Source organism: Bacillus sp. UNC41MFS5, assembly GCF_000686805.1.
This window is the reverse complement of the sequence record NZ_KK366018.1, coordinates 152,923-210,593: the sequence shown is the minus strand read 5'-3', so window position 1 is coordinate 210,593 and position 57,671 is coordinate 152,923. Positions and strand designations below refer to the sequence as shown.

The window sequence follows — 57,671 nt, the reverse complement described above, 5'->3', positions numbered from 1 at the left end:
GTTTGGAAGCCCAAACCATTGCTAATGCCAACTTTAATTTTTCCCCGCCACTTAAATGTCCTAGACGCTCATCTTCCCAGTTATAAACCTTCGTGAGACCTAACATACTCGCATGCTCGAGCAAATGATTTTTGGTATTTCCTGATAAAGACTGCTGAAAATCACTAACCTGATAATCAATGGATTGGGAAAGATAGCCAATCGTTAAATCCTTTGATTTTTCTACGATACCTTTATCAGGTGCAATTTTCCCGAAAAGGATGTTTGCCAAAGTGGTTTTTCCGGTTCCATTATAGCCAACTAGCCCGATCCGTTCCCCGTTTTTTATATCAAATTGAATATTGTCCAATACCTTCCTTAAATGAAAACTTTTTTCTAAGTCGATTACTTTTATAACTGTCTGCTGATTTGTAAGCATAAAAAAACTCCCTTCGCTTGAACCTGAAGAGAGATTTATGTCGTATATATGTCGTTAATGACACAACAAATAACCCTATACAAGGTTTTGTTGTAATGGCATTTAAACGATTTAGGACATAAAAAAGGACATACTAATCCTATTCTTCAGGTTCAACATTTTTCGTTATTCGAATCATGTCTGAAAAATAAGATTATAATTTCATCGGCCCTTAATCATTCCTTTTCGTTTGTTAGTTTTATTGTATTAGTGAACCGTTACCTTTGTCAAACAATTCTTCGCTAAGCAAAGTAAAATCAATATTTGAATAAGGAATCCCGTTTTCAATCTTTGATTTTAAATCTGATAAAGTATACTTCTGCCAGTCTTCTAAATGGTCCAGATCCCATTTTTCCAAAAATAAATGATATAAGAATATCTCCCTTATTTTTAAGAAAATAGGTATTTGTAAAATCATCTCTTTTGTCAGTTCATTTTTCTGATTATATCCCTTTAAAAAATGTTCCCAGAAGACATTACTAAAATTAGTGAATTCGGGTGTAAAAGATGTAGTCTGCCAGTAAGCATGGTAAAAGGATACAGCTAAATCATTAGCAAACCAATGATAGGCACAATCATCAAAATCAAAGACCGTCATTTTGCCATTATCAACTAAGAAATTACCTTGATGGAGATCGTTATGTATAAGACCAAAATTTTCGGGTGTTGGAGAGAAGCTTTTTAATTTGTTCAGCAAATGTATGTATTGTTGTTTGATTTGCACAGAGTTCATTTGCGGTAGTAACCCTAATAAATCAGGGTCTTCACAATTCCACACAGGTCTGGTCAGCTTTTTATTGATTCCTTTTGATGCATCATGCATGGCCCCTATCACCATGCCCCACTGATAAAAAAATGCTTCGTTCCAAATGTGTTTGTCAGTTACGTCTACAGGTTTACCTGAAGCTTTTTCGAAAACAGTGACGAATACATGTTTATCTTGATCAGGAAAGAGTTCTACCAAACGGCCGTGTATTGAACGTATTGGCAGTGACACCCTTACTCCCTGTTCATCTAAAGCAAAGATAAACGCAAATTCATTTTCAATCTCTTCCAGCCTCCGACGGCACTTCGCGGTTATTCGTAATATATAATTTCTTCCCGCTCGTTGAAACGAATAGACAGTATTTTGAAAGCCCTCGTGAATCTGTACTAAGTCAGTAACCTCAAGATTATACCTCTCTACTATTTGATGTAAGAGCATTGTATATTTCCTTTCTTTAAAAAACACCATGCCAAGTGGCATGGTGTTCATCTGTCTTAAGCTTGTAATTTTTCACGTAGAACCATTGGAAGAATTCCACCGTGACGGTAGTAATCAATTTCAACTTCTGAGTCAAAACGAACAAGAACTTCAAATTCTTTCTTGTTACCAGCTTCGTCAGTTGCTGTTACTTTAAGAAGATCACGTGGTTTTACCTCTTCGCCTACTTGAACATCAATGGTTTCTTTACCAGTTAATCCAAGTGTTTCAGCGCTTTCGCCCTCTTTAAATTGAAGTGGAAGCACACCCATTAACACAAGGTTTGAACGGTGAATACGTTCGAAGCTTTCAGCAAGAACTGTTTTAATACCTAAAAGGTTAGTTCCTTTCGCAGCCCAGTCACGTGAAGAGCCCATTCCGTAATCTTTACCAGCAAGGACAATTAATCCAGTGCCGTTTTCTTTGTACTTCATGCAAGCATCATAGATGGATGTAACTTCGCCTGTTGGCCAGTAGGTAGTTACTCCACCTTCTGTACCTGGTGCGATTTGGTTACGAATACGAATGTTTGCGAATGTTCCACGCATCATTACTTCGTGGTTACCACGACGAGATCCATAAGAGTTGAAGTCACGAATCGCAACGCCTTTTTCAAGCAGATATTTCCCTGCTGGAGTATTTTTACCAATAGCTCCTGCTGGTGAAATATGGTCAGTTGTTACAGAATCACCAAACTTACCTACTACACGAAGTCCTGTTAATGGTTCAACAGTACCTGGTTCTGGTGATAAGCCTTCAAAGAACGGTGGGTTGGCAATATAAGTTGAATCTTCATCCCAAGTATATAATGGCTCATTGCTTGTTTTGATCTCGTTCCAACGCTCGTTGTCACCAAACACGTTCGCATATTCGCTGCGGAATAATTCAGGAGTAACCGTGCGTTTAACTACATCATTAACTTCAGCAGTTGATGGCCAGATATCCTTGAAGAATACATCGTTTCCATCTTTATCTTTACCAATTGCTTCAGAAGCGAAGTCGATGTTTACAGTTCCAGCAAGGGCGTAAGCAACAACTAATGGTGGTGAAGCAAGGTAGTTAGCTTTTACAAGCGGATGAATACGGCCTTCGAAGTTACGGTTACCGGAAAGTACTGATGTAACTAAAAGATCGTTTTCAGCGATTGTTTTTTCAATTTCTTCTTTTAATGGACCGGAGTTACCGATACATGTTGTACAGCCGTAACCAACTAGGTTGAAGCCGATTTGCTCTAGGTAAGGAAGTAAGCCAGAATCACGAAGATATCCAGTTACAACTTTAGATCCTGGTGCTAAAGAAGTTTTCACGAATTTTGGAACTTCCATTCCTAATTCAACAGCTTTTTTCGCAACAAGTCCTGCACCTACTAAAACGTAAGGGTTAGATGTGTTTGTACAGCTTGTGATTGATGCAATCGCAACTGCCCCAGTTTTAATAGTTGTTTCGTCGCCATTGTTAAATTTAACTGTAGCGGACTTATCAAGTTCATTTGCTTGTAAGCCAAAGCCTTGGTTTCCTTGAGGTGCAGAAACAGCTTTTACGAATTCTTCTTTCATTTTTGAAAGTGGGAGTAAATCTTGTGGGCGCTTAGGGCCAGAAAGATTTGCTTCAATTTCAGAAAGGTCGATTTCAACTACATTGGTGTAAACCGGCTCAAATGATGAATCAAAGAATAAGCCATTAGCTTTACAGTATTGTTCAACCACATTAATTTGATCTTCTTCACGGCCTGTTAAGCGCAAATATGCTAGTGATTCATCATCAATTGGGAAGAATCCGCATGTTGCACCGTATTCAGGAGCCATGTTTGCAATCGTTGCACGGTCAGCAAGTGGAAGTACAGATACACCCGGGCCGAAGAATTCAACGAATTTACCAACAACACCCTTACTGCGAAGTACTTGAGTTACTTTTAATGCTAAGTCAGTTGCTGTTGCTCCATTTGGAAGTTCGCCCGTTAACTTAACACCAACAACTTCAGGTACAGGGAAGTATGAAGGCTGTCCTAACATTCCAGCTTCAGCTTCAATACCGCCAACGCCCCAGCCTAGAACACCAATACCATTGATCATTGTTGTATGTGAGTCTGTACCAACTAATGTATCTGGGTAAGCTTCTAATTCACCATCAACTTCAGCCACGTGAACAACGTCAGCCAAGTATTCAAGGTTTACTTGGTGAACAATACCTGTTGCAGGCGGAACAGCGCGATAGTTATTGAATGATTTTTGAGCCCAGCTTAAGAACTGGTAACGCTCTGCATTACGTTCAAATTCTAAATCCATGTTCACTCGTAAAGAATCACTAGATCCATATGCATCAACCTGTACAGAGTGATCGATGACAAGGTCTACTGTTTTCTCAGGATTAATTTTGTCCGGATCCCCGCCTAGGTCAGCCATTGCTTTTCTTAGAGAAGCAAGGTCTACCACTGCTGGAACTCCTGTGAAGTCTTGAAGGATTACACGTGAAGGTTTGAATGGAACATCTACCTCTTTAAGTTCAGCTGTTCCCCATTTTGCTAAGTTTTCAACGTGCTCTTTTGCAATTACGCGGCCATCATATTGGCGAAGTACAGATTCAAGTAAAACTTTTACTGAGTAAGGCAATTTTGAAACGTTACCGATTCCTGCCTCTTCAAGTGCACTTAGACGGTAATAGTGATAACGTTTACCATTGGCTTCAAAAGAAGCTCGTGCGTTAAATACATCGTTTTTAACCATGTGTTAAAAACCCCCTCATTCGTCATAATTCACCAAATTAAATGAAAAGTCGAAAAGTTTGAATTTTCCCATCCGTCGTAACTTTTCTCACAATTCTTATCTTAATACAACCTAATTCATAAGTAAATAACAAGAAAGTTATTGTGATTGATAAGTTTAACTTATGTTTTTTTATGTATTTTGTTCTGAAAATTCAAAAAACACCATCTGTGCTAATATAGATGTGGGTAGGGAAAAAACGAAATTTTCACTATTATTATCTCAAAAAAACTTTTCTTTGTCATTATTTTTGCTATGGAGGAAATAGTAATGTTGTAGGAGGTGATCACAATGGTGAAACGAAAGTCTAATCATGTAATTCCAGGGATGAATGCAGCCAAAGGTCAAGGAAAAGGTGCTGGCTTTAATGAAGAAATGGCCAGTGAACCAGAATTAACTGCTAAAGAAAGAATGAATAACAAAAAACGGAAGAAAAACCAATAATAAAAAGCGCAAGCGCCTTGTTTTAGGGGATTATGACCCCCGAGCCCCTAGGCGCTGGAGCTAGATTCAGAATTAAAAGCAGGCGATTTTCCGCCTGCTTTTTTATTCCACTTGATTGACTTCTGACACCATGCTTGACAAATCCTGTTGGAAACGCTCTAACTGTGCCCGTTGATGTTCTGATGCCACTTCCATGGCATTCGAGATCTGCTGGTAGGCCTCATTTACTTCGTCTTTAAGATGCTTCAATTGATGGCCGTAACTTGCATTATCACTCACGATGGTCTCATATAGTCCTTGGGCATTCTCATACCCTTGTTGTGCTGCTTGAAATGCTTGTTGTTTATCTTTGTTGTAAGGAAACTTTTGCATTTTCTTCATTCACTCCTTCATTTTGTTTACCGTTAAATTGCACAGAACTACAAAAAATATACGGTATAAAAGGACTTAATGACTGCATCCTAATATATAGGAGGGATGAAAAATGAACAAAAACGATGGCAAAGACATGAGAAAAAATGCCCCAAAACAATCTGGTCAGCCTGAGCCGCTAAGTGGTTCTCACAAAGTAAAAAACCGCAACCATTCAAGAGCCAAACATAATACACATCATGATATGTAGATAAACAGATGCTCCATTCTAGCGGCGAAGTCACAGCCATCGATTTGGAGCAGAATTTTGGATAAAAAATGCCCTAGCACTTTAGTTGACGTGCTGGGGCTTCGATATTCCTATTTTAAACATTGATTAATGCTTGGAGTAAATGTGCTTCTTCTTCTAGCGTGACTGTTCTTAAATCAATGATAAATTCATCTTTTTGGATTCGTCCTATAATGGCCGGCTTCACTTCTGTACGAAGCTTCCTGCCCAGTTGTTCCGCAGTTAGTGTATCATGTTTTAAGGCTATGACAATGGTTGGAAGTTCCACATCCGGCATCGTCCCGCCACCTACTTGACTGCTTCCTTTTGTAATTTTTGTAACATATTTCCCGGTATTTCGTAATAAGTTTGTAACAAAAGACTGAGCTCGAACGTCTAATTCTTCGAGTGATACTAATAAATCCCGAAGCGTTGGAATATTTACCAGTCCATTTTCACCTCTGGCATAATCGATTAACGTACCTTCTAATGCCGCTAATGTCATTTTGTCGACACGCAGTACACGTGCTAATTGGTGTTTTTTCAAACGGTCGATAATTTCTTTTTTACCAGCGATAATCCCTGCTTGGGGTCCGCCTAGGAGCTTGTCTCCACTAAAAGATACAACATCTGCCCCTAATTCAATGACCTCTTTTACGACGGGTTCCTCACCAATTCCATGCTTCTTGAAATCATATAATGCACCGCTACCGAGATCTTCATAAAAAATGACTTCATCCAATCCTTTCGTGAGATTAACCAGTTCCTCAGTTTCTACCGATTTGGTAAATCCAATGACTTTAAAGTTACTTGTATGAACTTTCATGACAATCGCTGTGTCTGGGCTGACTGCCCTTTCATAATCGTAGAAGTGCGTTTTATTGGTGGTACCCACTTCAACTAACTTTGCTCCACTCTCTTCCATGATCGATGAAATTCGAAATGAGCCGCCAATTTCAACAAGCTGCCCCCTTGAAACAATGACTTCTTTTTGAGAAGCAAGAGCTCTTAAGACAAAGTAAACAGCAGAAGCATTATTATTAACCACCATGGCTGCTTCCGCCCCAGTGATTTCTTTAATTAAGGATTCAACATGACTATGTCGTGAGCCTCTTTCACCTTCAGATAGCTTATACTCAAGATTGGAATAGTTCCTTGCTGTCTCAATCACATGGCTGATCGCGTTTTCGCTTAATCTAGCCCTTCCTAAATTTGTATGTAAGATCGTTCCCGTCGCATTGATGACTTTTTCAATGGTATAGGCAAACTGTTTTTGTATTTTTGATTCGAGGATAGTAAATAGGTCATCATGAAAATCGATGGTGCCTGGTCTTGCACCTGGCCAATTGTCTTTAAGTATCGCGACCCTAATGGAATCAATGACATCTTTAAGTTGTTTGGTTAAATTCAATTGATCCAACTGACTTGATTTCAGCAGATTCAAAAACCTCTCATGATTTTGAAGTTCATGAACCGCTGGGATGGAACGTAGCCATTCTTTCAAAATAAAAACTCCTTTATCCATCGGTCTCTTTCTATAATATACCAAGCTTTAGAGCCCATACATGATCGTAATTAGTAAAAGAGGCGCTTCTGCATGTCCCAATTATATCATATCATTTTCACATTTTTATCCCTTATGAATAAAATGAAACGAGCAAGGGGGATTAAATATGTCAAAAAAGAAACAACTGAAAAATCAAAGCTTTGACTTTGACGAAGTGGAAAAATGGCTGGAAAGTTATTTTCTCGATCCACTTACATCTTATTATGATGCAACCCAATTTCAAATCGATCTTTATGAGACTGAAAAGGAATGGATTGTCGAGGCCATCCTAAGTGAATTTGAAACTTCTGAAATAAAGGTATATATAGAAGGAAGTCAATTAGTGATATCAGCATCTAAATACCCCCCTTCCATGAAACAACAAAAACGTGTACGATCCATCAACTTTCCGTTTCTAGTCGTAAATCAGACTGTTTATGCAACTTTTAGTAATGGAATATTAGAAGTTGTGATTTCAAAAATAGATAGTTGTGTAGGAAAAAATAGATACATTACCCTGCCTTAAATTCAATGGTGACATAATGTTTCTATAAGTAAAAAAGTAGCCCTCCAATCCTTTTGGACCAGAGGGCTGCTTTTTATTTTTTTGTAATGATTTCGATCATTTCTTCTGTATCGGGGAATAATCCTGTTTCAAGCTTTGAATAAATCTTCTCTCCATTCACGGTCACTTCAAATGCGCCACCTGAACTTGGAATTAGTTCTAACTTTTGAATATCTCTAAAAAAATGATTAAATAGCTCTTCCGCGAAACTCGCGGCTTTAGGTGCGTAATTTCATTGCATACAAAATTCTATAATTATATGGTAATTCTTCATAAAAATGCCTCCATCAAAAAAGTGAGTTTACTACATCAGGATAGTGTTAATATTTTACCCTATTCTCTCTCCTACTACAATTTTTTTGTCTATCCGTGCGGATTTTTTGGGAAAGAGTTATACTATAAAAATGGAGGTGGACACGTTGAGTGAACAAGATAAAGTACGCTTGACCTCTTTGTCAACAAAAGCTGGTTGAGGCTGCAAAATTGGTCCAGAGGACCTGGCGCAAGTTTTGCGTCATTTACCGAAACAAGAACCTGTTCCAGAATTATTAGTGGGGCTTGATACATCTGATGATGCCGGGGTTTATCAATTAACTGATTCCATTGCACTGATACAGACCGTGGATTACTTTACCCCTATCGTGGATGACCCTTATATGTTTGGTCAAATCACCGCTGCAAATGCATTAAGTGATGTGTATGCAATGGGCGGTGAACCCAAAACTGTCTTGAATATCGTAGGTTTCCCGATTAAAAAATTGGGTGCTGAAATGCTATCGGAAATACTGCGCGGGGCTGCGGATAAAGTTAAGGAAGCCGGAGCGATTACGGTAGGCGGGCATTCTATAGATGACCAAGAACCTAAATTTGGATTATCCGTAACAGGAATCGTCCATCCAGATAAAGTGTGGAAAAACGTCGGCGCAGAGCCAGGTGATGTTCTTGTGTTGACGAAGCCAATTGGAGTGGGAATCATCACAACAGGCATTAAAAGAAGCGTGGTAACGCCAGAACAGGAACAAATTGTCACTGACACCATGGCTGCGCTAAATAAGGTGGCAGCTGAAGTTTTAACAAATTATCAACCTCACGCTGTCACAGATATAACTGGATTTGGATTACTAGGTCATGGCAGTGAAATGGCACGTGGTAGTAATGTCAGTTTTGAATTTTCACTAGAACAAGTCCCTGTACTAGAAGGTGCCCTAGAATTAGCGGAAAATGGTGTGGTTCCCGGCGGTTCTAAGGCGAATCATAAATGGTTAGCGGATGATGTTGAATATGAGGAGATCCTTCCTGAGGAACAACTACTTCTTTGTGATGCGATTACTTCCGGCGGTTTGTTTGTCGCTCTAAGTGAACAGGAAGCTGCTGAGTATGTGGACAAACTTCGTGCTAGTGGATTACCTTATGCTTCGATTGTAGGAAGAGTTACGGAGAAAAAGGAAAAATATATTTATGTGAAAAGATAACAGCGAAGCCCTGTGGGTTCGCTGTTTCTTTTTTTCTTAAAAAAATATCCCGAACCATTGCGGCTCAGGATTATTAAAATCATACCTTCTGACGAAGCTTTTCCACCATGTCCTTCGTCATTTTATCTAAATCAAATACGTATTTAAAGCCCCATTCCTCTTTTGCTGCGGTAGCATCAATGGAATTCGGCCAACTTTCCGCTATTTTTTGACGATCAGGATCCACCTTATATGAAATTTCAAATCCAGGAACAAACTTAGCAATGGAAGCAGCAATTTCCTCTGGATCAAAGCTCATTGCCGTAACATTAAAAGCATTACGATGGATTAATTTAGTGGAATCGGCCTCCATTAAATCAACAATAGCATTCAAGGCATCTGGCATATACATCATATCCATATAGGTACCTTTATCAATGTAAGAAGTATATTTTCCATTTTTGACTGCTTCATAGTAAATTTCAACTGCATAATCAGTGGTTCCTCCACCAGGAAGAGCGACATAGGAAATTAATCCAGGGAAACGTAAGCCGCGAGTATCGACTCCGAATTTATGGAAATAGTAGTCAGACAATAATTCCCCAGCCACTTTATTGACCCCGTACATCGTTGTTGGTCGCATAATTGTATCTTGAGGGGTGTTGTCTTTAGGCGTTGAAGGCCCAAAAGCACCAATCGAACTAGGTGTGAAAAATTGTGCTTTTAGTTCTCTTGCCGTCTCAAGTCCATTCATCAGCCCGCCCATGTTTAAATTCCATGCAAATACAGGCTTCGCTTCCGCTGTTGCTGATAATAAGGCGGCTAAGTGCATAACCGAATCAACATTGTATTTTTTTGCTACTTCCACCATTCGGTTTACATTTGTGACATCAACCGTTTCAAATGGGCCGCTTTGAGCAGCTTCACTTTCGTTCTTTTTTATATCTGTCGCAATAACGTTATCCGCTCCATAAATGTCTCGTAGCTTTAAGGTTAATTCTGATCCAATCTGTCCTAGAGCACCAGTAATTAAAATACGCTTCATCGTCGTTTCCCCGTCCTCTTCACTTAGGCTAAAAATTGTAATGACTTTTTTAGATTACGCCCATTTCCTTACCGACTTTTTCATATATCGCAATCGCTCGATCAAGCATTTCTTTTGAATGTGCTGCTGTTGGCATGTTACGAACACGTCCGGTCCCTTTTGGTACAGTTGGGAAAACAATGGCCTTAGCATAAACCCCGTCTTCATTTAAACGTTTGCTGAATTGTTGAGTAAGTGATTCATCCCCTATGATACATGGTGTAATTGGTGTTTCACTGTTTCCAATATTAAAACCTAACTCTTGTAAGCCTTTTTTTAGATAATCGCCATTTTCCCACAGTTTCTTGTTAAGTTCCGTGCTTTCCATGAGGATTTCAATCGACTTCTTGCTTGCTGCCACATCTGCAGGAGTAAGTGAAGTTGAAAATAGGAATGGGCGGCTGCGAACTTTTAACCAATCAATCAGATTCTTTTTACCAGCAACATATCCGCCGACTACACCAATTGCTTTGGATAATGTGCCAATTTGAAAATCAATTTTATCAGAAAGACCAAAATGCTTGACGGTCCCTGCCCCATCACCAAGCACACCTGATCCATGGGCATCGTCAACATAGGTGATTAAGTCAAATTCTTCAGCAATCTTAACGATTTCCGGCAGTAAGGCAATATCGCCATCCATGGAGAATACGCCATCAGTGATTACCATAATCTTATTGTAAAGACCAGACTCTTTTGCTTCTTTTGCTTTGGCACGTAAATCTTCCATGTCAGAGTGATTAACACGGATGATTTTTGCTTTCGAAAGACGACAGCCGTCAATAATCGACGCATGGTTTAATTCATCTGAAAGAATCGCATCATTTTTATCCATAACAGCGGAAATGGCTGCCATGTTGCAATTAAATCCAGATTGGTAGGCAATCGCTGCTTCTGTATGTTTAAATTCAGCCAATTTCTCTTCGAGTTCCACATGCAACTTGAGTGTTCCGTTGATTGTACGGACTGCCCCTGCTCCAACTCCGTAGGTTTCAATGGCCTCGGCTGCGGCTTTTTTCAAGCGTTCATCCGTTGCTAAACCTAAATAATTATTAGAAGAAAGATTGACAAGTTCTCTACCATTAATCGTGATTAGTGGACCATTCGGGCTCTCGAGTGGATCGATGACATTGTATAGGCCTTTTCCTTTTAAATCCTCAAGATTTTCATTTAAAAATTGTTCTAAAATATGACTAGACATCATTCATTCCCCCTTATAATTTGAACCTTTAATGTCATTTGCGAAAAAACAATTGTCCGTTTCAGATGGACATTAATTTTACTGTTGAATAGCGTTATTAAAGGATTCCTAATGTATACTTTATCATAAATTTTTAAAGTTGTTCATATCTAGTGGACAAAAAAGAAAAATATTTTTTATATCCTTTTAGAGTACCCAAATCAAAATAATGTTATTTCTTTAAGATAATTCACTAAACATTAACTTATAAATTGAATGCTTTTCCGTTATAATTGTTTCTTAAAGACGTAGATGCTTACGATTGCTTTTAAGAAAGGATGTCAACCTTGTCATTTTTATATTCTGCCTTCTACACACTTATCATTGGTGCTGTATTTATATTATTTTTTATCTTTGCCTACGATCTTCTTTATGGTGAGAAACACGAAAAGCAAACCAAGAAACTACATAAATATTTTCGTAAAGACACAATTAAGAAAATCGACATACTCGAACGTCAACCTCGGAAATTTACCATGTATCAAGTGACAACCAATAATGGAGTTCAAAAGATTAAAATGAAACCAGGTTATAAGGTGATTAAGATCGTCTCAAAGGAAAAAAAGAATAAGTAACCAAGACTAAAAAAGCTTCCATAAAGAAAGGAACCTTTCGCGTGAAGGGTTCCTTTCTTTATGTTTTTATATGCCCTGCAACTAAAATCTGTTGGCTTTTGGTTAATTTACTGACACGGAACTACATTTCCCTGCATTTCGATTGAGTTTTTGTAATGCCTCTTTGTATTCGCTTTCTAAACTATTAATTATTTCAGACACTGTTTCAATTTTATTGATGGCCCCTACGCCATGACCTGCTGACCAAATATCACGCCAAGCTTTCGCATTCGTTTCCCTTTGCATACTATCAAAGTTTACCTGATCCTTTTTGACAAGTGATTCGGGATCTAAACCTGCCTTCTTAATACTAGGCACCAGCATATTACACATGACACCAGAGAAAGCATCCGTTAATATGATATCCTCTTGGGTTGATTCAACCAGCATTTCCCGATACTCATCATTAGCCATACTTTCAGTCGCCACGATAAACCTTGTTCCCATATAGGCAAGATCTGCTCCCGCTGCTTGTGCAGCTAAAATCCCCTTGCCGGTAGAAATTGAACCAGCAAGGACAATGATTCCATCCCAGAAGTTACGGACCATATCGACGAAGGCAAAGTTGTTAATTTGTCCAGCATGCCCCCCTGCCCCGCTCGCCACCAATATCAAGCCATCAACACCAGCTTCTGCCGCTTTTTTAGCAAATTTTAAATCACTTACATCCGAGAATACGAGTCCGCCATATTCATGCACAATATCAACAACTAATTTCGGACTTCCTAAAGAGGTAATCACCATTTGCGGCTGATGCTTTTTAATCAATTCAAGTTCTTCCTGTAAGCGGCCGTAAGAACTATGTACAACCATATTCATCGCCCACGGTGCAATTTTTCGGTTTGGTTCGAGGGCACGTGCCTCTTCTAACTCCGCATTTAATTGCCCCATCCACTGATCAAGAACTTCAATCGGTCTTGCATTTGGAGCAGGAAAAGAACCAATTACCCCATTCAAACAACAATTTTTTACGAGTTCGGTGCCTGACACCAAAAACATCGGGGCTGAAATGGCCGGTAACTTCATTTGTTTCCACCAGGAATCTGGAATAGATTTTTTCATAGTACTCACCCATCCTCTATTTTAGAATTTTCAGAATAAATTTTCTCTTTAATAGTACCTGAAAATGAATGGTTATTCAATATTTGTGTTGGCCTTTTATTTACACCTATTTAAACGGTTACCAAGGACGAACAATTTCGATTTTAAAAACTATAATGTTCGCTTTTTGCGAAAAAATGGTTGATTTCCTCTTTTTATGTGCTTTATAATGTGAATAAATTCATATGCGTTTCACTCATATAATCGCGGGGAGATGGCCCGCAAGTTTCTACCAGATTGCCGTAACAATCTGACTATGAGTGGGTAATGGGAAGTAGCTATGCACCTATTCCTTAACCGTTTGGACACGAAGCCCAAAGGTCATTATCTCACTCAATTATTTTGTTGTGAGGCACTGACCTTTGGGCTTTTTATCATTTTTAATAGGGGAGTTTTATTATGAAATTACTAGAGGAGAAAATTTGCACGGACGGAAAGGTTTTATCGGACCATGTGTTAAAGGTCGATTCGTTTTTAAACCATCAAATCGATCCGCAGTTAATGCTTGAGATTGGTAAAGAATTTGCGAGAATATTTGCAGATGAAGGCATTACTAAGATTGTAACGATTGAATCTTCAGGCATAGCCCCTGCTGTAATGGCTGGTTTATATATGAACGTCCCAGTTGTATTCGCTCGAAAGAGAAAATCGTTGACACTTGTCGATGACTTACTTACGGCGTCTGTCTATTCATTTACCAAAAATGAAACAAACGAGATCTCCGTTTCCAATAAATACATGAATGAAAGTGACCGAGTCCTCATCATTGATGATTTCTTAGCTAATGGTGAAGCGGCTCTTGGTTTAGTAAAAATCGTTCAACAAAGCGGTGCGAACGTTGCTGGAATTGGCATTGTCATCGAGAAATCGTTTCAGAATGGTTCACAAAAATTGAAGGACTTAGGGTTGAGGGTTGAATCCTTAGCAAGAATTGCTTCCCTATCAAACGGAAAAGTGACATTTATAAATGAAAATGTGGAGGAATTAATCTAATGAAACAACATCCATTTAAAATCGCCTCATTAGGCATTCAGCATGTTTTAGCGATGTATGCAGGAGCGGTAATTGTTCCACTTATCGTCGGAGGAGCTCTTAAATTTTCGGGGGAACAATTAACCTACTTGGTATCCATCGACATCTTAATGTGCGGAATTGCGACAATTCTACAAGTTTGGAAGAATCGCTTTTTCGGAATCGGTTTACCAATTGTACTTGGCTGTACCTTTACTGCCGTTGGACCGATGATTGCCATTGGTGGACAGTTTGGTATTTCCGCCATTTATGGTTCGATTCTCATTTCTGGATTGATTGTCATTGTTATTTCTCAATTCTTTGGGAAGTTAATTAAGTTCTTCCCACCTGTTGTTACTGGTTCTGTTGTAACTGTTATTGGGATTACACTGATCCCTGTTGCAATGAATAACATCGCTGGCGGACAAGGCAGCCCAGATTTTGGCAGCCTTTCAAATATCAGCTTAGCTTTCGGAACGTTGCTATTTATTATCTTGCTTTACCGTTTTACAAAAGGTTTTATTCGCTCCATTTCTATTTTACTAGGATTAATGGGCGGTACGTTAGCTGCATCTATTATGGGGAAAGTAAACTTTTCAGCGGTTGCTGATGCATCATGGTTCCACATGGTAAAACCATTTTATTTTGGAACACCTACCTTTGAATGGACTCCGATCATTACGATGACACTCGTTGCAATTGTGAGTATGGTAGAATCAACAGGAGTTTATTTCGCCCTAAGTGACATCACGGGAAAAAAATTAACGGAGAAGGATTTATCAAGAGGTTATCGTGCGGAAGGCCTAGCAAGTATTATTGGTGCGATATTTAATGCGTTCCCATACACAACCTATTCTCAAAACGTAGGACTTGTCCAGCTTTCAGGTGTTAAAAGCAATAACGTCATTTATACAATGGGCGGTATGTTAGTATTTCTTGGATTTATTCCGAAAATTGCAGCCTTTACTACCGTTATTCCAACACCTGTACTTGGTGGCGCAATGGTGGCGATGTTTGGAATGGTTATTGCCTATGGAATTAAAATGCTCGGCAAAGTTGATTTCGCTTCACAAGAAAATCTTCTAATTATTGCCTGTTCAGTTGGGATGGGAATGGGCGTAACGGCCGTACCGGATATGTTTGCCCACCTGCCTGAGAGTGTTAAAATCCTTACTAGTAGCGGGATTGTAACAGGAAGTCTAACTGCTATATTTTTAAACATTGTTTTAAATGTAACAAAGTCAACAAAACAAGTGAAGCAAATGAAGCAAGTAAATAATCAGATTGCCTCTTAATAATAGAAGAATTAAGTTAAAGGACGATACTAATAAAGGTATCGTCTTTTCTTTTTTTATATCAGGAAATGTATCCCTTTTTTTGAATACTAAGGGAATATTTTTATACTAGTATCTGAACAATAAAAAGTGAAATTACTTTTTATTGTGTCAATATACGTATGGGAGTTTAACAAAGGGGTTTAGATATGGAAAAAGCAAAAATAAGTGGCTCCCAAATGTTTGTTCTTGTGACATTGTTTGAAATGGGTAGTGCGATTCTTTTTGGTCTAGGAGCGGAAGCGAAACAAGATGCTTGGATTGCGGTTTTACTAGGTTTGATTTCGGGTCTTGTACTCTTTCACGTATACCACCGTCTATTTATGTTTTATCCAGATATTCCATTGACGAGTTATGTTCAACAAATTACTGGAAAATGGTTTGGACGTTTGATTGGTTTCATCTATATCGTCTATTTTATTTATCAAGCATCAAGGATTTTGCGTGATTTTGGAGAACTATTAGTCACCACAATATATACCAGTACACCTTTAATGGTCATCAATTGTTTAATGATCCTTACGATTATCTATGCCATCCATAAGGGTTTTGAGGTAATAACAAGAGTTGGTGAGCTATTCTTTGGAATCATATATTTCGTGGCAATCGCTGGTGTCTTTTTAATTGTCTTCTCAGGAATAATCCACCTGGGTAATCTTCAACCCGTGCTTGAATACGGATGGAAACCAGTGCTAAATACCATAGCTATTCGAACCCTTAATTTTCCTATTGGTGAAATGGTTGTTTTTACAATGTTGCTCCCTTATCTAAATGATCAAAAAAAAGCGAGGAAAATATGTCTTAGTGGGATGATATTAAGTGGAATCAACATCACCATTACTGTGGTTGTCAATATTTCTGCGTTAGGAGTTGACTATTTGAATCGCACACCATTTCCATTATTAAGTACGATTGGTAAAATTCAAATTGCTGATTTTCTTGAGAGGCTAGATGTATTATTTATGCTTTACCTTGTTATTGGTGGATTCTTTAAAATAACCCTCTATTTTTATGCAGCTGTTTCCGGAACCGCGGATCTTTTTCAGTTTAGTTCTCATCAAAAACTCAGTTTTCCCATTGGACTTATAATTTTATTTGGATCAGTGACAGTTGCTGCTAATTATTCGGAACATGTATTTGAAGGGAGTAAAATACTTCCACTATACTTACATTATCCTCTCCAAATAATTATTCCGGTTACACTCCTCTGCATTGCTTACATACGAAATTCTATAAAAAGCTTCTAAATGATTTTCAAAAAGGCGATGCTATTCAAAGCATCGCCTTAATCATTTCCAACAAATCGGTTATGTTTCTCTTTGTTGTGGAGCTTACTCCTGAACTCAAGGCAGTTTTTGTATTATCACTTCCAGAACCTGAATTTTCCGATGTTATTGTTATTGGGCTAATACAAACAGCTCCACCAAAGTTTACAATCCCACCAGAAATGGTACCAATTGATATTCCCTTTTGACTGATTGCCAAACTATTCACCCCTTCCCCTCTTTTTTACTATTATATGGACAAGGGTATTCATTTGTTTAAGCATCTAAATAAATAAATACAGCAAAAAGAAAAGAGCCTTTCACGAATCCTTTTTAAGACAAACCACTATTTCCGATGCGAAGGCTGAACTCAAACGTGTGCTCAAAGAATACAAAGGAACGTTTGTTCTTGTTTGCCACGAACCTGACTTTTATGAAGATTGGGTACAAAAGTGTGGAATGTCGAAGAATGGTCACAATTAACAGTTTAAGAACCCCATCAAAAAACCCCTCCATGTTCGCAGGGGTTTTTGATGATTTTATTGATTTTATTGAGTATTTTTATGTGTTTTTGTTATCTATAAAATCGATTGATAATTATAGTTTAAATCGATTTAATGAATTTATTAACAAAAAACATTTAAGTATAATTCTAAAAGTACAGAGAAACTATTAAAAAACTAAGGTGGAATTAATGTGAAAAAATGGCTTTCTGCTCTAATTCTTGTTATGCTAGTATTTTCGTTAGCAGCTTGTGGACAGAGTGATGAAAAAACAAATGAAGGAAAAAAAGAAACGACTTCAAAAGAGGTTTTTAAAATTGGTGCCATTCCTGACCAGAATGCTGCAGATTTAGATAAAGGGATGACCGCTGTTGCAAAATATCTTAGCGAAAAAACTGGTATGAAAGTTGAATTTGTACCTTCAGTAGATTATGCAGCATTAGTCACTGGTTTCCAACGTGGTGAAATCCATATGGCCTGGTTTGGCGGTTTAACTAGTGTACAAGCTAGAAATCTTGTCCCAGACGCAGAGTCAATTGTACAACGTCCACGTGACGCTGAGTTCCATTCGGTCTTTATTACCCAATCATCTGAAAAAATCACAAAGCTAGAAGACTTAAAAGGTAAATCATTTACATTTGGCAGTGAAAGTTCCACTTCCGGCCACTTGATGCCACGGTACTTTTTATCAGAAGCTGGAATTGATGCCAATAAAGATTTTGATGGCAAGCCAAACTTCTCTGGTTCACATGATACAACATATAAGTTAATTGAATCAGGTGCCTTTAAAGCAGGCGCACTAAATGAGGCGGTTTGGGAAGCAGCTGTAAAAGAAGGCAAAGTGGATTCGAAAAAAGTGAAAGTTTTCTATACCACTCCGGCTTATTATGACTATAACTGGACAATTAATAGTAATGTCGAAGATGTCTTTGGTAAAGGAACAAAGCAAAAAGTAAAAGATGCCCTTCTATCGATTACTGGAGACCAAAAGGAAATTGCGGATTTATTCCAAACGGACAGCTTTGTCGAAACAAAAAACGACAATTATAAAAAGATTGAACAAGTAGCAAAAGAGTTACAGATTATTAAGTAGTAGGTGTCGTAGAATGTCTTCAAAAACGATGATTGAGGCAAAGAATATATCGAAACATTTTGAGCGGAAGATAGCCCTATCTTCCCTTTCTTTTTCTATAAAGGAAGGAGAATTGGTTGCCTTAATTGGGCCAAGCGGTGCAGGAAAAACAACATTATTAAATTCCATCGCGGGACTCGTGCCAATCCAAAACGGAGAACTAATAATAGATAGCCGACCGATATCATCCTATAAAAAAGGCAAGATTTTTGCTAAAAAAGTTGGGGTCATTCGCCAACAATTTGATTTAATTGGCTCCATTGCCGTGATCCATAATGTCCTGGCAGGACGATTAGCTGATTGGGGCGTTATCAAATCCCTCTTCTCTTTACTTGTTCCCCAAGAAAAACAAATAGCTTTGAAAGCACTGGAAAGAGTTGGCCTTGCTGATAAAATGCATGAAATCACCTCCACTTTATCTGGGGGCGAACAGCAGCGGGTCGCAATGGCAAGATTAATGGTGCAGAAACCGGAAGTGATTTTAGCGGACGAGCCTGTTGCCTCCCTTGACCCGGCACGGGCGGAAGATGTTTTAGCCATGCTGATAAAAATCGTTTCAGAGCAAAAACAAACGTTAATCGCAAGTTTACATTCCGTCGAATATGCTCGTAAATATTTTACTAGAATCATCGCCCTTAAAAATGGGGAAATTCTTTTTGATTTACCGACTGAAAAAGTAACAGATGATTTGTTAGGAGATCTTTATCGGTTAAAGGAGCATGGGTAAGATGTTGGGACGAAAATCAGTGTTCGGTATGTATAATCGCCTCCTTCTTACGTTATTTTTGGCAGCAGTATTCGTCTGGAGCTTGTTTTCAATTCAATGGAATGCCGATCTATTCCATGCTGGTGGAATACCGATGTTGTTACAAATATTTGAAGGACTTATTCAACCTGACCTGTCTGCTGAGGTACTAATGAAGGGACTTGAATCAGCTTGGATAACGCTAGCATATGCTATTGCCGGAATGTCACTTGCCATTATTTATGCACTAATAGTCGGTGTTCTTGCTTCTGGAACATTAACCTCAAGCAGGGTTGCCCGGTTAACATCTAAACTGTTTTTTAGGGGTATCTTAGGGTTCACCCGTTCGATTCATGAGTTAATATGGGCCTGGCTTTTCGTTGCAGCCGTAGGTCTTTCCCCATATGCAGCCATATTAGCCCTTGCGATTCCATATGGGGGGATTCTTGGCCGGATTTTTGCGGACATGTTAAATGATGTTCCTGAGCAGCCAATCACAGCATTAAAATCAGCGGGAGCATCCAAACTCCAAATACTTACCTACGGCTATTTTCCCTTGGTTTGGGCAGACATGATCAGTTATACGATGTACAGATTTGAATGTGCCATTCGATCTTCTGCCATTATGAGTTTTGTTGGACTTGGCGGTCTAGGCTACCAAATTCAATTATCACTTGCGGATTTGAAATACGATCAAGTCTGGTCATATGTTTTTTTTCTGATTGCACTTGTTTTATTCGTAGATATTTGGAGTAATTTCGTTCGTAAAGGATTAACAGAGCGGAAACGCCGGAAGGGTATCAGCCCTGGTTGGCTTTCTCTTCTCTTCACCTTGCTTTTAGTGATTTGTTCATGGATTTTTATCACGGTCGCTGAAAATGCTCAATTATTTGAATTATTGTCTGATAAGAATATTGAATATGCAAAAAAGTTCTTCGGTGGTCTGATAGGATTAAATGATGCCCACCCTGCATTCTTCAACGCTGGCAGTTGGGCAGCTGCTCTAAAACTCACGCTTGAAACATTGGAAATGAGTATCATGGCGATTGGATTTGCAACCATCGCTGCTTTCGTAACGGTGATTCCTGCGGCAAGAAATATTGCTAATGGGGGGTTAACTTCGTCAAAGACGTGGTATAACTGGATTCTTTATGGGATTGTCCGTATCACCTATATCTTTTCCCGTTCTGTGCCTGAGTTAGTTTGGGCAATGATGATTATTTTTATTTTTAAACCAGGGTTATTGCCTGGGGCGATTGCTCTTGCTCTCCACAACTTTGGGATTCTCGGTAAACTCTGGGCAGAGGTGATTGAGGATATGGACCCGCGTCCAATAAGGAATTTAGCATCCGCAGGTGCATCGAAAATTCAGATTTTCTTTTACGGTATCCTGCCTACGGTGTTACCACGATTTCTCACTTATATTCTTTATCGCTGGGAAGTCATCATGAGGACAACCATTGTGGTTGGTTTTGTTGGAGCTGGTGGTCTTGGAATGGAGTTTAAGTTGGCAATGAGCTATTTCCAATATACAGAGATTACCTTGTTACTTCTTTGTTATATGATTCTCGTCATTATCGCTGACTTTACATCAGAAAGTACGAGAAAGGCAGTGAAATAAGATAAGAACACCGTTCCGAATATGGAATGGTGTTCTTTTTTGCATTTTATAGATATGATATCAATTGCTAGCAATTTGCTTGTTTTTAGCTATCTTTTGGCTAACCATGTGATAATAAAAGTATTGCATACTATTTCCATGCAAGGAAATAATTGATGAAAGAGACTTGTTTTTCTAGGAACTTTTCCATTATCCTATTGATAGGAAGAAGTAAGTAATACCAACGACTTTAAAAGTCATCTAGGAGTGAAAATTCTTTGCAATCAAAGTCCGCTTTACCGATTTTATTTGTAGTTATGTTTTTGGTGATGGTGGGATTTGGAATTATCATCCCAGTTTTACCTTTCTATGCCGAAGAAATTGGAGCGAACCCAACTGAACTAGGATTACTAATGGCGGTGTATTCGCTCATGCAGCTTATTTTCGCTCCAATGTGGGGGCAGGTTTCCGACCGAATTGGGCGAAAGCCAGTGATGATGATTGGGATTGCTGGACTTGGTCTCTCCTTTCTTATTCAAGCATTGTCGACAGAGCTTTGGATGTTATTCGCGGCAAGAATTATTGGTGGTATTCTTTCCTCTGCTAATATGCCTACCGCAATGGCATACGTTGCCGACATCACCACCGAAGAGAATCGCGGCAAAGGGATGGGGATTGTCGGTGCAGCAACGGGCTTAGGCTTTGTTTTCGGTCCAGCAATTGGTGGTATTTTCTCAAAATTCAGCTTGAATATGCCCTTTTTTCTTGCTTGTGGTTCTTCTTTCATTACCTTGATTCTTGTTTTCCTTTTGCTAAAAGAATCAAAACTGAAAACGGAAGAGGTTACCAAAAAAAAGTCCTCTTTTTGGAAGGCGTTTAGCGGGGCTGTATCGGTTCTATATCTGGTGCAATTATTAATTTCCTTATCCCTGTCTGGTTTGGAAGCCACTTTTGCCTACTTTGCTGCTAAAAAGGCAGATTTGGATGCCACTCAACTGGGGTATATTTTTATGATCATGGGATTTGGTAGCGCGATTGTCCAGGGTGGTCTGGTTGGTAGATTGACAAAGAAATACGGGGAAAGGCTGGTTATCCAGTCGGGAATCATTGTTTCTGCGCTTGGATTTGCTTTAATTTTATTGGTGAATAGTTTTGCTACTGCAGCTCTTTTTCTAACCATATTTGGCTTAGGAAATGGAGTTATTCGTCCAAGTGTTTCTTCTCTAATTACGAAAACGTCAAGCGCAGGCTACGGAAGTTCAACAGGCCTATTATCTTCCTTTGACTCACTTGGCCGAATTATTGGTCCTCCACTTGGTGGATGGCTCTTTTCACTGGCGATTGGCCTCCCTTATATTTCTGGTGCGATTATTTCAATAGCAGCATTGATTCTATTTCTACTTTTTCGACCGCAGATCGCTTCTGTGAAAACAACAAATATACAAAACTAAACAAGAGGCATATGTTATTAGGACATGCATAAAATGGGTTACAAGGATGTAAGTGAAAAAGGAGCCCAGTTTATGAAATTAAAAACCTTTATTTGTATTTGTTGCTTATTGGTTACCTTAGGTTTTGCCGCGTATCTTGATTCACCGTACTCATTTATTAATAAGGACTATACCTATTCAGCCGATCAACCTGTGATGGCACAGCCTGTAGAAGTTGAGCCATCCAGCGATGTTCCAGTTTTGGAGGAAAAACTCGAGAAAATCGAAAAAGTGGATGGCTATATCGTAGAAACGTACCAAGAGTACGAGGTTTATAAAGACAAAGATGGAAATGTACTAAAAAGTGAACCGACAGGTAAAATAGACACACTACAATATTGGAATGACCAAGAACAACAGTAAGACCGCTGTCAAAGCGGTCTTTTTATATATCAGATGAATCGCTATATGCAAACCCTCTTCCCTACCTCGCTTCCGGAAACTGATTTTCTGACTTCATTTGGGCAAATGAATAGTTTGCCATGGTTTGAATATCGCTGTATTTTGACTGTTTATCCGTTTTCATGACAACCGAGATAACTTCCTTATTTCCTTGTTTTAAGTATTCCAATAGTGTATGTTGAGCCGCAATTGTAAACCCTGGTTTACCAGTTACCGAGTTCGGGTTCCTTTGAAATTTAAATAGATTACTGATTGTCTTTTCTTTCTTGCTTGTTTTAATCATGGTCTTTCGTGTAGTCATAGCCTCTAGTACATTGGGATGTTTAATTGCTTGTTTTGTAATGATAGCCATATCATAAGGAGTTGTATAATGGTTTGGGTCATGAAGCCCATTTGGTGTAACGAAATGAGTATTTTTAAGGCCCCATTTTTTGACCCTCTGATTCATAAGCGCAGCGAATCCTTCTTCACTTCCAGCTACGTTCTCAGCAATCGTAACGGCCACATCATTCGCACTTAATAACAATAAAGCTTTCATTGCGTCTTGTTTCGATATTATCTCGCCTGCTGTAAGCCCCAAACAGAGGCATTCTTGATTTGCTGCATGAGAACTAACCTTTAACATTTCCCCATCTTTCATTTGTTCATCTAAAATTGTTGCCGTTAACACTTTAGTCATACTCGCAGGATATGCTTTTGAATGAGCATTTTTACTGTAAAGGATCTCACCCGTCGTGGCATCAATAGCAACTCCGAACTCACCCACAATAGTGGGGTTCTCTGCCCTCTTAGCACTGACCCTATTTGATACCATTCCAACCATTATAAAAAGCACTAACAATGTTATTGTCACGATTTTCCTTATGTTTTTAGACATGATGTATGTACCTCCAGTTATCCTCCCTTTATCTTCTTGAATTTATTTTGTTCCATTTTTATCATGAATACTAAATAAAAAAGCTGATAGCGGAAGCCATCAGTTCGGATAAATACAAATAGTCTAAAAATATTAGAGAAAACTCAGAAAAGTTGTTTATTGAGGAGTTGCGCATTTTTGAGGATTCAATTTCGAAGATTTGTGAAGCCATCAATTTCTTATTTCATTTTCCCATAAATTTTCTCCGCATAACTGCCAAAACGTACATTGGTATTTTTTCTTCTTTGTTCCATCATTTTCTCAAACTGTAACTGTTTTCGTGTTAATTTTTCTTGCAATCTGTTGATTTCATCGTCATCTGTGGCTGCAGAAATCAGATCATTTAAGGTAATCAATTCTTTTCGTAAATCTACTTGATCTGAAATGAATCCAGCATTCTTAAGCATACGGTAACCCATTTTCATTTCGGCGCTCATCCCTGGCAAATCATCTTTCAGATCTAACGGTTTTCCCATTCCAGGTAAATTTTCAAATTCCCCATTTTTTATCGCTTCTTTTATTTTATCTTCTGCTATTCTTGAAAATATGTCCATTGACATCCCCCCTCTTAATATCTATTTTAACTTATTTGGAAGAAATTTAGTAAACATAAACTAGTAAAGATGGTTGTCAATTAAAAGTTTCTGATTGGTTTTATTTCATAGACTTCAGCGGAATTTAAGAAAAACAGGTACAAACCTAAAGCCTGTCTTAGTTGTGATACATATACATACAGTACAAAAACACAAGAGGTACAGATGGAAGGGGGGGACATGTGCGGATGCAACAGGAGGAGGTAAAGTCGTCTCATGATTCATTTCATGAAATACTTGCTTCTGAAAGGAGAAAGTTTATTCAATGGTTTGGTTAACGATAGCTTCCTTTTTACTCACCCTAGGATTTATTTTTTGGCGACCCCGAGGTATTAATGAAGCAATCCCTGCTACGATTGGTGCGATAGTTGTCATCTTAAGTGGAAGTGTTACATTATCTGACCTCGGTCTAATTGCGGAAACCATCAGCGGTGCTGCGATTACCATTATGGCGACAATTGTAATGGCGATTGTCTTAGAGAGTTTTGGGTTCTTTAACTGGATGGCAGAAAAGCTTGCAGAAAAAGCAAAAGGGTCCGGCATTCGATTATTCTGGTATGTCAATCTATTGTGTTTTTTAATGACACTCTTTTTTAATAACGACGGAAGTATTTTAATCACAACACCAATATTAGTTATACTGCTAAACAATATGGGCTTAAAAAACCACCAAAAAATTCCGTATTTGCTTTCAGGTGCTTTAATCGCGACCGCGTCAAGTGCGCCAATTGGGGTAAGTAATATTGTCAATCTAATCGCCCTAAAAATCGTCCACATGAGTTTGTACTTGCATACGGCGATGATGTTTGTGCCTGCAACACTGGGTTTACTTCTTCTAACCTGGCTTTTGTTTCTTCGCTTCAAAAAGGTCTTACCAAAAACGATCCCTACTAAGGTAACTGGGCTTTCACACTCTTCTTATCATCCACTTAAGCCAAGTTCATTGAAACATGCTTCTGAGAAAGACCGATCTAGATTTATGAGAAACGTTCTACTATTTGTCTTTGCGGTTCGTGTCAGCCTCTTTGTCGCATCGTTTCTATCTATTCCAGTTTCGCTTATGGCAGTTTTTGGCTCCCTTGTCCTTTTAGGTTGGAGATGGGCATATTTAAAAATACCTCCCACCGATATGGTGAAGAAAACGCCGTGGTATATCATCGTTTTCGCTTTTAGTATGTATGTAATCATTTACGGACTAAATAATATTGGTCTAACAGAGTGGCTAACCCAATTCATGCGTCCAATGGTATCTGGAAGCCTGCTTAATGCCAGTGTACTAATGGGTGTCTTGTTATCCGTTCTTTCGAACATATTTAATAATCATCCTGCGTTAATGGTAGGCACACTAACATTAACAAATATGGATCTGCCTCTGCTCAGTTTAAAAATATCCTATCTTGCCAATGTCATCGGAAGTGACATGGGATCATTATTACTACCAATGGGAACGCTTGCCACGTTAATGTGGATGCATATTGTAAAGAAAGGAAAAGTCATGATTAGTTGGTGGCAGTATATGAAAATAACCTTCGTTGTTATCCCACCAGCTACGTTGTTTACCTTGGTAATTCTATATTATTGGGTTTCATGGCTATTTGGTGGCACACTTCAGAACTAAAAAATGATTTAGATAACAGATAGAAAGGTGTTACTCAGATGAGCAAAAAAATGGGCACAAAGAAAAATCCATCCTGTTTTGGCTGACGAGGTTGGATTAATCATTCACTACTTTAGTTGTTTTTTAGACCGTGTCTTGAGCTCACGGTCTTTTTTTATGAGACTTACTACTTATTATAAATATATGTATTTTCCTTATTTTTGTTCAATATTGTAAAAATTTTCATTAATACATTAAACCTTAAGGTTCTCATCAAATTCTAATCTTTTTATTATTAAAATCCTAATTTTTTAGGTAGATAATTTAATTTAGATTAAAGGTGGTTTTATTGAGTAAATAATTCTATAGTAAGGGGTGCTTGATTTGGCAAATATAGGGCTTAGTGGTACAATAGTGATCATTTTCATTTCATTAATTGTGTTTAGGCCGAAAATACTCCCTAACCTTGGTCGTGCAGCTGGTTCTTTTCATAAGAAAGTAAAAATTAAATATAAAAAATATATTGATAACCTGGAGAAAGAATAGTTCTCAGAAAACCAAGAGTAACGCCTTATGATTACTCTTGGTTTTTTTGTGTCTTCACATTAAAATATATTGGACCTGTACTAAACACACCTCAAGATCTATAAAATAAATACAACAATACTTTACAAAAGGTTAACATCGAATCAACTATTTCTTAGTATTTACTGGATAAAATGTAACTATAGCAATTCTTATTCAATGGTTCATTTTTATAAGTAATTTCCAAATTGGGAGGTAGTTGTATGAATAATTTTCTTAATATTCTGTTTCTGATTTTTATTTCGGCAGCCTTTATACGGATTTTTTATTACTCATTTTTTAAATCAAAATCAAATAGACATTGACTGGGTTTAGTATTTACTATTCTTTTTTGATCCGCAAGTATTTCCTTCATAAAAAATTCCGCACCTGTGCTCATTTACACACTCAAAAAAAAGAAACCCTTTATGGGCTTCCAAACATTGAAGCTATCTCGGTTTGTTTTAAACTAATCTAAACATGTCCTCAAATACTTCGTTCCAATTTTTTGTTTTAGCAAGTGTCTTGCGCCTACTAATAAGATTTTCATCATTTATAGAACCTTCTAATTGTTCAACTACATTAATGAATTGGATCGTATCATTGGTACCTAAATGAACGTATACAGACTCCTCAGCATATTTTTTCGTAGAGGGCAAATACATGCCCAGGACGGACTTCCCCGCTGCCAGAAACTCAAATAACTTTAATGGAAATACAGCTTGATTATATTCAGAGGATTTATATGGCATGATTCCAATATCAATTAAGTTCATATATTTCGGGACATCGGAAGGTGCGACACTTCCAGTCCAAATGACATTACTCTCAGTTAATAAATCTTTAAATTTTGGATGATCATTCGTGCCATCTGGTCCTACAAATAGAAAAAGCCACTCTCGTTTTTTTTGTGCTACTTCCTTTATCAAATCAAAATCCAGTTTCGGTTTAATGCCACCGATAAATCCTAAAACTGTACCATTAAAATCATCAGGTAGAATATTCTCCATTTGTGTTGGATTTTTTGCAAATAAATCAAATTCTACCCCATTTTCAAAGGTGACCACCTTCTTTTCAGAACCTAACTTTTCTACGATTCTCGTACGTAGATATTCAGAGGTACACGTAATTATATCTGCCCTTTGAATGATCCGATTTTCTGCTTTGGCTATTATATCTTTTCTAAAATTTGCTTGGATAGAGTTTTTCCCATTAATAGGAGAAGTCCATAAATCACTGCAATCATAAATGACTTTATTCCAAGAATAGATGTCAGAAAGTGATGGGAACCCAGGAAAGGTATACCATAAATTTACAGAAAACTGTTCCTGGGCTTTTTTTAAATATTGTAATAATGGCTTCAGTTTATGGCGATGAAATTCATCAATATAGCGCCCAAATCTAAATAATTTATGTGGCAATAGATCTTTAATCGTCCATTGTTTTATTCCATTTGACATTGTAATGTAGGACTTTTCGTTTTGTACTGGTGTCGGGCAAAGCCAAATAACCTCTTTTGTTTCAGGATGATTTTGTAGAAATTCAGCAAGTCGATGTCTTCGGTAACGCAGCTGATCTTGGGCCCACTCTCCTGTTGCCACAATGATATGTATATTCTTCATTGAATTCATCCCTTTTTATAATCTTTTTAGTACTGCATGAAAGGCATAATGCGAAAAACACCAAAATGCTTTCATGACATTTAGCTTTTCAACTTTGCGATAAACAAACCAATTCATTTTTGCTGCTTTCCACTTGTTTCTTGAAATAGAGGGATTTCCTATTCGGTACTCTGCTAAATTTTCATTTAATCCGTATGCATTGATCCCTTTTTTTAATATAGAAAGCCAGGTGGCTAAATCCTGTCTTGTTCGTATGTTAGGCATCTGAATATCGCCTGCCATCTCTCGATCAATCATGACAGTCAAACATCCAATAATCGTATTCTTTAACATATCATCGTACGAAATTTCCGAAGGGGCGGGTATCTGTTTGTTCAACAATACTCCCTCATTTGTTACAAGTTCGTAACGGGTAAATGTAAAAGCATAGTTATTGGATTGCATGAAAGAAAGCTGTTTTGCTAATTTTTCAGGTTTCCAGCAATCATCACTATCAAGAAATGCCACATATCTGCCTTTTGCATGCTTCAAAGCTGTGTTTCGGGCTACTGCGGCCCCACCATTTTGATGTAAATAAATAACATGTATTCTGGCATCTTCTTTTTCAAGATGCTCTAAAATAGCTGGTGTCTTGTCAGTAGAACAATCATCGACAATAATCATTTCCCAGTTTTGAAAGGTTTGGTTTCTAACAGATGTGATTGTTTCCTCGATAAACTCACTGGCATTATATGAAGGCGTTATAATTGAGATCAGTGGCTGCTGTGGACTCATAAAAATTACCTCCTATTATAATGACTGGTCCCGGAAAATGACGGGGAATACAATCCATAAAAAGCTTAATGTTACCCCTAATAAAATCCCTAATACTGCTCTTTCCTTTGAGTTGAAGGCTCTATTTTCAGTATTAATTGCATTTATATCGGCGGGTTTTAATATTTCAGCAGGTTTCATGTCATTTAAAGCTGTCTTAAGTTCATATAAGAAGCGTTGTTGGTCTATTTTTGCATCAGGGCCTGCTTCACTATTCTTTGTGGCTTCAAAAGAGTCTTGAATGATTTTCTGTTCTTCATCGAATTTAACTTTATCGAAGGTCATAAAGGCATCTGTAATCTCCTTAAGAACCTGGGCAGTGCTTTCCTCTGATTTCCCCGTATAAGAAAGATTAATCGTGTTATCCGGTCCTGCCATTACATGGAAATTTGTACTAAATTCCTCGAAATTTTCATCCCAGAGAGATTTCCGATGTTCTTCATAAAAAGAAGCGTTTGTTAACAAACTAATCACACGATTAGGAACATTTAACTCAGGATTCTTATAGTTTCCTAAGGTTATCGATGTTTCTAATGTATAACTTGATTTCTCTTGTCCCACGGGAAGAAGCCATCCAATAATGCCCAGCAAAATAGTAGTTGCTAATAATATTAAGAAGTATTTGTTCATTCTTTCTTTTAAACGTTGAATCATATGTCCCATTTAAACCTTGCTCCTTAGTAGGATTTTTCTTGTTGATGTTGATTTTTCTTGTCTGTAAGCACAGAAACCGTCGAAATAACTAATCCTAGAAATACCCAATGAAAAAATAGATTACTGACAGAACTTGGACTGATACTCGAAACAGCGAACCCAATAAGCCCCATCATACACCCTTCAAGTAATCCTTTTTGGTTTCTATTGCTTCCAAATCTATAAAATTTATAAAGACTTATGAAAAGATAGGCATACATAGTTATGTAACCAAGTAAAATCACAATTCCGAAATTACCCATAATTTCCGCAAGCCAATTATGAACTTCTACAACATGATTGGTTGGATAGATGGACTCGTTTTTTAAATAGTATGGGATATTACCGGCCCCCACCCCAAATCCGAAGGAATCTAATGAGAAGTGAAGGGTATTCCTTAGTAAATTTAATCTTGCGAGATTAGATGGAAGCAATCCATTACTAAGATTAAGGGTCGAAGTGTTAAACAAATCGACTAACTTACCGAAAAATACAATCGTACCTAATAGAAATACGGTTGATCCGATAATAACGGCCATTTTCTTTAAAAATCTCGGTAGAAGGATATACATAAAAACAAGTAATCCAATCATCACTCCAAGCAAACTTGCCCGTGATTCAGTCAAATAAATGAGATAAACACAAATAATGGCAAGAAGTAAGCTGGTTGTTTTCAAAAATACATGTTTAGTATTTTTTGTAAACGATAGATAGAAAAAGAATGATATCGTGAGAAATGTGGCAAAATCATTTTGATTAAAGAATACAGATGTTGGATATGACAGCTTATATTCAGGACCACCGTACAATGTTGATGTAGGCAGCTGGATGTGTGCAAAATGATTGATTAATCCAATCACCATTAAAATCATAGTCATAAACATCCATATCCCATAAAACAGGAACAAATGAGTCGTCTTTCTAAATGTAAAGACGGCCAAAAAGACAAACGATATTCCTATACCCAAAAGAATTAACGACTTAATTCCCTCTATTACCGATTTTGCCCATAAGAGTGAAACCGCGCCATAAGCCATCCAAAATAGCAGGAACAGCAGAACACCCTTTACATGTACATGGTTCCAATATTGCGAAAGATTCCTTTCTTTCACCACATGAAAGAAAAAGAAAATAATTGCTGCAATCAATACCAAGCGATACAAAAATAAGCTAAAAAATCCAACATGAATATTTAAAACAGACTGATTTAGAAATGTTGTCATGACTACTAAGTACATAACGCTAGGCAATTGCGGTTTACTAATTACATTGATTTTCATCAGAAAGGTTAAGGCGATAACCGCCCATACCCCAAGAAAAACCATCAATTCAAGCTGCATTTCAACAAGTGAATAGACAATGGCCAATCCAACTAAGAGAAAAGCTGACACACCTGTTGCTTGTTTAATTAGTGGATTACTTTGCATCAAACTTCCTTCTCCTTTTATATCGAGCTCCAGTGACCTTTACTTTAGTGATCAGAAAAACCTCCTATTTTGTCTTTGATATGACTGATTCTGTTTCAATGGCTGGTCTTCCAACTGAAAGATACGTATATCCAAGTTGTTTCATCAACTCTAAGTCAAAGAGATTCCGGCCATCCACCATCAGAGGCTGTTTCATTAATTGCTTTACTAAGGGTAAATCTAATGTTTTTACATCTTGCCAATCTGTTAAAATTATGCAAGCATCTGTATCCTGAATAGTTTCATATATATCCTCTGAATAGGTGCACTGATAGCCGATCTGTTTTTTTGCCTCTACTATCGCGATAGGATCATATGCCTTAACGACGGCACCCTGCGCTGCTAAATAAGGAATAATATCCAAGGCTGGAGATGATCGAATATCATCGGTGTCTGGTTTAAATGCTAATCCTAGAACACTAATCGTTTTCCCTTTTAACGAACCCAATCCAAGCATCAATTTTTTCACCAGCTGCACCCTCTGGCCTTCGTTTGTATCAATGACTGCCTTGATCAATTTAAAATCATATCCACAATCCTCAGCAATATGAAGAAGTGCTGCCGTATCTTTTGGAAAGCAGGATCCGCCAAATCCAACACCGGCTTGTAAAAATTTATTGCCAATCCTGCTATCTAGACCAATACCCTCGGACACTTTTGTAACGTCGGCACCAACACGTTCACATATGTTCGCAATATCATTAATAAATGAGATCTTGGTTGCCAAAAATGCATTGGCAGCATATTTAATGATTTCCGCAGTTTCTAAAGAAGCTTTCACAATATTGGCTGTAAAGGGTTGATGTAATTCCTCAATCATTTGAAAAGCTTTTTCGCTTGTAGCACCAATGACGGCACGCTCCATATTCATCGTATCCTTAATAGCCGAACCTTCTCTTAAAAACTCAGGATTGGAGACAACGTCAAAAGGATGGTTTCCGTTGTTGTATTCTTGAATAACCGATTCTATAAATTTTCCAGTTCCGACGGGTACCGTACTTTTAGTGACAATTACTTTATAATTATTTAAATTTCCACCAATGGATTTAGCGACTTGTTTTACATAGGTTAAGTCAGCCTTACCTGATGATGTCATTGGGGTCCCGACTGCAATTAGTATTACCTCAGCATCCTGGATCTCTTGACTGATATTAGCGCTAAATTTAAGTGTTCCTTTGCGAACATTTTTATGGACCAGTTCTTTTAATCCTGGCTCATAAATCGGCATGATCCCCTGTGTGAGTTCATTAATTTTTATCTGATCAATATCGCAACAAGTAACCTGGTTTCCTGAATCAGCAAAACATGTACCTGAAACGAGACCAACATATCCAGTTCCAATAACAGCTATTTTTTTCATCCTTATCAATCCTTCCAGTTCTGATTACTTAACCATTGAATAAATGGATTCTATTGTCCGTTTATAGACAGCTTTTAACAAAACGGCATTACGATCAGCAGAATAGTTTTTTTGGATATGTTTATAGAGTTCATGCTGAACCTGCGGGGTAAAAAGATTTCTGGTTATAATATCGTTTACTCGAGTAACTAGGCTTGATACCGACTTACTTTCGATTAAAAGCGAACGATGCTCACCAAATAACTCCGGGACACTTCCCACTGAGGTACAAATCACAGGCACCTTCAGAGCTAGGGCTTCAATTACAACGGTTGGCATCCCTTCTGTATAAGATGGGAGAGCAAACACATCACTAGCAAGCAAATAATCACTAACTCTTTCATTTTCAACTTGCCCCATTAAGAACAACCGTCTATTGTAATCGGAATGCTGCCGTAATTTATCTTTAGCCGGTCCATCGCCAACAAACAAAATGGCTACATCATTTGAAAGCCATTGAAGTGAATGAGTAAGCTCAAAAACTCCTTTTGCTTGTGTTAACCTTCCTATAAAAACAATAATCTTCTTGTCTTCTGGAAGTTGAAGGCGTCTCCTTATTTGCGTTTTGGTTTCATCAAGAGGTTTAAAGCGTGATAAATCAACCCCTATGGGAAGTACCATACTATCTCTGCCTGTTAACTCCTTTGCTTTATTCCTAAGGCTTTCACCCACTGCCAATACCAGATTTGCCGCCTGTACCGTTTGTTCAAATGCTTTTTTCGCGCTTGCACTATAAAAGGGATAAATATTTACATCACTGCCATGTAACGTTAAAATCCACGGCAGCTTTTTTTGTTCTGCAACAATTTTCACTGCCCCTCCAGACGGCATCGCAAAATGTGCGTGAATTAAATCGGGCTCAATATTATAATCAGACATTGTATTTAAGATGGCAGCAGCAATCCGTTTATCCGGTTGAGACCATCTGAGTTGGCCCGGAAGTGCTAAATATGGCGGACGGTAGACCGTAACTCCTTTTCTGACATATTTAAATGGCATTTCCTTATTAGGTCGGTATTGTCTTTTAACATACCTGAGCAAGGTTGAATGACGCGGCACAGGACAAATTACTGTAATTTCTACGCCTAAACGGATTAATGCTTGAACTTGAGTTTCATGAAAAACACCCTGGCCGGGTTTTTCGTCACTAGGATAGACACTTGTAATCCATAAAATCTTCATTATGTTTGACCTCTTATTTGTTTTTTTAAAATCTTCAAGAAAAAATTGGGATAAACCTTATACAAAAGCAAAATATAGGCAATCGCACTTATGCCCACGGAAAAAATTAGCGGCCATATGCTGGTTTGAGGGAAATAAAAGCTAGAAATCTTTTTCAAACAAAAGGCGATTGCTGTTATGAGCAAAGATAATAAGAATGGAACAGAAACAGTTTGCAGATATTGCCGAAAACGGAGCTGAATTAACCAGTTTAATAACCATCTTCCAATTAAGAAGTTCACTAGGCTTACTCCTGCATAGGTCCAGGCTACAACTTCCAAATTATTCGTCATTACCGCTAGCCATAAAGAGGCCCCATAGAGAATGAGAACACCGGCATCCCAATAAAATGCTATATTAGCTTTTCCTTTGGCTAAAATAACTGATCCATTGGGATTCATTAAAACCCTAAGAATTCCTACGACTGCCATGATTTGCACAACTGGAACAGCATCCAGCCACTTCTCTCCAAAAATAGTTAAGATAAACACATTAGACACGGCAGTGAGACCCATTAAGATAGGAAACGAAACTAGACTCAACAGTTTTGTCATGTGTAAGAATCCATCAGTTATTAAACTTTGATTTTGGTGGCTTTTCGAAAAAACTGGAAAAGCAACCCTCGTAATAATCGGATTAATCTTTAAGACTGGAATGGTCACAATCTGATAGGCCAGATTATAAATACCTAGTGCTTCAGCGCCCATAAAGCGGCCGATTAATATAACATCAAGGTTGGAACCAATTCGATTGACTAACCGGGAAGCTAATTGGTAGGCCCCAAACGCCATGTATTCCTTGCATTCCGACAAATCAAATACGAATGATGGGCGCCATTTCTTTTGATAACAGATAAAATAAAGAATGCCTTTTAATGAATTCAGAACAACTTGTGAAATGACAAAGGCATAAATCGGACTAATGGTAAGTATGAGAATCACTAATGTTAAAAAAGAGATGAATGTTGTCCCTGTTTCAATGATCCCAAGCAAATTAAAACGTAATTCTTTTTGCAACAAATATTGGCATTGCTGCCCAACCGGAGCGATTAAAAACATCACGGCCAAGATTCGAATAAGTTCGATCAATTCACCTCGATGAAAGTATGTCGCGATCAGTGGGCTAAAGAGGTATAAGAGCATAAACAGGCCAACACCTACTACCACATTTATCCAAAATAGAGATGACAATACACGGTCAGAAACATCTTCTTTTTGTATGACGGCTGAACCAAAACCAAGATCCAGCAATATTTGAGCAAACACCACAATCGTGGTAATCATTCCTACTAATCCGAATTCGGATAAACTCATTAATTTGCCAAGTAACCCAAACTGGATAATTTGGATGGCTGTTATTATCAGTGTAGAAATTCCCGTCCATTTAACTCCTTTATGTAATTGGTCTCTGATGACTGACATATTCTTCCCGCCTTTATTAACGTGCTCCCTCACCTGTGAAAATCACTTTAAAGGTCTTCACAATAATTTTAACTTCGAGTGAGAATGTTAAATTTTGTATGTACGTCAGGTCATATTGAAGTTTTTCACTTGGAGAAATATCATAGCCCCCACTAACCTGAGCAAGTCCTGTCAAACCTGGTTTGACTAACAACCGATTTTCGAATCCCTTTATCTCTTTATTAAATTTCGCTGTAAAGAACGGTCTTTCGGGTCTAGGCCCTATAATGGACATGTCTCCTTTTAAAACAGAGACCAATTGAGGCAGCTCATCAATGCGAGTCTTTCGGATGAATGCTCCCACTTTTGTAACACGAGGGTCATTTACCTCTGCCCACTTTGCACCTTCTTTTTCTGCATCCATTCTCATCGATCGTAACTTCATCATCATGAAACGTTTTCCATTCTTACCCATCCGCTCCTGTACGTAAAACGGAGAACCAGGTGTTTCAATCACAATGAGGATTGAAAATAAAAGAACTATTGGTAGTGCAATTATTAACCCTACGGTTGCAAGGAAAATGTCATACGCTCTTTTTAGATAGAGATACTGTTCCACATTCTTTGATAATGTGAGTTTGGATGATGATACCATTAGATAATCTTGGTAGAAATTGTAGCTTTTTTCAGTACTCACAAATTTTTCACCTCAAAAGATTTTTTGATAATGAGACTTGCCAGCCCATACGTAAAGTATAGGTACATAATTTGAAGTTGCTGTTGAGGACGGGTGAAGAGTTTGTAAAAGATTTTGAATATTTATTAATTTTATAAAGGTTTTGTAAAGATTTTTACAGAATGTAGGTAGATTTATCGATAAAATGAAAAAAAGCTGCCCCAAAAAGGATGAGGATTAATCTCCTTTTTGGGGCAGCTTTTTTATGATTGTATAAAAAATACCCTCTTGATTAGACAAGAGGGTGTTAGTTAAGCGATGGATTCTTGTTTTGCTATTTTTAAAATTTCTAGTGATTTAATATGGTAACCATCGATTTCAAGAACTTTAAATTCATAATCGTCATATCGAACTTTATCGCCTTCGATGACATCCATTTTTTCGGATAAGATCCACCCACCGATGGTATCCATATCTGAATTTTCAAGATCAAGTCCGAATAAGTCATTGATTTCATCAATCAGTACTTTACCATCAACAATCGTTTTGTTTTCACTGATTTTATTAATTTCTGGTACTTCATCCGCATCAAATTCGTCACGAATTTCACCGACAATCTCCTCAAGGATATCTTCAACAGTTACTAAACCAGCAGTACCGCCATATTCATCCATTAAAATCGCCATATGAACACGTTCTTTTTGCATTTTTACAAGTAAATCATGAATTGGAATAGATTCAATTACCTGAATAACTGGACGAATATACTCTTGAATCGATGTTTCGACATTCTTACCTTTGATATATTCGGTAAACACCTCTTTCATGTTTACCATACCAATGATGTTATCTTTTTCGCCATCAATTACTGGGTACCTAGTATAATTTTCTTTCGTAACAATTTGAAGACACTCATTTAATGATTGTGAAATATCAAATGCCACTATTTCCGTACGAGGCACCATAATTTCATTGGCATTTCGATTATCAAATTCAAAGATATTGTTTACGTATTTATATTCCGATTGATTAATCTCTCCGCTTTTATAGCTTTCTGAAATAATTAATTGGAGTTCTTCTTCAGAGTGTGCGGCTTCATGTTCTGATGCAGGTTTCAATCCAAAAATTCCAACGATTAAACGAGCAGAACCATTTAGAGCTTTAATAAATGGATACATAATTTTATAAAAAAGCATCATTGGTCTTGCAAAAATCAAAGTGACCGTTTCTGCCTTTTGAATAGCAAAGGTTTTAGGTGCTAGTTCCCCTACCACGACATGAATAAATGTTACTGATGCAAACGCAAGGATAAATGAAGTGATACTTGAAATTGATTCTGGCATATTCAAGTAACTCAATAGCGGGTGAAGGATATGCTCAACCGTTGGTTCTCCTAACCACCCTAGTCCTAAAGCTGTAACAGTAATACCTAATTGACATGCCGATAAATACTCATCAAGATTTGAAACAATCTTTTTTGCCGCGATCGCGTTCTTGTTCCCTTCGCTAACGAGTTGATCAATACGTGTACCGCGGATTTTAACAATAGCAAATTCATACGCTACAAAAAATGCTGTAAAAGCAATTAAAATTGCTATTATTAGTAGATTACTAATTATCAATGGTCTCCTTACTTAAATAATTAAGTAAGGAATACACCTCCTGTTTTTTTACGTGTTTTGATTTGAATCAAATTCTAGCAAAATAGTTATCTGCATAATTAGCTAAACAGTACTAATAATGTTTGAGCCAATGTAACGCCTTCTGATGATAATCTATTTACCAACTTTTCTTTTTGTTGATCGTTTAATTTTTGAAGAATCGGTTCCATTACATGAATTTCTTCTTTTAGATGCTGCATAATACTAGCAATTTGTTCAAAATGCTTTTCAACTTTTTGTTTATCAATGGTATTGTCTGGTTTAATCAATTCAATCGAAGACTTTATTTCCTCTAGGGGCATATTAAGATTCTTATAGTGCTCAATCATATTTAAAATCTTAATAGACTCTTCTCCGTACAATCGATAATTAGAATCCGTCCGAATAGGGTTTAGTAAGCCTATTTGGGTGTAATAATCAATGGTCCGTTTAGAAATATTCTTCAATTTTGCTATTTCACCAATTCGATACAACTCCCCAAATTACTCACCCCTTCCAAATTAATGTTAATACAAATATACCACATTTCAAACCATACAGTCAACGTAACGGTTTGAAATGTGGTTTGAAATGTGGTTGTAAGTTTACAAAATAAAATATAGAACTGAAAAATGTTCTATATCTTACTTTTCATTATCGTGTTAAGATGACCGGTCCGTTTTTTGTGATAATTAACGTATGTTCGTACTGAGCCACAAAGCTTCTTTCTGTAACAAACGTCCAGCCATCATCAAGTTGAAATACTTCCTCATCATGAGTAGAAATAAAGGGTTCGAAGGCAATAACCATTCCTTCCCTTAACAATCCATTGTCAGAAGTTTCATTGTAATTATATATATATTCAGGTTTTTCGTGAATGGTTCGTCCAATTCCGTGTCCAGTCAGATTTTTAATCACCGTTAATCCATGATTTTTCGCTGTTTGGAATACCACTTTACCCATTCCATTAATTTTGGAGCCTGGCTTCGCTTTTTTAAGACCAGTTTCAAATGCTTCCTTTGCTACATCACAAATTTTGGTTAAAATTTCTTCCCCTTCTCCAACCACAATCGAAATACCAGTATCAGCAAAATAACCGTTCTTGGAACCTGATACATCAATATTTACCAGGTCACCTTCTTTGATCACTCGATCACTCGGAATTCCATGTGCTACTTCTTCGTTTACACTAATACACGTATAGCCTGGAAAATCGTATTCGCCTTTTGGAGCAGATATAGCTCCTTCCTTCTCAAATAAGTCAGCTGCTATATTATCGAGTTCTAAAGTGGTAATCCCAGGTACCGCCCTTTGCACTAATTCATCGCGGATGGCAGCAACAATTCTGCCAATTTCTTTCAAGCCATTAAAATCTTCTTCCGTCTTTGCAATCATTCTTTTTTCCCACCTATAATTTTATCTGAAATTACTTTCACCTATTAGATTGTACATTTATCTTCAGGTAAAATCCAAGTATAACAATTTCTAAGGGTAAAAAAATACAGAGTTAATCCAACGACTCTGTATTTTTCGATCATAATGATTTTATTTTTTTGATAAAACTTATTTCGAGTTGAAACTTTTCGAAGATTTCTTTGTAGGTGGAATTAATTAGATGCGGAAAGAGATTTTCGATTGCCTCATCATATTTTTGGCCTAATGCTTCCCGAAGAAAGACATATTCATGAAAGAGCAGCGCTTTTTCAAAATCAATTCCTAATTCATGTAAGCCTTTGTACAACTCTTTCTTAGGGATTTTTAATATCTTTTTAAATATTTTAATGTTTTTATCAATTAATTTTTCTTCGATATAGCGCGTCACATAATCAGTGTATACCATTTGCCCAATGGTATTTGTTTCATTTTTGGAATATTTGAAGCCAATCACTCGATCTTCTTTATTTTCACGGATAATAAAGGTTTTACTGCCTCGTAAATGGGTGATAAAATTTTTGACGCTCTTATCAAAAATTTTATCAAACTGAATGATTTTTTGCAGTTTTACGGCAAATTCAGTATGTTCCTCACCAACCACAAATAAGCGGTCAACAATCGGTAAAAGTTTTAAAACCCCTTCAGACAGTTGACTAGAAGCATCATAAATGATGATATCATATTCATTTTTCATTAATTTCACTTTTCTTTTTTGCTCGGTTAAAGATAATTTTGAAAATTCATGGACGAGTTCTTCGGATGTCACTTCTTTTTCTAAGGTCCCGTATGAAATATATGCTGCAGATGCATTTGTATTTAATTTAAGCCAGTTATAAATCGATAAAGCCAATTCGGTGACACCTGATTTTTCTTTTGGAGAGTAAAAGCCAACTAAATACATGTCCCTCACATGCCTTTTATTTAAATAATATTCAAAAGCCAAATAAGTGTTAAAGACAACTAATAAACATTTTTTAGAAAATAGTGATGTGTTAAAATAAATCTAATTCTTAATCAGATCCTAAATGTTATTTTGTTGATGATGAAAATTCACATGATTTATTTTTAGGATACGCGGTGGCTGCCTCGCGGTTGAAGAAGCAATTAGAACAGTTAGGTATCTTAGTCGATGAAAACCACTCTTTATTCGTTTACCTGCCATGTGGTGTCGGTGGAGGACCTGGAGGAGTAGCATTTGGTTTGAAGCAAATGTTTAAAGATAGCGTTCACTGTTTCTTTGCAGAACCGACACACTCGCCGTGTATGTTACTCGGATTAATGACAGTAAGGGAATGGATTATTTAGAAAAACATGATCTATTGAATAAAATGAACAATGCAGCTCATATTGTTTGGGCTACATGCGGGAGTATGGTCCCCGAGGAAATAATGGCAGAGTATTATCAAAAAGGATACTTTAAGTGAAAAAAACATTAACTTTAACTTTATTGATTTCATCCGGATTTTTTATGGTTTTATCTCCAGTATTTATTCGTTTAGTTTCTTATTTACACCCAATTGTATGGGTTGTTGTCCTGTTATGTATTATCTGTATAGTTGGATTCTTGGTCTTACTGCTCAGAAAGGAAAAGATTCATATTCCTTATCCAATATTTTTAAGCTTTTTAACTTTATACACGATTGCACTTGTGATTTTATTATTTTTCCGACCTACCGATCAAAGCTATAAATCAATCAATCTTGTACCCTTTACTACCCTTACATTTTATTTGTCAGGTAAAGTAAACTGGTTAATTGCTTTTTATAATCTAGTAGCTAATATTGTTTTGTTTATTCCCTACGGACTATTCCTAAGAATTAAACGTTTTTCTCAATGGATGACATTAATTATTGCTTTGCTGATGATTGCATGCATTGAAGTTTTACAATTTGTATTCCATCGCGGTAGCATGGATATTGACGACTTGATTTTAAATTTATTGGGGGTATATCTGGGCTTCGTTCTCTTTCGTTTTATTCGGAAAGTGGTGCATATCGTAATTTTTTAAAGGACTCATCGAATGATGAGTCCTATTTTATCATGCTGCAAATACTAGTAATAGCCATAAGTATAAGCTAATGAGGGTGAAGACCAATGTCGCAGGAATTACAACAATGGTAACTTTAATATATTCCCACCATGTTATTCTTATTTTATTTGTCTTTAAAATATGCATCCATAGGAGAGTTGCAAGAGTACCGATTGGAAGGATTAGCGACCCTATATCACTGCCAATGATGTTTGATAAGTATACGGTTTTTGTTAATAACGGAGTTAGTCCCATATCGGTCAAGGCAAAAGTGGATATCATTAAGGCTGGATGATTGTTAAAGATATTTGAGAGAAAGGCAGTGATTGCCCCCATGGTTAAACTTGCATGAAACAAACTGTCATTAACCATTGGTTTTAAATAGCTTAATAGAAGTTGCGATAATCCAATATTGTGTAATCCGTAGATGATGACATACATACTAAAGGCGAAGATTAATATATGCCACGGTATTTTTCCTGCCACGTCTTTTGGGTTTATCTTTAAATATACCCATCTCCAAATCAATAAGATAATAGAACCACACACAGCAACTAAAGAGACTGAGATGCCAATAAAGGAAGCGACGAAAAGACTAATCCTTACAAGGAAAACGAAGATAAGCATATTAATCATGAGTTTCTTTTGTTGGTCAAATAAGCTTTCGGATCCTTGTTGGAGTGGATGGTATGGGCGGTTTTTTTGCAGTGGGATTGAGTAGGAGTGGAAGCGGATTTCTGTTGGAATATCTTTCTTGAATACTAGGTATAAAAGATAGGATAAAAATAGTAATCCTAGTACTCCAGGAACAAACATCATTTCCGTTTGAAGATACAAATCCATACCAATGATTTTCAACGCAATTAGATTAACGATATTACTTACACCGATTGGGGCGCTTGAGGCAGTCGCAATTAACGCACCACTTAATAGGAATGGAATCTTCTGCCGGTTCTTTAACTTCAAATTATTTAATATTAAAATCAATATCGGTGTGGTTATTAATATACTTCCATCGTTGTTAAAAAATAGAGTCATCAAAAAGCAAAGTAATAAGGTATTCCAAAACAATCGTATTCCGGAGCCCTTTGAGAGCTTTAACATTAAAGCTGCTGTCCAACTAAAAAAGCCAAAGCTTTCGAGTACGATCGCCATAACGATTGTCGCGATAATAGTAATTGCTGCCCCAGTAACCTTAGAACTTATGTCAAGTAAATCCCCGATTGAAACGCTTCCACTTAAAAAGACGAGGATGGCGCCTACTGCAGCCGGTATTGCTTCGTTCATATTTTTGGGACGGATAAAGATCAGGACCATTGTTAGAATAAAAGCGAAGATGGTGATAATTACCGTCGATTGATAATACATAAAAGTTAATTTACTCCCTTCACCTAAGTTTCCTTCGTAATTTTCCGTTTATTCAATCTTGTCCTTTGCTTCATAGTACGTCCTAAAGCTCTGGCTTGTGCTAAACGAATATCTCGTAAAGGGAGTAAATCAGCGTTTAACTAGAAATATTTTAGAAAATATATCTAGATTTTTACCTATTGTTTTAAAAAATAGCTCTGTTAAATTTGGTTGTTGATTTCCGCTCCAGGGGCTCGCTTTCCGCGGGCGTGCCGGAGAGCCTCCTCGGCGCTTTAGCGCCTGTGGGGTCTCCCCTGCCCCATACTACCGCAGGAGTCGAGCGCCTTCCGCTCCAATCAACAGAGTAAAAAACAACAATATCGTTTAACAGAGCCTTAAAAATAGTTGCGTGTCCCTAATGTTTTTTGTTGGGTTTATGTACGAATTAATCAAAAAAACCGATACTGTTTAAGTATCGGTAGTCTACTTATATTCTCAACCTTAATGGCCACTCTTCCCGGTGCTGCTACTACCAGAGTTACTGCTGCCAGAACTGCTGCTGCCAGTGCTGCTGCTGCCAGTGCTGCTCTTGCCAGAGCTGCTCTTGCCAGAGCTACTGCTACCAGAGCTGCTCTTGCCAGAGCTACTGCTACCAGAGCTGCTCTTGCCAGAGCTACTGCTACCAGAGCTGCTCTTGCCAGAGCTACTGCTACCAGAGCTACTGCTACCAGAGCTGCTGCTGCCAGTGCTGCTGCTGCCAGTGCTGCTGCTACCAGAGCTACTGCTGCCAGAACTGCTGCTGCCAGAGCTGCTGCTGCCAGAACTGCTGCTGCTGCCTTGTTGTCCTTTAGGAGCTTTAGGAGCTTTAGGAGCTTTAGGCCCTTTTTGTCCTTTGCCGCTGCTGGAACTTCCACTGCTGCTTGAGCTGCCGCTGCTTGAACTGCCAGTGCTGCTACTGCCATGACTGCTACTGCCAGTGCTGCCACTGCCAGTGCTGCTACTGCCAGTGCTGCCACTGCCAGTGCTGCTACTGCCAGTGCTGCTACTGCCAGTGCTGCCACTGCCAGTGCTGCCACTGCCAGTGCTGCTACTGCCAGTGCTGCCACTGCCAGTGCTGCTACTGCCAGTGCTGCTACTGCCATGACTGCCACTACCAGTGCTGCCACTGCTTGAACTGCTACTGCCACTGCTTGAACTGCTACTGCTACTGCTTGAACTGCTACTGCTTGAACTGCTACTGCTTGAACTGCTACTGCCACTGCTTGAACTGCTACTGCCACTGCCAGTGCTTGAACTGCCAGTGCTGCTACTGCCAGTGCTGCTACTGCCATGGCTGCTACTGCCAGAGCTGCTGCTGCCAGTGCTGCTGCTGCCAGTGCTGCTGCTGCCAGTGCTGCTACTGCCAGAGCTGCTACTGCCAGTGCTGCCACTGCCAGAGCTGCTACTGCCAGTGCTGCCACTGCCAGTGCTGCTACTGTCAGTGCTGCTACTGCCAGAGCTGCTACTGCCAGAGCTGCTACTGCCATGGCTGCTACTGCCAGAGCTGCTACTGCCAGAGCTGCTACTGCCAGAGCTGCCGCTGCTGCCTTGTTGTCCTTTAGGTGCTTTAGGTGCTTTAGGCCCTTTATGTCCTTTGCTGCTGCTACTTCCTGAGCTGCCGCTGCTTCCACTTCCAGAACTGCTACTGCTGCTTGAGCTGCTGCTACTTGAGCTGCCGCTGCTTGAGCTGCCACTGCCTTTACTTCCGCTGCCGGTGCTGCTGCTACCTGAGCTGCCACTGCCTTTGCTTCCGCTGCCGGTGCTGCTGCTACCTGAGCTGCCACTGCCTTTGCTTCCGCTGCCGGTGCTGCTGCTACCTGTGCTGCCACTGCCTTTGCTTCCGCTGTCAGTGCTGCTGCTACCTGTGCTGCTACCTGTGCTGCTGCCGGTGCTGCCAGAGCTTCCACAGCTACTGGTGCTGCCGCTCGTGCTACTACTAGTGCTGCTACTGCTGTTCTTTCCAGTAGATCCTGTACTATCTGACTTTGACTTATTGCTGCTCTCTTTTTTACTTACAGGATTGTTATCTAAAAAGCCAACTAAGCCATTTTCTTTAGCTTGTGAAAGTAAATGCTCAATATCAAGCTTTAGTACCATTTTCCCACCACTTTCCTAAACATTTTTTCTTTTCTATTTCAGATTATGATGATTTCATCTATTTGACATAGACAATCATATATTTTTTTAGTCTGATATTTTTTAAGTTATGCACACATTCGCTTGTGAGGATGCATATATCTAGAAAAAATATGACTTAGGAGAATTCAAGTGTTAAAATATGAAATTTTAATTAATCCCAAGTGGTTAAGAAAATTGGATAACGACATTTGGAATGATGAATTAGTACCAGCGATATTAAAAATAGGTGAAGATCGTATTAGTATTAAAGTAGCTTATCGAGGTAACGTAATAAGGGATAAGAAAAAAAAATCCTATCGCATAGTGTTTCAAAAGCCGTTCAAGGTCAATGGGACCCATGAAATTCACCTTAATGCAGAATTTTCAGATGTATCTTTAAGCAGGAATAAATTATCGCTTGATTTCTTTGATCGAGTTGGCGTCATCTCTCCACACTCGCAGCATGTTCTGTTGTATATCAATGGTTATAATAAGGGTATTTACTTAGAGATTGAATCCTTTGATCAATATCTCCTTAAAAAGAGAAAACTGCAGGATGGACCTATTATTTATGCAACCAATAATCGAGCAAATTTCTCCTTATTAACAAAGAAAAAAGAAATAAAAAAAAGGTTGGATCAAGGATACACTTTAAAATACGGAGATAAAGAGGATATTCATGATTTACGTAACTTTATTGCCATGATTAATACGCTAAATAATGAAGATTTTGCAAAAGAAATCCCAAAAGTATTGGATGTAGAGAAATACTTAAAATGGGTAGCTGGAGCGGTATGTGTTCAGAATTATGATGGTTTTATCCATAATTATGCATTATATAAAAATGGTGAAACAGGACTTTATGAAATTTCTCCTTGGGATTATGATGGAACCTGGGGAAGAAATCTTCATGGAAGAAAACTTGATTATGACTATGTTCCATTAACTGGATATAACACACTTTCTGCAAGACTTTTCCACTTTCCACAATTTAGAAACCTTTATAATGAAATTTTAACAAGTATTCTAGATAACGATTTTACTCTGGATGTTCAAAAACCTATAATTGATGGCTTATTCGAAACCTTAAAACCACACATTAGTCTAGATCCGTATGTAAATTCTACAGCTGATACCCTTGAGCAAGAAAAAAAGGTTTATTTTAATTTTATAAAAAAAAGAAATGCTTATCTAAAGAAAGAATTAAAATCATTTTTTAAAGTGAAGAGTATATGAAATTTAATCATATACTTTTTTTTTTGCCTATTTTTTTCTAAAACAGGAAAAAAAGGCTACTTTATTAGTACAACATCATCCCGTGATACATATAGATGCAGTGTAAATGTTTATTTAATTTGAAGGAGGAAAAGATTTTTATGAATAGAGACATGATGAAGTCTTTAGTGGGTAAAATTGTTAAGATTGATCGTGGTGGTCCAGATTCAAGAATAGGTAAATTAATGGACGTTAATGATGACCATCTCGTCCTTCTTACAGAAGATGATGGTGTTGTATACTACTGCACACATCATATTAAAAGTGTAACGGAGAATGCAAAGGATCAGCTAGAGTTCGATATTGAGATTCCTGAAGGATTCGAATATAAGCAAGCTGAAAATTTTCAGGGGATGTTACATTCCTTAATGTACCAATGGGTCAAAATTAACCGTGGAGGTCCAGAGAAATTAGAAGGTGTATTGGGCGAAGTAAATAAGGATTATGTTTCATTAATCAATAAAGAAGAAATCGTTCGTCTCTCGATGTTCCACATTCGTAATATTAGCTACGGATTAAAAATCGAAAAGCCTGAAGAAGAAGAGGCTGAAGCACAAGGTAATGGTAAAAGCGAAAACAAGAAAAAATAAAAACCATATCGCTTCTCATTAAGAGAAGCGAAATGGTTATCTCTAAGGAGGACTTTTAATGGGTTTAGATAAAATCTCATCCTCATTGGATTTATTATTAGGCTACAATGTAAATCTATATATAGGTGAAGAGATGGTTACTGGTAAACTGATTGGTGTAGAGAGAGATCACATCATCATGGAAGACGAAAATAATTATGTCTTTTATTATAATTTTGAACAGATTCAAGCCATCACAAAAAATACAAAACTATTTCAGAGTGAAGAAACAACAACCAATTTTTTAAGAACACAAAGTTTAACTGAGGTGTTAAACTCCTTTAAAAATTCTTGGGTATCTGTTCTATGCGTAAATAAACAAAATTTTAGTGGCATAGTGAGCGTAGTGGATGAAGATTTTGCAACACTTATAGATGGAGAAGAAAAAATCTTAATAAAATTAAACCAAATTACTAATATTTTAAAAGGATACATTAATGACCAAGCAACAAACGCTGAATCAACTAATGCTAGTTCGCAAAGCAATAAATCTAATTCCTCATCCCAAAAAAGTGATAACAAATCTAAGAATAAATCATCTTCATCATCTTCATCATCTTCATCATCTTCATCATCTTCATCATCTTCATCATCTAAAAGTAGTAGTAACAAATCTAAGAATAAATCATCTTCATCATCTTCATCTTCATCATCTGAAAGTAGTAGTAACAAATCTAAGAATAAATCATCTTCATCATCTTCATCTTCATCATCTAAAAGTAGTAGTAACAAATCTAAAAATAAATCATCTTCATCATCTTCATCTTCATCATCTAAAAGTAGTAGTAACAAATCTAAGAATAAATCTGATTCATCATCTTCATCATCCAAAAGAAGCGATAACAAATCTAAGAATAAATCTGATTCATCATCTTCTTCATCTTTATCATCCAAAAGAAGCGATAACAAATCTAAGAATAAATCTGATTCATCATCTTCTTCATCTTCATCATCCAAAAGAAGTGAGAACAAATCTAAGAATAAATCTGATTCATCTTCCAAAAAAAGTGATAACATTACAGTAAATAATTTAGAAGTGATCTCAAAGGAAGACAGCAGCAAATCCGCTAAATCTCCATCACTAATGGAATGTGAAACGGAGCAAGTGGTTACTGATAAGATAGACGTAGTCGAACCTAATAACACTATGGTCTGGTCACAGCCAATTAAAATTGAATCTACAATGGTTCAAACCAAGGATGAAATTCCTACAAATATCTTTAGGTCAAAAAAATCTCATACAAGTGAAAAGGACTCTTCAAAATCATCCGTTGAAATGAGAACGAAGGATAAAAAGTCTGAAGAAACAAAGTGGAGCAATGTTAAAGATAACCATCAATCAGAGGGAATGAAATCAGTAAAAGAAACAGCAACTCTTGTAAATACAGAAAATAATCCAGCACCACCGTTTAAAGTACAACTGACTGAAGTAAGAGCAACAAAAACACAAGAAACAGCAAATACTGCCGCTTCACAAAACGTAACATCGAAGAAAACAGAACAAACAATACCAGCTGAAACTACATTTAACAGCAGTCAAAATGTATGGAAACAAAAAGAGCCAGAGCAGAAGGTACTTCGTTTTGCTGGTGAACCAGGAAATATTGAAAACCCAAGGACTTTCCCTTTTGCGGGATGGCCAAACAGAAACAACCGGGCAACTAGATTTTAAATTTATGAAATATAAATGGAAAATTGAATAGAAGTATTTGTTTAATCCCCAAATTTCCCCTGTTAAGATCCCCAAACCCCATACAAATATGAGGTGGGCATTTCAAAACAAAGTATCCAAGATATCGTTTAAACGTGTTTTCAGCCCTCCTCTATTTGTAAATGGGAAAACAAAGGAAAGGATGTGAGTATATGAAGTTGAAAGATAATATCGGTAAATATATCAAATTAGAGATTTCAGGGAAGAAATACATTAAAGGATTACTTATTGATGTAGGCAGCGATTTATGGGTTATTTTTAATGGATATGACTACCTTTACATCCCTGCTATACATTGCCAAAACTGGCGTTATTTAACCCAAGATGAAATTAATGAGTTCGATGGAATTTCCCTTAATGACGAACCAACACCTATTTATAATAATAACGAAGAAATCTCATTGCGAAAAACATTAACAGCCGCCAAAGGGATTTTTACAGAAATTTATGTAACGAGTAACCAGGCTTTACATGGTTATATCATTAGTATTATGAATAATTATTTTGTCTTCTACTCGCCAATTTATAAAACCATGTTTATATCACTGAACCATTTAAAATGGTTAATTCCATACACAAATAATCAACGTCCATACGGTCTAAGTAACGCAAATCTGCCTGTGAATCCAAGTAATATTACCTTTGCAAGATCATTTGAAGTTCAAATTGAAAAGTTAACTGGGGAATTGATTGTCTTTAATATCGCGGAAAATGAACATGTTATCGGAAAGGTAAAAGCGATTAAGGATAATTTTGTGGAATTAATTGGCGCAAAAGAAGATCCGGTTTTTATTAATCTTCAACATATTAAAACAATCCATATGACTTAATTTCTAACATTAAAGTGTTCTAGTGGGTAATTAGTGAACAAGCATCAGCTTTTTTCAAAAAAAAACAGAGTGTCCAGAGACACTCTTTTTATTAGGAAGAATTTATACTTATTAAATTAACAAACTATTTTTCTTTAACGAAAGCTGTTTCTGTTTTATGGTTAAATGACAATAATTCGAATGCAATCCCATACAGGAATGTAACAAGGAACATGGATCCAATCATATCAAAAATGACATGCTGCTTTACAAATAGCGTTGATATGATGATTAACGTCCCAATAATATGAATACATAAATGGTGAATGACTTGTTTATTTTTAATATGAAGTGAAGCAAGCATGATTGTAAAAGTAGTAAGCACATGGATACTTGGGAAACAATTAAAAGGACGATCATGGTCATAAATCCATTGAACAAGATTATTAAACGTATTATCCCCAACAATGGTTGGTCTTGGAACTGTTGTTTGGAAAAAGAAATATATAACAAAACAAATTAACTCTCCCACAACAATTAATATCAACGTCTTCAGGTATACTTTTGTGTCCTTAAAACAAAAGTATACAAGATACCCAAAGATATAGGCATACCAGATGATATAGGGAATGATAAACACTGACAAAAACGGAATCGCATGGTCAATAGAAGTACTAATATCGATTGATCTATGTGAACGTAAATTTAATAATTCATATATCTTGGCCAATGCGGGAATGACCAGCAAGAAAAGTAAGTAGGGAGCTCTTTTTATTATATTCTTCAAGTAAGTCCCCTCCTTTAACAATTTGTAATTTTCTAGATTACTAACTTGAAAATGTCGAACACATTCCATAATACCATAAAAATCGTGGAAATAAACGAACTTTCCCAATTTCTTAGGTGAATATACATGGAAATTAAATTCCTCTTATGTCTTTAAATGGTGTCATTACATGATGACATTACACATTAAATGGTGTCAGGCACCAGTCGTGGACACTTCGGATATTTGTCCGTATCCAGTGGACAGTGTTCGTAAAAAATGGAGAAACCATTAGTTTTTGGTTTCTCGTGTTTGTTCTTTTTTTAGTATCCTCTACTCCCTATGCCCGTGCTTGGTTTCGTGTAAATCCATGGTATCTTGTGCCTTGGAAATTTAACTCGCCGACATCGCCTTCTGCCAGTAGACCATAATCCCGGCCGCTCACACTGAATTCCATCCGGTCACCACTTTCAACTTGAAATGTGGCATAGTACCATGTACTGGAAGACTGATCATCTCCCCCTCCACTCACTCTCATTCTTTTAGAGACAACAACTGCCACTACAGTTAAGCGAGGTTGTTTATTATTATGACTCCACGTTTTAATCCCTTTAATAATCGTAAACAAAATGAAGCCCGCTACAAGAACAATAAAAATAGGGATAATGATGAACATAATATCAAAGATCTCAAAACCATCATTAAAGCCCATTCCCCTGCCCCCTTCTATCTCTATCCATATGAAGATAAACTAATTTATTTGGCCCTCTGCTCAAATATATAGGATGGATTTCCTGTTTTGCAAGAATATTTTTAATAGTGAAAAATTCAAATCGCCTATACAAGTGCCCATTATGAAAATATGCTAAACTAAGGACAACATACACGAAGGAATAAGGTGGTGAAACTTTGGATCGGATCATTTTATTTGATGGAGTTTGTAATCTGTGCAACAACAGTGTGCAATTTATAATAAAAAGAGATACTAATGGCATTTTCAAGTTTGCTTCTCTCCAAAGCAAGACGGGCCAGTCACTTTTGAAAAAGCATGGCTTGAACAATGATTTAAATAGTTTCGTCCTTTTAGAAAATGGTAAAGCGTATGTTAAATCAAGTGCAGCACTTCGTGTTTGCAGTAAGCTGGGCAGTGCGTGGCCTCTATTATCGATTCTTCGGTTCCTCCCTCCTTTTTCTAGGGACTTTCTTTATGACATTGTGGCCAAAAACCGATATAAATGGTTTGGAAAAAAAGAAACCTGCATGCTTCCATTGCCTGAATGGAAGGAAAGATTTTTAGAATAATGGTTCGCCTGACAATCTAATTCTAACTAATATTTTATTCTCTAAAGCATAGATATTATTAAACAAAATTTTTAAGGCAGGAGGGCATAAATGGAGATTGTTGTTAGACAAGGAGATTCACTATGGAATTACGGCCAGATGTTTCAGGTTAATTTACAACTCATTAATGATTCCAACCCAAAAATCGATTCCAATAATCTTTCTGTCGGCCAGAAGGTACGAATCCCGGGTTTTGTTGCTAAGGAATATCAGATACATCAAGGGGACTCCTTATGGAGCATTGCTCAAAAGATGAACCTCCCTCTTGAAGCAATGGAGTTGACTAACCCTGAATTAGATGCCTCAAACCTCAGTCCTGGCCAAACCATAAAAGTTCCAACCAGGATAAACTGGAGATTAGTGCAAAATGGACAAAAATATGATTACAGCAATCTGCTAAAAGATATCAACAGATTAAAAGAGATATATCCATTTTTACAAGTTTCAAACATCGGAACAACTGTTCTCGGAAGAGACATTCCTGAGATTATGATTGGAACAGGTGAAAAAAAGGTTCATTATAATGGTTCGTTTCATGCCAATGAATGGATTACTTCCTTGGCGATTATGACTTTTTTAAATGATTACCTATTATCTTTAACAAATCATCAACCTATCCGAGGACTTAATGCTTTTCCCCTTTACCAACAAAGTACTTTATCAATTGTCCCAATGGTAAATCCAGATGGAGTTGACCTCGTATTAAACGGACCACCTGATCAGGAAGAATGGCAAACAAGAGTGATTGAATTTAATAAAGGAAACACAGACTTTACAGAATGGAAAGCAAATATTAGAGGTGTTGATCTTAATGACCAATTTCCGGCGAGATGGGAATTAGAGAAAGCGCGGAACCCAAATGAACCGGGACCACGAGACTATGTGGGCGAAAAACCATTATTAGAGCCCGAAGCCATTGCGATGGCCAATCTGACAAAAGAGCGGGATTTTGCTCGGGTGTTGGCCTTCCATACACAGGGTGAGGTTATCTACTGGGGATTTGAGAATCTTGAGCCAACTGAGTCTGAGGTGATTGTCCAAGAATTTAGCCGCGTCAGTGGGTATGAACCGGTGAAAACGATAGCCAGTTACGCAGGTTACAAGGATTGGTTTATTCAAGATTGGCAGCGAACAGGATTTACGGTTGAGCTCGGACATGGAATCAATCCCCTTCCCTTGTCCATGTTTGATGATATGTATAAAAAATCACTGGGAATTTTCTTAGCAGGTCTTTATATGTAAGAGAGGAGGCGAAGAAATCCAGCCTCCTCTCTCTTTATTTTATTAAGATTTTGTATGATTTAAATCCCAAATTACACCATAAGCATCTTTGACCTTCGCGTATTTTGCTCCCCATAAAGTATCCTGCAGTTCCATGAAGATTTGACAACCTGCTAAACAAATAAGTTATTTTACCATTCCGGACTATGCCCCTTGATACGACGCCTTATGGAACTTTTCAATATATTTAAACAGTTCCTCACCGTGTTTAGGTATATTGGTGTCAGGCACCATTATTAAATACATAGCACGATAGGATTCGGGGACCCAAATGTAATGGTGTATGTATTCGGTCATTATGAATCCGCACTTTTTCCAGAATTGGTTTCTGGCTAGTGTTTCGGGTGTCTCTTCAGATTCTACTTCAATTACCAAGCTTTTTGCATTTCCTTTGGTCAGGGCCCAATCTTGGATATACCGCATCATATGCCTTCCCATCCCGCGATGCTGCCATTTAGAATCGACAGCAAGGTAATCAATGATTAAAGCATCGGTTCCTTCCAGCTTACCTGTTACTGCCATGGCAACTACCTGATTCTCCACTATTCCGATATGTAAAAAACAAAGTTGTTTTCGAAACATATTGTGTATGATTTTCTCCGGCTTTGCTCCCTTTCCATCGAATGCATGGTGGTAAATAGGGCTAATCTGATTATTCCATAACTGTGCATCCCATTTACTAATTGTATTAAATTCCAATGTCTTTTTGCCTCCTACGCCCTTCATTTATTACCAAAGTACCCAGGAATCATGATTTTTATTAAAAATGGCTGTGTTAAACTTGTCTGTTGATTTCCGTTCCAGGTACTTCGCTTTCCGCGGGCGTGCCGGGGAGCCTCCTCGTCGCTTTGCTCCTGCGGGGTCTCACCTGCCCCGTACTCCCGCAGGAGTCTTCGTGCCTTCCACTCCAATCAACAGAGTGCCAAAATCAACATTAACGGTTAACACATCCATAAAAAAAGAACCTTTGAATGAATTCAAAGGTTTAAATGAGAACTTGGTGGTCTATGCCAAGTCCCTAATTAGGAGGTCTAAACTCAGAAGAATTTAAACATCTTTATATTAACATTTTCTAAAAATTCTATCAATCATTATTGCTTTAAAGTGCAAAAGTCCTACAAAAGGCACAGAAAAAAACAAGAAATTCCCTTTTTTATAAATTGAATTTTCATTGTGGATTTTACGTTATTTGTAAAAAAACTTATAAAATTTATCGTTGACACACATGTATATACAAGTTAGAATGAAAACGTAATCACAACTTGTATATACAAGACGCGATGTTTGATTGAGAACGCACCCATAACTTGTATAGAGAGTGAGAAAAAAATAGAAGATAGAAAATGGGGTTTTACCCATTTAAACAGGGGGAAAGACAAATGTCGAACTACACAGATCCTTCAAAAGATCTATTAAAGCACATTGGCGGTAAGGAGAACATTGCTGCGGTCACTCATTGTGTGACAAGAATGCGCTTTGTTTTAAACGATCCAAGCAAAGCAGACATTAAAGAAATCGAATCCATTAAACTTGTAAAAGGTACTTTTACACAAGCTGGACAATTTCAGGTCATCATTGGGAACGAAGTATCTAGCTTTTATAATGAATTTGTCAAAATTGCTGGTGTCGATGGTACGTCTAAAGAAGATGCAAAAGTAGCAGCACAACAAAATATGAACTGGCTGCAACGCATGATGGCCCACCTCGCTGAGATCTTTACGCCTTTAATACCAGCTCTAGTTGTTGGTGGTTTAATCCTTGGCTTTAGAAACATCATTGGAGATATCAAATTACTTGATGGTGGAACAAAAACAATTACCGAGGTTTCTCAGTTCTGGGCAGGTGTCCATGCCTTTCTTTGGTTGATTGGTGAAGCTGTTTTCCATTTTCTGCCAGTAGGAATTACCTGGTCGGTTACGAAAAAAATGGGTGGATCACAAATCCTTGGTATTGTTCTTGGGATCACGCTCGTTTCTCCGCAATTGCTTAATGCTTACGGTGTAGCGGATGCAAAAGAAATTCCTTTCTGGGATTTCGGTTTTGCGAAAATTAAAATGATTGGATACCAAGCACAAGTAATCCCTGCCATTTTAGCTGGTGTAGTCCTTGCTTTCTTAGAAACAAGATTACGTAAAATTGTTCCAAATTCCATTTCTATGATTGTCGTTCCATTCTTGGCGTTAATTCCCACTGTATTAATCGCTCATACAGTATTAGGCCCTATTGGCTGGAGCATCGGTTCTGGTATTTCTCATGTTGTGTATTCTAGCTTAACCTCAGCATTTGGCTGGATTTTTGCGGCAATCTTCGGATTTGCTTATGCCCCACTTGTTATCACAGGTTTACACCATATGACGAATGCGATTGACTTACAATTGATGAGTGAACTTGGCGGTACGAACCTGTGGCCAATGATTGCTCTATCAAATATTGCTCAAGGTTCTGCTGTTCTTGCAATGATTTTTATTAATCGTAAAGATGAAGAAGAAAAACAAGTATCGATTCCAGCAGCCATCTCTTGTTACTTAGGAGTAACAGAGCCGGCAATGTTCGGAATTAACTTAAAGTATGGCTTCCCATTCCTTGCTGCTATGATTGGTTCAATGATTGCAGGTGTTGTCTCAGTTGGTAGCCACGTTATGGCTAACTCTATCGGTGTAGGTGGTATTCCTGGATTCCTATCTATCCAGGCGCAGCATATGGCAATGTTTGCGATTGCCATGGTAGTAGCCATTGTCGTTCCATTCATCCTAACGATGGTATTTGCTAAAACACGCATGAATAAATTTTCTTTTAAAAAATAACAGCAAAATCACATAGTTTGGAGGGAGACATACTCCCTCCTTTTCCTCATTAGAAACTTATTTAAATTAGGCAGGTGTTGGAAAATGACAACAGCATGGTGGAAAAAAGCAGTCGTCTATCAAATCTATCCGAAAAGCTTTAATGATACGACCGGGAATGGTACCGGTGATATTCAAGGTATCATTGAAAAATTAGATTACCTAAAACAACTAGGTGTAGAAGTCCTTTGGCTTACTCCTATCTACAAATCTCCACAACGGGATAATGGCTATGACATCAGCGATTACTACGCTATTCATGAAGAATATGGAACAATGGAAGACTTTGACCGATTGTTAGCAGAAGCCCACAAACGAGGCTTGAAAATTATTATGGATATCGTCATTAATCACACATCAACAGAGCATGAGTGGTTTAAACAGGCAAAAAGCTCTAAGGATAACCCCTATCGCGACTTTTATATCTGGAAAGACAGTAAGAACGGTCAAGCACCAACGAACTGGGAATCAAAATTTGGTGGTTCGGCATGGGAATATGACGAGAACACGGAACAGTACTACCTCCATTTATTCGATGTTACCCAAGCGGACCTTAACTGGGAAAATGAAAATGTGCGTGCTGCCCTATACGATATGATGCACTTTTGGTTAAAAAAAGGTGTCGATGGCTTCCGTCTCGACGTGATTAATTTAATTTCCAAAGATCAAAGCTTCCCTCAAGATGACACTGATGGCCGTAAATTCTATACGGATGGACCAAAAATACATCAATTTTTACATGAAATGAACGAACAGGTATTTTCGAAATACGACATAATGACCGTTGGTGAAATGTCGTCAACGTCCATCGATAACTGTATTAAGTACTCTAACCCAGCACAAGAAGAGTTAAACATGACTTTCAGTTTCCACCACTTGAAGGTCGATTATCCCAATGGTGATAAATGGACTAAAGCAGACTTTGACTTTCATTCCTTAAAACAAATATTATCTGACTGGCAAGTGGGAATGAATCAAGGCGGCGGCTGGAACGCTCTCTTCTGGTGTAATCATGACCAACCGCGGGTCGTGTCACGTTTTGGAAATGATCAAAAGTATCATAAAGAGTCAGCTAAAATGCTGGCAACTGCCCTTCATTTGCTTCAAGGAACTCCATACATTTATCAGGGGGAAGAAATTGGGATGACCAATCCAAACTTCAATTCGATTGATGAATATCGTGATGTGGAATCTTTAAATATCTTTGATATCAAGAAAAATGAAGGCATGGACGAGCAGAAGATTATTGAAATCTTAAAACAAAAATCCCGTGATAATTCAAGAACACCTATCCAGTGGAATGCAACTGCGCATGCAGGTTTCACAAATGGGACTCCATGGATCCAAACAGCGCGTAATTATCAGGAAATCAATGCGGAAAAGGCACTCAAAGATTCAAACTCAATCTTTTTCCATTATCAAAAACTGATTCAATTGCGAAAACAGTATGATGTTATTACGGATGGAGAATATCAGCCGATTTCCAATCAGGATGATGCTGTATTTGCCTATCTAAGAACAAGTGATACGGAACAATTACTTGTCATCAATAATTTTTATGGCAAAGAGCATACCTTCGTCCTCCCTGCTCATTTACATCTTGAAGTGGATGATAGTGAGATGTTACTCTCTAATTATGAGGATTCGATTTCACTTGGACAGGAAATCTTATTACGGCCATATGAGTCGATTGTGTATTACCTGAAAAGATGAACGGAGATGTCATTATGACGAACAAGTACCTAACAATCTATAACATCATTGTCGAGCAAATTAAAAGCGGTGAGATGCCGCCCCAAACACTTCTCCCCTCTGAAAACGAATTAAAAGATCAATTCGAGACATCCAGAGAGACGATCCGGAAGGCATTAAATTTGCTCTCACAAAATGGCTATATTCAAAAAGTTAGAGGTAAAGGTTCGATTGTAATCGACATCAGCAAATTTGATTTTCCGGTTTCGGGGCTAGTAAGCTTTAAAGAACTTGCTAATAAAATGGGCAGTAAACCGAAAACGATTGTAAATGAACTGGAATTAATAAAGCCCGATGGCTTTGTCAGGCAGCAGCTTCAACTAGGAAGTAAAGACCTTGTGTGGAAAGTCACTCGGACAAGGGAAATGGGCGGCGAGAAAATTATCTTGGATAAAGATTTTCTAGCAAAAAAATTCGTTCCTTCCCTGACAGAAGAAATTTGCGCTGATTCGATTTACCAATACATTGAAAATGAATTGAACTTGACGATTAGCTTTGCCAAAAAGGAAATTGTCGTGGAGGAGCCTTCACAAGAAGACAGATCCCTACTAGACTTAGAAGGTTTTCACAATGTTGTCGTCATTAAAAACTACGTATATTTAGATGATGCCACCCTCTTTCAATTCACCGAATCAAGGCATCGTCCCGATAAGTTTCGATTTGTCGATTTTGCACGGAGATCCCATTGATTTCAGAAAAGAAGACCGCTTTTCAATAATAGCGGTCTTCTTTTCATTCTACACCGTTTAGAAAGGATTTTTATCCATGAAGTTTGCTACAATATAAATATCCAAATCGTGAGGTGTAAATGATATGTGCGGCCGATTCACATTAACAGCAACGTTCGAAGAAATCATCGATCGTTTCGAAATCCAAGCCTTTATTGAACAAGAAAATTATGAGCCAAGTTTTAACATTGCTCCCTCCCAGGCCGTCCATGCTGTCATAAATGATGGGAAGTCTAATCGGATGGGATTTTTAAAATGGGGTTTGGTTCCGCCTTGGGCAAAAGATCCGGCCATTGGCCATAAAATGATTAATGCACGCGCAGAAACTTTGGCCGAAAAA

Annotated in this window: 56 protein-coding genes, 3 pseudogenes and 1 riboswitch (2 of these 60 only partly in view); of the genes and pseudogenes, 28 read left to right on the top strand and 31 right to left on the bottom strand. The window is 37.7% G+C overall.

The genetic code is table 11. The features are described 5' to 3' along the window. From abc-f to acnA, 3 genes are all read right to left on the bottom strand, one after another. Positions 1–418, bottom strand: the start of a protein-coding gene (abc-f, locus tag BR30_RS0124580; protein WP_026567318.1) for a ribosomal protection-like ABC-F family protein. 1,313 nt of this gene lie to the left of the window's left edge; only the first 418 of its 1,731 coding nucleotides appear in the window; its start codon is at positions 416–418; the stop codon falls past the left edge of the window. A gap of 238 nt (positions 419–656) precedes the next feature. After that, positions 657–1,661, bottom strand: a complete 1,005-nt coding sequence (locus BR30_RS34490; RefSeq protein ID WP_081825591.1) for a phosphotransferase enzyme family protein — start codon at positions 1,659–1,661, stop codon at positions 657–659. Positions 1,662–1,717: 56 nt separating this feature from the next. After that, complete coding sequence (gene acnA, locus BR30_RS0124570; RefSeq protein WP_026567317.1) at positions 1,718–4,423, bottom strand: aconitate hydratase AcnA; 2,706 nt, start codon at positions 4,421–4,423, stop codon at positions 1,718–1,720. 330 nt (positions 4,424–4,753) lie between these two features. Between acnA and sspO the strand changes: the two genes are divergently transcribed. Next, positions 4,754–4,906, top strand: coding sequence for a small acid-soluble spore protein O (gene sspO, locus BR30_RS0124565; RefSeq protein WP_026567316.1), 153 nt, complete (start codon positions 4,754–4,756; stop codon positions 4,904–4,906). Positions 4,907–5,008: 102 nt separating this feature from the next. On the opposite strand, the gene BR30_RS0124560 is transcribed toward sspO, so the two are convergent. Beyond that, entirely contained in the window at positions 5,009–5,278 is a 270-nt protein-coding gene (locus BR30_RS0124560; RefSeq protein ID WP_026567315.1) for a hypothetical protein, read from the bottom strand. 112 nt (positions 5,279–5,390) lie between these two features. Between BR30_RS0124560 and BR30_RS0124555 the strand changes: the two genes are divergently transcribed. Next, positions 5,391–5,528 (top strand): small acid-soluble spore protein P, encoded by a 138-nt coding sequence (locus BR30_RS0124555; RefSeq protein WP_026567314.1) that lies wholly within the window; start codon positions 5,391–5,393, stop codon positions 5,526–5,528. A gap of 115 nt (positions 5,529–5,643) precedes the next feature. Here BR30_RS0124555 and selA read toward each other — a convergent pair whose 3' ends face one another. Next, positions 5,644–7,050 (bottom strand): L-seryl-tRNA(Sec) selenium transferase, encoded by a 1,407-nt coding sequence (gene selA, locus BR30_RS0124550; RefSeq protein WP_026567313.1) that lies wholly within the window; start codon positions 7,048–7,050, stop codon positions 5,644–5,646. A gap of 169 nt (positions 7,051–7,219) precedes the next feature. On the opposite strand from selA, the gene BR30_RS0124545 reads away from it, so the two are divergent. Then, on the top strand, positions 7,220–7,618 hold the full coding sequence (locus BR30_RS0124545) for an Hsp20/alpha crystallin family protein (protein ID WP_026567312.1): 399 nt from the start codon (positions 7,220–7,222) through the stop codon (positions 7,616–7,618). Positions 7,619–7,691: 73 nt separating this feature from the next. Here BR30_RS0124545 and BR30_RS37495 read toward each other — a convergent pair whose 3' ends face one another. Further along, positions 7,692–7,931 carry an Rdx family protein gene (locus BR30_RS37495; protein ID WP_442852995.1) on the bottom strand — a complete coding sequence of 80 codons (240 nt, stop codon included), beginning with the start codon at positions 7,929–7,931 and terminating at the stop codon, positions 7,692–7,694. A 130-nt stretch (positions 7,932–8,061) separates the two neighbouring features. Between BR30_RS37495 and selD the strand changes: the two genes are divergently transcribed. Next, positions 8,062–9,129, top strand: coding sequence for a selenide, water dikinase SelD (gene selD, locus BR30_RS0124535; RefSeq protein WP_442852994.1), 1,068 nt, complete (start codon positions 8,062–8,064; stop codon positions 9,127–9,129). A 79-nt stretch (positions 9,130–9,208) separates the two neighbouring features. On the opposite strand, the gene BR30_RS0124530 is transcribed toward selD, so the two are convergent. Then, a complete protein-coding gene (locus tag BR30_RS0124530) occupies positions 9,209–10,153 on the bottom strand; it encodes an L-threonine 3-dehydrogenase (RefSeq protein WP_026567310.1) in 945 nt (314 codons plus the stop codon). Positions 10,154–10,202: 49 nt separating this feature from the next. After that, positions 10,203–11,393, bottom strand: a complete 1,191-nt coding sequence (locus BR30_RS0124525) for a glycine C-acetyltransferase (protein WP_026567309.1) — start codon at positions 11,391–11,393, stop codon at positions 10,203–10,205. Positions 11,394–11,719: 326 nt separating this feature from the next. Between BR30_RS0124525 and BR30_RS0124520 the strand changes: the two genes are divergently transcribed. Then, positions 11,720–12,007 carry a hypothetical protein gene (locus BR30_RS0124520; RefSeq protein WP_026567308.1) on the top strand — a complete coding sequence of 96 codons (288 nt, stop codon included), beginning with the start codon at positions 11,720–11,722 and terminating at the stop codon, positions 12,005–12,007. A gap of 102 nt (positions 12,008–12,109) precedes the next feature. Here the strand turns inward: BR30_RS0124520 and BR30_RS0124515 are convergent, their stop codons facing one another. Continuing rightward, on the bottom strand, positions 12,110–13,108 hold the full coding sequence (locus tag BR30_RS0124515; RefSeq protein WP_026567307.1) for an NAD(P)H-dependent flavin oxidoreductase: 999 nt from the start codon (positions 13,106–13,108) through the stop codon (positions 12,110–12,112). Between the two features lie 215 nt (positions 13,109–13,323). Further along, positions 13,324–13,424: riboswitch (purine riboswitch) on the top strand. Positions 13,425–13,546: 122 nt separating this feature from the next. Between BR30_RS0124515 and BR30_RS0124510 the strand changes: the two genes are divergently transcribed. The 3 genes from BR30_RS0124510 (at position 13,547) to BR30_RS0124500 (ending at position 16,739) form a co-directional block, all read left to right on the top strand. Next, positions 13,547–14,140 carry a xanthine phosphoribosyltransferase gene (locus BR30_RS0124510; RefSeq protein WP_026567306.1) on the top strand — a complete coding sequence of 198 codons (594 nt, stop codon included), beginning with the start codon at positions 13,547–13,549 and terminating at the stop codon, positions 14,138–14,140. Then, the gene (locus BR30_RS0124505; protein WP_026567305.1) at positions 14,140–15,453 is read left to right on the top strand and encodes a nucleobase:cation symporter-2 family protein; all 1,314 of its coding nucleotides are present in this window, start codon (positions 14,140–14,142) and stop codon (positions 15,451–15,453) included. Before BR30_RS0124510 ends, BR30_RS0124505 begins: the two co-directional genes overlap by 1 nt. Before the next feature lie 188 nt (positions 15,454–15,641). Continuing rightward, complete coding sequence (locus BR30_RS0124500; RefSeq protein WP_026567304.1) at positions 15,642–16,739, top strand: GerAB/ArcD/ProY family transporter; 1,098 nt, start codon at positions 15,642–15,644, stop codon at positions 16,737–16,739. Positions 16,740–16,764: 25 nt separating this feature from the next. Here BR30_RS0124500 and BR30_RS34485 read toward each other — a convergent pair whose 3' ends face one another. Next, positions 16,765–16,986: a spore germination protein gene (locus BR30_RS34485; protein WP_231507801.1), complete on the bottom strand. Its 222-nt coding sequence runs from the start codon at positions 16,984–16,986 to the stop codon at positions 16,765–16,767. A gap of 128 nt (positions 16,987–17,114) precedes the next feature. Here BR30_RS34485 and BR30_RS38915 point away from each other — a divergent pair. The 6 genes and pseudogenes from BR30_RS38915 to BR30_RS34480 form a co-directional block, all read left to right on the top strand. Next, positions 17,115–17,248 (top strand): annotated as a pseudogene (locus BR30_RS38915) (hypothetical protein); the annotation flags it as partial. A 205-nt stretch (positions 17,249–17,453) separates the two neighbouring features. Beyond that, the gene (locus tag BR30_RS0124485) at positions 17,454–18,353 is read left to right on the top strand and encodes a putative selenate ABC transporter substrate-binding protein (RefSeq protein ID WP_026567302.1); all 900 of its coding nucleotides are present in this window, start codon (positions 17,454–17,456) and stop codon (positions 18,351–18,353) included. Between the two features lie 13 nt (positions 18,354–18,366). After that, the gene (locus tag BR30_RS0124480; protein ID WP_026567301.1) at positions 18,367–19,119 is read left to right on the top strand and encodes a phosphonate ABC transporter ATP-binding protein; all 753 of its coding nucleotides are present in this window, start codon (positions 18,367–18,369) and stop codon (positions 19,117–19,119) included. 1 nt (position 19,120) lies between these two features. Beyond that, a complete protein-coding gene (locus BR30_RS0124475) occupies positions 19,121–20,758 on the top strand; it encodes a PhnE/PtxC family ABC transporter permease (RefSeq protein ID WP_026567300.1) in 1,638 nt (545 codons plus the stop codon). 257 nt (positions 20,759–21,015) lie between these two features. Next, a complete protein-coding gene (locus BR30_RS0124470; RefSeq protein ID WP_026567299.1) occupies positions 21,016–22,188 on the top strand; it encodes an MFS transporter in 1,173 nt (390 codons plus the stop codon). A 72-nt stretch (positions 22,189–22,260) separates the two neighbouring features. Further along, entirely contained in the window at positions 22,261–22,590 is a 330-nt protein-coding gene (locus BR30_RS34480; RefSeq protein ID WP_155928819.1) for a hypothetical protein, read from the top strand. 61 nt (positions 22,591–22,651) lie between these two features. Here the strand turns inward: BR30_RS34480 and BR30_RS34475 are convergent, their stop codons facing one another. Together BR30_RS34475 and BR30_RS0124455 are read right to left on the bottom strand one after the other, a co-directional pair. After that, a complete protein-coding gene (locus BR30_RS34475) occupies positions 22,652–23,506 on the bottom strand; it encodes a D-alanyl-D-alanine carboxypeptidase family protein (RefSeq protein WP_051633769.1) in 855 nt (284 codons plus the stop codon). A 218-nt stretch (positions 23,507–23,724) separates the two neighbouring features. Then, positions 23,725–24,099, bottom strand: coding sequence for a DnaJ family domain-containing protein (locus BR30_RS0124455; RefSeq protein ID WP_026567298.1), 375 nt, complete (start codon positions 24,097–24,099; stop codon positions 23,725–23,727). A gap of 304 nt (positions 24,100–24,403) precedes the next feature. Here BR30_RS0124455 and BR30_RS0124445 point away from each other — a divergent pair, with 304 nt between their 5' ends. Both BR30_RS0124445 and BR30_RS36215 read left to right on the top strand, forming a co-directional pair. Further along, positions 24,404–25,756: an arsenic transporter gene (locus BR30_RS0124445; RefSeq protein WP_026567297.1), complete on the top strand. Its 1,353-nt coding sequence runs from the start codon at positions 24,404–24,406 to the stop codon at positions 25,754–25,756. Between the two features lie 363 nt (positions 25,757–26,119). Then, entirely contained in the window at positions 26,120–26,281 is a 162-nt protein-coding gene (locus BR30_RS36215; protein WP_155928817.1) for a twin-arginine translocase TatA/TatE family subunit, read from the top strand. 482 nt (positions 26,282–26,763) lie between these two features. Here the strand turns inward: BR30_RS36215 and tuaH are convergent, their stop codons facing one another. The 12 genes from tuaH to BR30_RS0124380 all read right to left on the bottom strand — a co-directional run bounded on the left by tuaH (position 26,764) and on the right by BR30_RS0124380 (position 39,564). Beyond that, the gene (gene tuaH / locus BR30_RS0124435) at positions 26,764–27,930 is read right to left on the bottom strand and encodes a teichuronic acid biosynthesis protein TuaH (protein ID WP_026567296.1); all 1,167 of its coding nucleotides are present in this window, start codon (positions 27,928–27,930) and stop codon (positions 26,764–26,766) included. 6 nt (positions 27,931–27,936) lie between these two features. Further along, complete coding sequence (gene tuaG / locus BR30_RS0124430; protein ID WP_026567295.1) at positions 27,937–28,695, bottom strand: teichuronic acid biosynthesis protein TuaG; 759 nt, start codon at positions 28,693–28,695, stop codon at positions 27,937–27,939. Between the two features lie 15 nt (positions 28,696–28,710). Further along, the gene (locus BR30_RS0124425) at positions 28,711–29,397 is read right to left on the bottom strand and encodes a hypothetical protein (protein WP_026567294.1); all 687 of its coding nucleotides are present in this window, start codon (positions 29,395–29,397) and stop codon (positions 28,711–28,713) included. Between the two features lie 14 nt (positions 29,398–29,411). Further along, the gene (gene tuaE / locus BR30_RS0124420; RefSeq protein ID WP_231507819.1) at positions 29,412–30,854 is read right to left on the bottom strand and encodes a teichuronic acid biosynthesis protein TuaE; all 1,443 of its coding nucleotides are present in this window, start codon (positions 30,852–30,854) and stop codon (positions 29,412–29,414) included. A gap of 64 nt (positions 30,855–30,918) precedes the next feature. Further along, a complete protein-coding gene (gene tuaD / locus BR30_RS0124415) occupies positions 30,919–32,253 on the bottom strand; it encodes a UDP-glucose 6-dehydrogenase TuaD (RefSeq protein WP_026567292.1) in 1,335 nt (444 codons plus the stop codon). Positions 32,254–32,277: 24 nt separating this feature from the next. Continuing rightward, a complete protein-coding gene (gene tuaC, locus BR30_RS0124410; protein WP_026567291.1) occupies positions 32,278–33,474 on the bottom strand; it encodes a teichuronic acid biosynthesis protein TuaC in 1,197 nt (398 codons plus the stop codon). Next, positions 33,474–34,934 (bottom strand): teichuronic acid biosynthesis protein TuaB, encoded by a 1,461-nt coding sequence (gene tuaB / locus BR30_RS0124405; RefSeq protein ID WP_026567290.1) that lies wholly within the window; start codon positions 34,932–34,934, stop codon positions 33,474–33,476. Before tuaB ends, tuaC begins: the two co-directional genes overlap by 1 nt. 16 nt (positions 34,935–34,950) lie before the next feature. Further along, the gene (locus BR30_RS0124400; protein ID WP_026567289.1) at positions 34,951–35,610 is read right to left on the bottom strand and encodes a sugar transferase; all 660 of its coding nucleotides are present in this window, start codon (positions 35,608–35,610) and stop codon (positions 34,951–34,953) included. Between the two features lie 290 nt (positions 35,611–35,900). Beyond that, positions 35,901–37,211, bottom strand: coding sequence for a hemolysin family protein (locus BR30_RS0124395; RefSeq protein ID WP_026567288.1), 1,311 nt, complete (start codon positions 37,209–37,211; stop codon positions 35,901–35,903). 98 nt (positions 37,212–37,309) lie between these two features. Continuing rightward, positions 37,310–37,723 carry a MerR family transcriptional regulator gene (locus tag BR30_RS0124390; protein ID WP_026567287.1) on the bottom strand — a complete coding sequence of 138 codons (414 nt, stop codon included), beginning with the start codon at positions 37,721–37,723 and terminating at the stop codon, positions 37,310–37,312. Positions 37,724–37,883: 160 nt separating this feature from the next. Continuing rightward, entirely contained in the window at positions 37,884–38,624 is a 741-nt protein-coding gene (gene map / locus BR30_RS0124385) for a type I methionyl aminopeptidase (protein WP_026567286.1), read from the bottom strand. 139 nt (positions 38,625–38,763) lie between these two features. Beyond that, a complete protein-coding gene (locus tag BR30_RS0124380; protein ID WP_026567285.1) occupies positions 38,764–39,564 on the bottom strand; it encodes a hypothetical protein in 801 nt (266 codons plus the stop codon). A gap of 113 nt (positions 39,565–39,677) precedes the next feature. Between BR30_RS0124380 and BR30_RS36210 the strand changes: the two are divergent. After that, a pseudogene (locus BR30_RS36210) lies at positions 39,678–40,087 on the top strand (hypothetical protein); the annotation flags it as partial. Next, positions 40,084–40,671: a VanZ family protein gene (locus BR30_RS0124365; RefSeq protein WP_026567283.1), complete on the top strand. Its 588-nt coding sequence runs from the start codon at positions 40,084–40,086 to the stop codon at positions 40,669–40,671. The pseudogene BR30_RS36210 and the gene BR30_RS0124365, both read left to right, overlap by 4 nt. A gap of 30 nt (positions 40,672–40,701) precedes the next feature. Here BR30_RS0124365 and BR30_RS0124360 read toward each other — a convergent pair whose 3' ends face one another. Further along, positions 40,702–42,060: an arsenic transporter gene (locus BR30_RS0124360; RefSeq protein WP_035446101.1), complete on the bottom strand. Its 1,359-nt coding sequence runs from the start codon at positions 42,058–42,060 to the stop codon at positions 40,702–40,704. Positions 42,061–42,488: 428 nt separating this feature from the next. Further along, entirely contained in the window at positions 42,489–43,985 is a 1,497-nt protein-coding gene (locus BR30_RS36960) for a hypothetical protein (RefSeq protein WP_051633768.1), read from the bottom strand. Positions 43,986–44,346: 361 nt separating this feature from the next. Here BR30_RS36960 and BR30_RS0124350 point away from each other — a divergent pair, with 361 nt between their 5' ends. Continuing rightward, the gene (locus tag BR30_RS0124350) at positions 44,347–45,432 is read left to right on the top strand and encodes a CotH kinase family protein (RefSeq protein ID WP_026567281.1); all 1,086 of its coding nucleotides are present in this window, start codon (positions 44,347–44,349) and stop codon (positions 45,430–45,432) included. Between the two features lie 140 nt (positions 45,433–45,572). After that, positions 45,573–46,061: a hypothetical protein gene (locus BR30_RS0124345; RefSeq protein ID WP_026567280.1), complete on the top strand. Its 489-nt coding sequence runs from the start codon at positions 45,573–45,575 to the stop codon at positions 46,059–46,061. Positions 46,062–46,316: 255 nt separating this feature from the next. On the opposite strand, the gene BR30_RS37490 is transcribed toward BR30_RS0124345, so the two are convergent. Beyond that, the gene (locus BR30_RS37490) at positions 46,317–47,117 is read right to left on the bottom strand and encodes a hypothetical protein (protein ID WP_231507800.1); all 801 of its coding nucleotides are present in this window, start codon (positions 47,115–47,117) and stop codon (positions 46,317–46,319) included. Between the two features lie 19 nt (positions 47,118–47,136). Between BR30_RS37490 and BR30_RS0124335 the strand changes: the two genes are divergently transcribed. After that, a complete protein-coding gene (locus BR30_RS0124335) occupies positions 47,137–47,772 on the top strand; it encodes a hypothetical protein (RefSeq protein WP_197032405.1) in 636 nt (211 codons plus the stop codon). Between the two features lie 191 nt (positions 47,773–47,963). Next, on the top strand, positions 47,964–48,641 hold the full coding sequence (locus tag BR30_RS0124330; protein WP_026567278.1) for a hypothetical protein: 678 nt from the start codon (positions 47,964–47,966) through the stop codon (positions 48,639–48,641). Between the two features lie 124 nt (positions 48,642–48,765). On the opposite strand, the gene BR30_RS0124325 is transcribed toward BR30_RS0124330, so the two are convergent. Both BR30_RS0124325 and BR30_RS0124320 read right to left on the bottom strand, forming a co-directional pair. Next, the gene (locus BR30_RS0124325; RefSeq protein ID WP_026567277.1) at positions 48,766–49,407 is read right to left on the bottom strand and encodes a phosphatase PAP2 family protein; all 642 of its coding nucleotides are present in this window, start codon (positions 49,405–49,407) and stop codon (positions 48,766–48,768) included. Positions 49,408–49,726: 319 nt separating this feature from the next. Beyond that, positions 49,727–50,098 carry a DUF2500 domain-containing protein gene (locus BR30_RS0124320; protein ID WP_026567276.1) on the bottom strand — a complete coding sequence of 124 codons (372 nt, stop codon included), beginning with the start codon at positions 50,096–50,098 and terminating at the stop codon, positions 49,727–49,729. A 197-nt stretch (positions 50,099–50,295) separates the two neighbouring features. Between BR30_RS0124320 and BR30_RS0124315 the strand changes: the two genes are divergently transcribed. Further along, on the top strand, positions 50,296–50,688 hold the full coding sequence (locus tag BR30_RS0124315) for a thiol-disulfide oxidoreductase DCC family protein (protein ID WP_026567275.1): 393 nt from the start codon (positions 50,296–50,298) through the stop codon (positions 50,686–50,688). Positions 50,689–50,778: 90 nt separating this feature from the next. Next, entirely contained in the window at positions 50,779–51,969 is a 1,191-nt protein-coding gene (locus BR30_RS0124310) for a M14 family metallopeptidase (protein ID WP_026567274.1), read from the top strand. 42 nt (positions 51,970–52,011) lie between these two features. Here BR30_RS0124310 and BR30_RS38170 read toward each other — a convergent pair. Both BR30_RS38170 and BR30_RS0124300 read right to left on the bottom strand, forming a co-directional pair. Next, positions 52,012–52,110, bottom strand: a pseudogene (locus tag BR30_RS38170) (VOC family protein); the annotation flags it as partial. Between the two features lie 42 nt (positions 52,111–52,152). Further along, complete coding sequence (locus BR30_RS0124300; RefSeq protein ID WP_026567273.1) at positions 52,153–52,707, bottom strand: GNAT family N-acetyltransferase; 555 nt, start codon at positions 52,705–52,707, stop codon at positions 52,153–52,155. 680 nt (positions 52,708–53,387) lie between these two features. On the opposite strand from BR30_RS0124300, the gene treP reads away from it, so the two are divergent. From treP to BR30_RS0124280, 4 genes are all read left to right on the top strand, one after another. Continuing rightward, a complete protein-coding gene (gene treP / locus BR30_RS0124295) occupies positions 53,388–54,812 on the top strand; it encodes a PTS system trehalose-specific EIIBC component (protein WP_026567272.1) in 1,425 nt (474 codons plus the stop codon). 84 nt (positions 54,813–54,896) lie between these two features. Then, on the top strand, positions 54,897–56,564 hold the full coding sequence (treC, locus tag BR30_RS0124290) for an alpha,alpha-phosphotrehalase (RefSeq protein ID WP_026567271.1): 1,668 nt from the start codon (positions 54,897–54,899) through the stop codon (positions 56,562–56,564). Positions 56,565–56,578: 14 nt separating this feature from the next. Beyond that, on the top strand, positions 56,579–57,292 hold the full coding sequence (treR, locus tag BR30_RS0124285) for a trehalose operon repressor (RefSeq protein ID WP_026567270.1): 714 nt from the start codon (positions 56,579–56,581) through the stop codon (positions 57,290–57,292). Positions 57,293–57,416: 124 nt separating this feature from the next. Continuing rightward, a protein-coding gene (locus BR30_RS0124280) for an SOS response-associated peptidase (protein WP_026567269.1) crosses the window boundary here: on the top strand, positions 57,417–57,671 show its 5' end (the start). Its footprint extends 423 nt past the window's final position; 255 of the gene's 678 nt are visible here — the first part of the coding sequence; the start codon lies at positions 57,417–57,419; the stop codon falls past the right edge of the window.

What these genes read in the sequence shown, in the direction of transcription:
- tuaH (WP_026567296.1), bottom strand. Translation starts at nt 27,930, where the DNA reads ATGAATTCAATGAAGAATATACATATCATTGTGGCAACAGGAGAGTGG.
- tuaC (WP_026567291.1), bottom strand. Translation starts at nt 33,474, where the DNA reads ATGAAGATTTTATGGATTACAAGTGTCTATCCTAGTGACGAAAAACCC.
- BR30_RS0124480 (WP_026567301.1), top strand. Translation starts at nt 18,367, where the DNA reads ATGTCTTCAAAAACGATGATTGAGGCAAAGAATATATCGAAACATTTT.
- BR30_RS0124320 (WP_026567276.1), bottom strand. Translation starts at nt 50,098, where the DNA reads ATGGGCTTTAATGATGGTTTTGAGATCTTTGATATTATGTTCATCATT.
- BR30_RS34475 (WP_051633769.1), bottom strand. Translation starts at nt 23,506, where the DNA reads ATGTCTAAAAACATAAGGAAAATCGTGACAATAACATTGTTAGTGCTT.
- BR30_RS0124360 (WP_035446101.1), bottom strand. Translation starts at nt 42,060, where the DNA reads ATGTATTATCAATCGACGGTAATTATCACCATCTTCGCTTTTATTCTA.
- BR30_RS0124380 (WP_026567285.1), bottom strand. Translation starts at nt 39,564, where the DNA reads ATGTATTTAGTTGGCTTTTACTCTCCAAAAGAAAAATCAGGTGTCACC.
- BR30_RS0124475 (WP_026567300.1), top strand. Translation starts at nt 19,121, where the DNA reads ATGTTGGGACGAAAATCAGTGTTCGGTATGTATAATCGCCTCCTTCTT.
- BR30_RS34490 (WP_081825591.1), bottom strand. Translation starts at nt 1,661, where the DNA reads ATGCTCTTACATCAAATAGTAGAGAGGTATAATCTTGAGGTTACTGAC.
- BR30_RS0124345 (WP_026567280.1), top strand. Translation starts at nt 45,573, where the DNA reads ATGAATAGAGACATGATGAAGTCTTTAGTGGGTAAAATTGTTAAGATT.
- BR30_RS0124330 (WP_026567278.1), top strand. Translation starts at nt 47,964, where the DNA reads ATGAAGTTGAAAGATAATATCGGTAAATATATCAAATTAGAGATTTCA.
- BR30_RS0124445 (WP_026567297.1), top strand. Translation starts at nt 24,404, where the DNA reads ATGGTTTGGTTAACGATAGCTTCCTTTTTACTCACCCTAGGATTTATT.
- treP (WP_026567272.1), top strand. Translation starts at nt 53,388, where the DNA reads ATGTCGAACTACACAGATCCTTCAAAAGATCTATTAAAGCACATTGGC.
- BR30_RS0124555 (WP_026567314.1), top strand. Translation starts at nt 5,391, where the DNA reads ATGAACAAAAACGATGGCAAAGACATGAGAAAAAATGCCCCAAAACAA.
- treC (WP_026567271.1), top strand. Translation starts at nt 54,897, where the DNA reads ATGACAACAGCATGGTGGAAAAAAGCAGTCGTCTATCAAATCTATCCG.
- BR30_RS0124310 (WP_026567274.1), top strand. Translation starts at nt 50,779, where the DNA reads ATGGAGATTGTTGTTAGACAAGGAGATTCACTATGGAATTACGGCCAG.
- BR30_RS37490 (WP_231507800.1), bottom strand. Translation starts at nt 47,117, where the DNA reads ATGTTATCACTTTTTTTGGAAGATGAATCAGATTTATTCTTAGATTTG.
- acnA (WP_026567317.1), bottom strand. Translation starts at nt 4,423, where the DNA reads ATGGTTAAAAACGATGTATTTAACGCACGAGCTTCTTTTGAAGCCAAT.
- treR (WP_026567270.1), top strand. Translation starts at nt 56,579, where the DNA reads ATGACGAACAAGTACCTAACAATCTATAACATCATTGTCGAGCAAATT.
- BR30_RS0124515 (WP_026567307.1), bottom strand. Translation starts at nt 13,108, where the DNA reads ATGAAAAAATCTATTCCAGATTCCTGGTGGAAACAAATGAAGTTACCG.
- BR30_RS0124525 (WP_026567309.1), bottom strand. Translation starts at nt 11,393, where the DNA reads ATGTCTAGTCATATTTTAGAACAATTTTTAAATGAAAATCTTGAGGAT.
- BR30_RS0124500 (WP_026567304.1), top strand. Translation starts at nt 15,642, where the DNA reads ATGGAAAAAGCAAAAATAAGTGGCTCCCAAATGTTTGTTCTTGTGACA.
- BR30_RS0124545 (WP_026567312.1), top strand. Translation starts at nt 7,220, where the DNA reads ATGTCAAAAAAGAAACAACTGAAAAATCAAAGCTTTGACTTTGACGAA.
- BR30_RS0124560 (WP_026567315.1), bottom strand. Translation starts at nt 5,278, where the DNA reads ATGCAAAAGTTTCCTTACAACAAAGATAAACAACAAGCATTTCAAGCA.
- tuaB (WP_026567290.1), bottom strand. Translation starts at nt 34,934, where the DNA reads ATGTCAGTCATCAGAGACCAATTACATAAAGGAGTTAAATGGACGGGA.
- BR30_RS0124455 (WP_026567298.1), bottom strand. Translation starts at nt 24,099, where the DNA reads ATGGACATATTTTCAAGAATAGCAGAAGATAAAATAAAAGAAGCGATA.
- sspO (WP_026567316.1), top strand. Translation starts at nt 4,754, where the DNA reads ATGGTGAAACGAAAGTCTAATCATGTAATTCCAGGGATGAATGCAGCC.
- tuaG (WP_026567295.1), bottom strand. Translation starts at nt 28,695, where the DNA reads ATGAGTCCACAGCAGCCACTGATCTCAATTATAACGCCTTCATATAAT.
- tuaD (WP_026567292.1), bottom strand. Translation starts at nt 32,253, where the DNA reads ATGAAAAAAATAGCTGTTATTGGAACTGGATATGTTGGTCTCGTTTCA.
- BR30_RS0124530 (WP_026567310.1), bottom strand. Translation starts at nt 10,153, where the DNA reads ATGAAGCGTATTTTAATTACTGGTGCTCTAGGACAGATTGGATCAGAA.
- BR30_RS0124505 (WP_026567305.1), top strand. Translation starts at nt 14,140, where the DNA reads ATGAAACAACATCCATTTAAAATCGCCTCATTAGGCATTCAGCATGTT.
- BR30_RS34480 (WP_155928819.1), top strand. Translation starts at nt 22,261, where the DNA reads ATGAAATTAAAAACCTTTATTTGTATTTGTTGCTTATTGGTTACCTTA.
- BR30_RS0124510 (WP_026567306.1), top strand. Translation starts at nt 13,547, where the DNA reads ATGAAATTACTAGAGGAGAAAATTTGCACGGACGGAAAGGTTTTATCG.
- tuaE (WP_231507819.1), bottom strand. Translation starts at nt 30,854, where the DNA reads ATGCAAAGTAATCCACTAATTAAACAAGCAACAGGTGTGTCAGCTTTT.
- map (WP_026567286.1), bottom strand. Translation starts at nt 38,624, where the DNA reads ATGATTGCAAAGACGGAAGAAGATTTTAATGGCTTGAAAGAAATTGGC.
- BR30_RS0124425 (WP_026567294.1), bottom strand. Translation starts at nt 29,397, where the DNA reads ATGGGACATATGATTCAACGTTTAAAAGAAAGAATGAACAAATACTTC.